The organism is Marinobacter sp. B-21, assembly GCF_056857895.1.
Window position 1 is genome coordinate 114209 of sequence record NZ_JBSXNZ010000089.1, and the last position, 57671, is coordinate 171879.

The window sequence follows — 57671 nt, forward strand, 5'->3', positions numbered from 1 at the left end:
ACCACAATTAACAGGAGGCAGAAAAGGGTAAGGCGAATAGAGCTGTTCATGCTGAATCCAATTCGGTGACCAATCGAGCAGGCGGGAAGGGCTTTCCGAAACCGTGCGGAGCCAGGGATGGCGGAGCCGAGCGTACACGGACGTATTCACAGCGTGTTTCGGAAAGCCCTTCCCGCCTGCGCCCGCACGGTGTCTACTTCAGAAAAACACAAAATGATCCACAAGCAATACCACAAACAGGGCCATCAGGTAAGTGATGGAATACTTGAAGGTATTCAGAGCGACCCGCCGGTCATCGCCCTTCAGGAGCCGGACGGCGTACTGCAGGAAGCGCAGGCCAAGGGCCAGGGCGCCCACCAGGTAGATGCCGCCGGACATGCCTGTGACAAAAGGTAGCAGGCTGACCGCCAGCAGCATCAGGGTATACAACAGGATGTGGAGCTCGGTGAACTTGTTGCCATGGGTTACCGGCAGCATGGGAATACCCGCCTTGGCGTATTCCTCCTTGCGGTGGATCGCCAGGGCCCAGAAATGCGGTGGCGTCCAGGCAAAGATGATCAGCACCAGGAGCAGGGCGTGGCCTTCCACCTGGCCGGTAACTGCGGTCCAGCCCAACAGTGGCGGCATGGCGCCGGCCAGGCCGCCAATGGTGATATTCTGGGGCGTGGCCCGCTTCAGGAACAGGGTATACACGCCCGCATAGCCCACCAGGGAGGCCAGGGTCAGCCAGGCTGTCAGGTGATTCACCTGCCACATCAGTACGGCCATGCCAATACCGGCAAGAATGGTCGCGAACAGGATGGCGTCCAGGGGTGAGATCTTGCCTGTGGCCACCGGACGCTTGCGGGTGCGGGCCATGACCGTGTCAATCTTCTGGTCCACCACATGGTTGACCACCGCCGCGGCACCGGCCAACAACGCAATACCCAGGTTACCCCACACCAGAACGCCCCAGCCAGGCACCCCCGGCGCAGCCAGCAACATGCCGATCACCGATGTGAGGATCATCAGCGCAACCACCCGGGGCTTGGTCAGCTCCAGGTAGTCACGCCACGAAATGGGTGTTCTGGATTCGCTCGCAATTGCCTGGGCCGGCAGCGCTTCCACTTGCTCGCTCATGCCGTAACCTCCTGGTTCATTGTTGTTGTGTGTGTTGCTGCCGCGGTGTGCGCTTTCGGTAACAGCTGATGCCGCCAGATCAGATGAATGACTGACAGGAGCAGTCCGGCGCCCATGGCGTTATGGGCGACGGCAACAGACAAGGGAATATGGAACAGAACGTTGGCCAGCCCCAGCAGGACCTGGACACCCAGCACTACGGCCACCAGTCGAATGGCATTGTCCAGGCCGGTGTTCCCCCGTCGGCGCCACATCAGGGCCAGCAATGTCGCAAGGTAAACCAGCACGACCACAGCTCCCAAGCGATGTGTCACGTGAATCGCTACCCGCCCGTCGGCAGTCAGCTGGCCGCCGAGATAGTTGGGGCCGACATGCTGGCTAACATCAAAGCCGTGGCGAAAATCCATACCCCCGGGCCACCACTGGCCCTGGCAGGTGGGCAGATCGGTACAGGCCACGGCGGCGTAATTGGCGGCTGTCCAGGCACCGAAGGCAATCTGCATCACCACCAGCACAAGCCCGCCATAAAGCCAGGGGCGGAAACCTGCTAACACTCCGGCGTGGCGGGGTTGCTCCCGAGTCTCCTCGCCTTTCGCCCGTTTCCGTAGCCGCAAGGTAAGGAGAGTAAGCAGACTGAGGGTGGTAAATCCTCCCAACAGGTGCAAGGCCACCACCTGGGGCCACAGCTTCAGAGTCACCGTCCACATGCCAAAGGCACCCTGCAGAATAATGAAACCCGCAATGAACAAAGGCAGTTTCACCGGCACGCCGCTACGCCGGTGGCGAACCGCACAGGCGGCCAGACCAAAGACCACCAGTCCGAGGGTACCGGCGGCATAGCGGTGAATCATCTCCGGCCATCCCTTCTCGACATCCACCGGCGTTTCCGGGAAACGCGCGTTGGCGATGGCGATGCTCGAGTCACTCTGGGGAACCGTCAGAAACCCATAACAGCCTGGCCAGTCGGGACAGCCAAGCCCGGCATGCACCAGTCGGGTCCAGGCGCCGAGCATGATCACCACAACGGCCAGCAAAACAGCAAGGGTTGCCCATCTGGCCATAACCCGGGCCGCGGGTGATGGTGATGGTGATGGTGATGGTGAAAGGTACGACTGATTCAAGGCTGACTCTCCGGCTCTGACCATTAACCAATCTGCGACAGTTTGAGCAGATGTTTGAGATCCTCGAGCATGTCCTTACCCGTGTGCTCGGAACCGTAATGCATCAAGATGTTGCCGAAGGGGTCCACCAACAGGATACGGGGCTCCGCTTCCGGATCGATGCCGGCGGGCCAGGCAGGCTGAGTGCCGGCGGCTGGAACCAGCCGCTCCATTGAACTGTATTCCTGTGGCCAGCGGGCCTGCAGATCGGCCGGTACGCTGCCCAGTACCGTTGCCCGCGATACCCGGCTGGCATTCTTGCCAAGGGCAATGTTGACCTGCCTGGCAAGGTAGAGCAGTTCCTCACACTGGCTGCCACACTGCCCGGCCGCCACAATCATCATCCAGTCAGGATCGGCCTTGTCCGGGCCAAAGCGTTCGCTCAGTGGTGTCCCGGATGAAGTTTCAACATTAAGGGTTGAAACCGGCACGACCGGCTGGAGAAGAACCCCGTTGTTGGTGTGGCCGGCCGGGTTCAGCCAGCCGGTGTAGAACATGATGGTGGCAACAATGATCGGGCCAAAACCCAGTACGAACAGAAGGAGTGCGGTCCGACGGCCACGACGGGCCTGTTCCGGGGTGGGGCCTTCATTCTGCTCCTGGTCGGATATCCGGTTAGCCATCGTCATTGTCATTATTGGCTCCTGTCTTTCGGTAACTTGCCACTATAGTCAATATAGTCAGCGCCACAGCCAGCGCAAACCATTGCGTGGCATATCCGTAATGGGTTTGCGGTCCCATCAGATCCGGCTTCCAGTCGGCCCGGTAGGCTCCAGGCTGATGGTCGCCGGAAAGGCGAACGATCCTGCCGGGAAGCTCCGGGATTTCGGCTCGGGCCGCCTCTTTGGAGAGGCTTTGCACGCGCCGGGGCCAGGGGCCGGTTGCCGGGGGTTGATCACCAAGAACCGGCGGCACCGGGTAATCGCTGATCCGCCCCTGTAACGTGAAAACACCATCCGGCGGGTCAACCTCCGGAAGCTGGTCCCGGGTCCGGGGCGCTTGCACCCAGCCGCGATTGACCACCACCGGCGGACCCGAAACCGGGCGAAACACGGTGAGAACCTCATACCCTGGCACACCATCCCGGGTCCGGTTATCCAGCAGCCAGTTCCGGTTTCCGTAAAGACCGGTCAGGGTCACAGGCCGGCCATTGCTCAGATCCAGAGCCACCATGTCTGGCCAGTCCAGGTTTACAGCCTCCTGTTGCCACTGATCCAGCAGTAGCTGTTTCTCCGCTGCCCGGTTGAGCTGCCAGACACCCAAGCTGATCAGAACCGGCAGGAAGACCCCACTGAATACCAGCAACCGCCAATCGAATTGCCAGTGACGGCGTTGGCGCTGCGAATCAGACATGCTCTGCTATAGTGACCTCATCGAGCCCGGAAGACGTTCCGGACTGTATATTCACAACACCAATAAAAACAGGAAGTTCCATGCTCAAGGCCGTTATCGTTGTGTTGATGCTTGCCGTAGTCGTGAGCCTGTTCAGTGGCCTGTTCTTTCTCATCAAGGATGGTGGTAAAACCAATCGGGTGGTGAATTCCCTGGCGGTTCGGGTCACGCTTAGCATACTGCTCCTGGCGGTGATTCTTATTGCGCTCTGGCAAGGGAGCCTGACATTGAATCCGACTCCCTGACCCTGTACATCAAATGATGTAGACAAACACGAACAAACCCAGCCACACCACATCCACAAAATGCCAGTACCAGGCCGCGGCCTCGAAACCGAAGTGACTGTCCGCCGTGAAATGGCCCTTGTTGATACGCATCAGCATGATGAAAAGCATCAGTGTTCCCAGTGTCACATGGGCACCGTGAAAGCCGGTCAATAGGAAGAAGGTGCTGCCGTAGATGCCAGACTCCAGAGTCAGGTTCAGATCCTGGTAGGCGTGCATGTACTCCTCGGCCTGCAGGACCAGGAAGCCGATAGCCAGCAGAATCGTGGCAATCATCCAGATCTTGACCTTGGTGCGGTTGCCTGCTTTCAGCGCATGATGGGCAACGGTGATGGTGAACGAAGAAGTCACCAGCAGAATGGTGTTTACCAGTGGCAGGCCCCAGGGGCCGATGATGGCCTCTGGCGGCGGATAGGCTTCGGGATTAGGAGTCTGAATCAGCGGCCAGGTTGCCTGGAATCCCTCCCAGAGCATATTTGAGCTGCCCCGGTCCCCCTCACCGCCCAGCCACGGCACGGCGAACACCCGCACATAGAACAGAGCGCCAAAAAAGGCCGCGAAAAACATGACCTCGGAAAAGATAAACCAACTCATTCCCCAGCGGAATGACCGATCCATCTGCGGGCTATAGAGCCCCGCCCGGCTCTCCCGGATCACGTTGCCAAACCAGCCGAACAGTATGTAGGCCATAATCATCGCGCCAATCAGGAACATGATCCAGGCGCCGGTGGAGCTCTCACCCTTTTGCGCATTGACCATGATGGACGCGGCGCCATAGAGGGTTACCCCGAGGCCAACCGTGGCAATGATCGGCCATTTGCTCTGTTCCGGAACGTAATAGCTCTGGTTTTCCGCCATGACAGTCTCCGATGGCTTATTCGTTGTTAGTTGTTTTTGTCCTGGAGCGAGTGCGTCTTCACATCCCTATTTCACTTCCGGCGGTGTCGCGAAGGTGTGGTAGGGCGGAGGCGACGGCACCGTCCATTCCAGGCCCTGAGCGCCGTCCCAGGGCTTGGCAGCCGCTCTCTCACCGCCCCGGACACACTTGACCACAATGAACAGGAACAGGATCTGGGTAGCGCCAAACATGAAGGCACCAATGCTGGACACCATGTTGAAATCCGCAAACTGCAACGCGTAATCCGGAATCCGCCGAGGCATGCCCGCCAGCCCAAGGAAGTGCATGGGGAAGAAGGCAAGGTTCATGCCGATGAATGACAGCCAGAAATGGGTTTTGGCGAGGGTTTCGTCGTACATGTGGCCGGTCCACTTGGGCAGCCAGAAATACGCAGAGGCGAAGATTCCGAAGATCGCGCCCGGCACCAGCACATAGTGGAAATGGGCAACCACGAAGTAAGTATCGTGATACTGGAAATCAGCCGGCGCAATCGCCAGCATAAGACCTGAAAAACCGCCGATGGTGAACAGGATCACGAAGGCCACCGCAAACAGCATGGGCGCCTCAAAACTGAGCGAACCCCGGAACATGGTGGCTACCCAGTTGAACACCTTCACCCCGGTGGGGACGGCGATCAGCATGGTGGCGTACATGAAGAACACCTGGCCGGTAATGGGAATGCCCACCGTAAACATGTGGTGCGCCCAGACCACGAACGACAGCAGGGCAATGGCACCGACCGCATACACCATGGAGGCATAGCCGAACAGGGGCTTGCGGGAGAAGGCCGGAATGATGTGGGACACCGCCCCGAACGCCGGCAGGATCATGATATAGACCTCGGGGTGGCCGAAGAACCAGAACACATGCTGGAACAGAACGGGATCACCGCCGCCGGAGGCATCAAAGAAGCTGGTGCCGAAGTTGATGTCCATCAGCATCATGGTCACCACACCGGCCAGCACCGGCATTACTGCGATAAGCAGGAACGCGGTGATCAGCCAGGTCCAGACGAACAGGGGCATTTTCATCAGGGTCATGCCCGGGGCTCGAAGGTTCAGGATGGTGGCAATCACATTGATGGCACCCATGATCGAGGAAATACCCATGATATGGACGGCAAAGATGAAGAAGGTGGTGCTTGGCGGCCCGTAAGTGGTCGACAGGGGCGCGTAGAAAGTCCAGCCAAAGTTGGGCGCGCCACCTTCCATGAACAGGGTGGAGACCAGGATCAGGAAGGCGCAGGGCAGCAGCCAGAAGCTCCAGTTGTTCATCCGTGGCAGCGCCATGTCCGGCGCGCCGATCATCAACGGAAGCATCCAGTTCGCCAGCCCCACAAAGGCCGGCATGACGGCGCCAAAGACCATGATCAGACCGTGCATGGTGGTCATCTGGTTGAAGAATTCCGGCTGCACAATCTGCAGACCGGGCTGGAACAGTTCGGCGCGAATGACCATGGCCATAGTTCCGCCCAGCAGGAACATGGTGAAGCTGAATATCAGGTACATTGTCCCGATATCCTTGTGGTTTGTGGTCAGCAGCCAGCGGCTGATGCCTTTAGCCGGGCCGTGATGATGATCCTGGGCGTGGGTATCTGCAACCGCACTCATGAAAACCCCCGTTACCGCCATTTATTGTGGCTGGTGATATCTGTTATCTGGCGTTGATTACTGCTGGTTCTTGTAATCAAAGATCTCTTTTGGTGTGACCATCTCGCCGGTACTGTTACCCCAGGCATTCCGCTCATAGGTAATGACTGCGGCCAGGTCCACCTCGCTCAATTGATTCCCAAAGGCCTGCATCGCGGTGCCGGATTTACCATTCACAACGATGTCGATGTGCGCTGCCATATCTTCTGTGGCTATTTTGCTGCCTTTCAACGCCGGGAACGCCGGCGGTGCACCACTGCCATCGGCCTGATGACAGGCGGCACAAGCAGTTTGATAAGCCTTTTCGCCCCGCTCCATCAGCTCAGCCATGGTCCAGTCTTTCTGGGTCAGCTCACGCTCTTGCTCGGCTGCCTCCTTCTGCTCGGCCACCCAGGCCGCGTACTCTTCCTGAGGAACAGCCTTGACCACCACGGGCATGAAGCCGTGGTTTTTGCCACAAAGTTCGGTGCACTGGCCACGGTAGATGCCCGGCTCGTCCACCCGGGTCCAGGTTTCGTTGATGAAGCCGGGAATGGCATCTTTCTTCACGCCAAAATCCGGCACCCACCAGGAGTGGATCACATCGTTGGCCGTCAGCAGGAAGCGAACCTTTTTACCTACCGGAATCACCAGGGGGTTATCGACTTCCAGGAGGTAGTTCTCGCCTTTGACCTGCCGGTTTTCAATCTGGTCCATAGGCGTGGACAGGTTCGAGAAGTAACCAAAGTCCTCGTTGATATACTCATACTGCCACTTCCACTGGTACCCGGTGACCTTGATGTCTACCTCGGACTTTGTGGAGTCGTACATGTCCACCAGCGTAGCAGTGGCAGGAATCGCCATAACCACCAGGATCACAAAGGGTATGATGGTCCAGAGAATCTCGACCAGGGTGTTTTCGTGGAAATTGGCAGGTTTTGCGCCCTGGGATTTCCTGTGGGCGAAGATGGACCAGAACATGACACCGAATACCACCACGCCGATGACGACGCAGATCCAGAGTATGGTCATGTGAAGGTCAAAAACCCTGTTACTGGTGCTGGTCACCCCCGGGGTCATGTTCAGTGTCCAGTCCGCCATGGACCAGGCGGGGAACATCAGACCGCCTAAAAGGGCACCTGCCCGCTGAGCGTGCACGCGCATACTGTGTCTCCACAGAGTGTTATTCTTGTCGGATTTTGCGTTACCCCTCTGGCCTGACTGGCGCTCGCATACACCGGAAAAACCAGAGTGGAAGCCTACTTACGGATACATCAGTTCCGAGTATAGACACAGATCAAGAAAAGACTAAAAAATCGGCTAAACCCAAAAAATCTAACTGATAATTTTTAAGAATTAAAACGAATATGTTATTTAACCTTCCGGTAACCAACCGGCGTCTCTGGGTGCTGGCCTGACCATTGATGCTCACCAACCTCACCGTTCCCCTGCTGGGGCTGGTGGACGCCGCCGTGCCAGGGCTCCTCGATAGCCCCGAGTCTCAGTATGGGTAGCTGTGCCGCTCTCATACCCGAAACGGACGATGGTTTGAGAGCCAGTGACCGGAGTTCAATCTGTAACATTACGACTGTGTATTTTCACAATGCCGGAAAAGCAGTTGGCCGAATCTCGGCTACACTTGTCAGAAAAGGCAGGCACGATGGGGTAGCCAGCCCTACTCTTTACCTGCCCGGGAACTCGTTGCTAACTGCTACTAACAACGGGAGGCGCCTTGCGACCTCAATTCGTTCAAACATTGGCATCTCCTGAAATGACACCACAGGTAGTCCTCGAAATTATTGATCAGGCTCGGCGCAAGGAAGCCCGCTCCGGCACCTTCCTCCGGCAGCTGCATGCGAAGGTTGCCGCGTTGCCCTCTGCCGTCACTATCGAGGGCTACCAGCCGGCCACCTGTCTGTTCCAGTTTGTGGTTGAATACGTAGAGTTGGCACCGAGACTGATTGAATGCGTCGAAGCCTGTGCCCGTGAGGCCGGCAAAGCCGATCTGTTTGAACCGTTTGTCAGTGCCGCCATCCGTTACTTCACCCAGCCCTCAGCCCTGTTGGTGCGTTATGACGGCCTCGATGGCCTGCTGATCCGGGCCTATCTGTGCCACCGGCTGATGGAAGAAATGTATGAAAACAACCGGTGCACCCGGACCAGCAAACTGGTGGATATGGAGGCGACTCGTGCTAACCTGCTCGCTCACCAGCTGATTGGCGAGCCTTTTGCCAATGAACTGGACGACTCCATAACCGTGACCGTGTTGCAGATAGCCGGCACGCCGGACTATTACGAGCTCAACCTCGACCCCTTCGTCGAACAGGTCAACAACGCCGCCTGGGACTGGATGCGGCATTACTGGGAAAATCTGCTGGTAAGGAACCACATTCGATTCTCCCTCGGTTCCGGCCTGTCCTGACAGGTTTTGAGTGCTCTGCCGTGGCCTGCCGTGATGCGGCGACCATCAACAGTACACTGGAGACCCACACCTTGCTCGAAAACGCTGATCTGGGAAAACTGATTATCCGCCTGACCCTGGGCGGCCTGATACTGTTCCACGGTATTGCCAAACTGCTCAACGGTGTTGGTTTCATTGAAGGCGCGCTGGCCAGCCACGGGCTGCCCAGCTTCCTGGCTTACGGGGTTTTCGTGGGTGAAATCATTGCCCCGCTAATGGTGATTCTGGGCTACCAGACCCGCATTGGCGCCCTGCTGATCGTGTTCAATATGCTGGTGGCAATTGTGCTTGTGCATACCAACGAATTACTGACCCTGGGCCGCAACGGAGGCTGGGCGCTGGAACTCCAGGGGTTCTTCCTGTTCACAGCGGTGGCAGTGATTTTCCTCGGGCCTGGGCGTTACAAGCTGAAAAACTGACTGCTCTGGTCAGGCGCCGGGGACCGACGCCGCCCCGAATCCACGGGCAACCATTACCCGGTTGCGGCCCGATTCCTTGGCGGCATACAGCGCCTCATCGGCCTGCCGGATCAGCTCGTGGGCTGCCATGCCCGGAGTGGGCACCAGGGAGGCGACACCCACACTGATGGTCAGGCTGACCGGTGCCACCCGCTCCCTGGAATGCACCGGATGGCGGGCCACCGCCTGGCGAACCCGCTCGGCCACCTCAACCGCGCCTTGTTCCGGCGTTGCCGGTAACAGAATACTGAATTCCTCACCGCCATAACGGGCCAGCAGATCTCCGGATCTTTGGATTTCACGGGCACACAGGGCTGCGACTTCCGTCAGGCAATCGTCACCCACCAGGTGCCCAAGCTCGTCATTTACCCGTTTGAAACGATCGATATCCAGCATCAACAGACTCAGCGGATGACCGTGACGCTGGGCCCGACTCCATTCGTCAGCAAGCTTTTCATCGAACCGCCGTCGGTTCGCAACGTGCGTCAGGCCATCCGTCAGGCTGATAGCCTTGAGCTGCTCGTTGGCCCGCTCCAGCTCTTCGGTGCGCTCCTGAACCCGCGACTCCAGGGTCTGGTTGGCCTGCTGCTGAATAACCAGCGCCTGTTCCTGAGCCTGGTGTCTCCGGCGGCGCTCCAGGTTGATGCGATAGGCCATGGCGAATGAAAGCAGGATCACTTCCAGGGCTATTCCCACCTGGGGCACGAACTCGGTCATGAAGCTGCGGGGCATGACACCCAGCTTGCTTAAGGCCAGAATCAGATGGCCGATCAGCAGCGGCGTCCAGGCAAGCACATAGAAGCCACCCAGGATCTGGCCTTTGCGCCAGACCAGCATGCCAATCAGCCAGGCCGCCGGTGTTACCACAGCGGCAAGCACACTGATCAGCACGATTCCCGCCTGGTAGCTGCCGAACAGGCCGAACAGAAACGCAAATCCGGCGCCCGCCAGAGCCAGTTGCAGAAACCGGTAACTGGCATGGCTGTAGAGGCGGACGTTCAGGAACCGAAGGGTAAACATGGCGGCACAAAACAGGGCAAGGCTGATGGCCGGCACCGTGAAGTAGCGGTTGATAACGGGTAAATCCGGCCACAGCCACTGGAACAGCAGGCCATGGAAATTCAGTTGTACCAGCCCGGTGGCAACGACCGTCAGCACGTACCAGAGGTAGGTTGAATGACGGACAATAACGAACAGGAACAGGTTGTACAGCGCCATCGCGATGATGATGCCCAGAAACACCGTTTGCCAGCCATAGGACAACTGCTCATTGGCCAGAAACTCGGCCGAAGGCGTGACCGCCACGGGAATCTGAACCGATCCCAGGGTTTTCACCCGCACGAAGGCGGTCACCGGCTGGGTATTCGAGGGCACCAGGAACACGAAATTGCGATGATAGATGGGGCGACTGCTGAAAGGCAGGGTGTCGCCAGTCTGGTGAGTCTGGATCAGCTCCCCATTGAGCACCCAGTACACAGAAACCTCGTCCAGCAGCGGATAGCCAATCTCAAGCACCCGGTTGGCCGGCTCTGGCGGAACCTCGATCTTAAGCCAGAAACTGCCATTGCTGAAACCGCGATTGAAAACCTCGCTGGCGCCAAAGCGTTGCCAACTGGCCGACGGCGCAGCGCGGACATCAGCCAGCGCCAGCTCATTGGCCGGCGCCTCCAGCCACTCGAAAGCCACCGGGGCTGCCTGAACGGGGGCGCTGGCCAGACCTGTCAGCCACAATAGAATCAGGAATACGCAGGAGGCCTGCCAAGTCATAGCGGTTTCCGGTTTCCGGGGCCGGGTAGTTGTTCTACACTTCAGGCCCTGGCTGAGTCTTTTCGCATCCCTGCCATTCCTGATCAAGTTTATACGGTTACGCCCCCTGCGTCCCCCGTAAAAGCAGGGTTCAACAGGCCTGAATCCGCCGAGGTACAGGATGACAGAACATAAAAACACGATACGGCCCGGCCGCTATCGCCACTACAAGGGCAAGGATTACGAAGTGATCGGCATCGCCCGGGACAGTGAAACCGAAGAGCAGATGGTGGTTTACCGCTGCCTGTACGGCGACTACAGCCTCTGGGTACGCCCTCTGACCATGTTCCGGGAAACCGTGGAAGTGGCCGGCGAGCAGGTTCCCCGTTTTGCCCGCCTCGACGAAGCCTGACGGTAATCACGTACCTTGACTGCCGGCGTCAGTCGTCTGCCCCGGCCTTGAAAAACACCACCTGCCGGACGGTGTGATCGTCCTCGTTCTTGCGCTTGTTCACCCGGGTTTCCAGCTCCGGGCTGGTCGGCTGTTCGACGTCAGACACCGCATCGGTGAAGCCACAGGCCACGCACTCGCGTACCTGGTCATCGTCATCGGTGGTGAACATCATGATCTTGTCCATCTCACCACAGCGAGGGCAGACGGCCCCGGCGATAAAACGTTTTGGACTCGCCATAAGAGTACTCCCGTCAATATGGGTATTGGTTGTCGGGTTACGGCCTTTGGCCTGACCCGACACCGTTTATTCTCAGGCGGCTTCGTCCGTGATGCCGGATTGTCTCAACAGGGCATCCACCTGCGGTTCCCGGCCGCGGAACGCTTTGAACAGCTCCATGGGCTCCTGCGAGCCGCCTTTCTCCAGGATGTTGTTCAGGAAGGCCTTGCCGGTTTCAGGATCGAAGATGCCTTTCTCCTCGAACAGTGAGAAAGCATCGGCCGCCAGTACTTCCGCCCATTTGTAGCTGTAATAACCGGCTGCGTATCCACCCGCGAAAATGTGCGAGAACGAGTTCGGGAAGCGGTTGAATTCCGGGGCTTGCACCACCGCAATTTCGCTGCGCACCTTGCGGTGCATATCCAGCGGGTTGGTGGGCGCCTCTCTGGTGAACTCCGCGTGCAGGCGGAAGTCAAACAGGGAGAATTCCAACTGGCGCACCATGGCCATTCCGGACTGGAAGTTCTTCGCTGCCAGCAACTTCTGCAACAGATCTTCCGGAAGCGGTTCGCCGGTTTCGTGATGCGAAGCGATCAATCCCAGGGATTCCGGGTTCCAGCACCAGTTCTCCAGGAACTGGCTGGGCAGCTCCACCGCATCCCAGGCCACGCCGTTAATGCCGGATACGTCCAGCACGTCGACCTGGGTCAGCATGTGGTGCAGGCCGTGACCGAACTCATGGAACAAGGTGGTGACCTCGTCGTGGGTCAACAATGACGGCTGGCCGTTCACCGGGGGCGTGAAGTTGCAGGTCAGGAAAGCGACCGGTAGCTGCAGGTGGCCACGCTGGTTGCGCCAGCGAACCCGGCAATCCGCCATCCAGGCGCCGCCGCGCTTACCCTGGCGGGCAAACAGGTCCAGGTAAAACCAGGCCAGGGGTTCGCCGTTACGGCTGATGCAGTAGGCGGTGGCGTCTTCGTGCCAGGTCTCCACCTCGGGTCTGGCTTCGATCTGCACATCAAACAACTTCTCCGCCACCCGGAACAGGCCGGGCACTACATTGTTCACCGGGAACCAGGGGCGCAGGGTTTCCGGGGAAATGTCATAACGTTTCTGGCGCAGTTTTTCGCTGTAGTAGCCAATGTCCCAGGCCTGCATGTCCTCCACGCCATACTCGTCTTTGGCAAAAGCCTTCAGTTCGGCAAACTCTTTTTCGGCCTGGGGCCTGGACCTGGCCGCCAACTGGGTCAGGAACTCCAGCACCTCGTCGCTGCTGCGGGCCATCTTGGTGACCAGGGAGCGCTCGGCGAAGTTGTCAAAACCGAGCAGTTGGGCGAGAGCATGGCGGCGCTTCAGAATCTCCGCCATCACCGGCGTGTTGTCCCACTGGCCGGCATCCGGGCCCTGATCCGACGCCCGGGTAACAAACGCCTCGTAGACTTCCCGGCGCAGATCCCGGTTGTCACAGTAGGTCATCACCGGGAAGAAGCTGGGGAAATCCAGGGTAATCACATACCCGTCCAACTCCTTCTGCCGGGCCGCCTGCCTGGCGCCTTCGATGGCGGTTTCCGGAATGCCGGTCAGCTCATCCACATCGGTGATGTGTTTGAACCAGTGCTGGGTCGCATCCAGAACGTTGTCGCTGAAGCGGTTGGACAGCTCTGCCAGCTCCCGGGACAGATCGGCGTACTGCTTTTTCTTGTCCTCGGGCAGGTCGACACCGCCCAGGTGGAAATCCCGCAGGGTATTGTCCACCGACTTGCGCTGGGCTTCGCTCAGATCCCTGAAATCCTCCCGTGCCGCCAGTTTCTTATAGGCGTTGCACAGTGCCTCGTTCTGGCTGACTTCGGTGCTGTACTCGGTCAGCTTCTCCAGGCAGTTCTTGTACACCTTGCGCAGGTCGTCGCTGTTCATCACCCCGTTCAGGTGTGAAATCACCGACCAGGCGTTGCTCAGTTTGTCTTCCATTGCCTGCATCGGCTGCGCCAGGGTATCCCAGGTGGGGTCCTCCTGCCCGGCCAGTTGGCTGATCTTCATCCGGTTTTCACTGAGAATCTGGTCAATTGCCGTTTCCATGTGTTCCGTGCGGACATGGTCAAACTTCGGCAACAGGTCATCGGTCAGTAACGGGTTATTCATAAGTCCCCTTCTCAGCTCTTTGTATCTAAGGTAGTTTCGGTGTATCAACTACCGGGGCGGGCACCTGTGGGAGAGGCCCTTCCAAAACACGCTCCTTGCGGCACGTCCATGTGACGCTTGGGCTCCGCCATCCATGGCTCCGCACAGTTTTGGAAGGGCCTCTCCCACAGGTACCCCGGGCCACCGGGTAAACGCTTAATTAACAGGTACTATGTAATGACAAATGTACGCTCACACAAGGGTATCACGCCACATTTTGGACAGCGCGCCTGGGTTGATCCCAGTGCCGCGGTGATTGGCGATGTCCAGACCGGTGATGACGTCTCCATCTGGCCCATGACGGTCGTGCGTGGGGACATGCACCAAATCCGGATCGGGGATCGCTGCAGCATTCAGGACGGATCGGTGCTGCACATCACGCACGCCAGTGATTATAACCCCGGGGGTTACCCACTAACGCTGGGAGATGATGTAACCGTCGGCCACAAGGCGCTGCTGCATGGTTGCACCATTGGTAGCCGGGTGCTGGTGGGTATGGGCTGTATCATCATGGATGGGGCCGTGGTGGAAGACGAGGTGATTGTCGCTGCCGGGTGTCTGGTGCCGCCGGGGAAGACGCTGGAATCGGGGCATCTGTACGTTGGCTCGCCGTGTAAAAAGGCCCGGGCGCTGACCGACCAGGAGCGGGGGTTCTTTAAATACACGGCCGCCAACTATGTCCGGCTGAAAGATGAATACCTTGAGGCGCCACAGTCCGGTGGGGATTGATTCCGATCAAAATCCGAACACCCAGCCCTTGAAAACCCTTCGTGCGCACCTACATTCGAAATTAGCAGAGGTTCACGGATAACCATCCGGCTGGCGCCACCGGCATGGAGCTGTTCCGTGATCGAAGCTGATGTCTGTTTATTCAGATTCGTTCACGACGAAAAGGAGGAAATCCTTATGAGCAATATTACCCGCTGGAATCCGGTCAATGAGTTTGAAGACCTGATGAACCGCTATAACCGCATGTTTGGCCTGACCCGCTCCGGTGGCGAGCGCGAAGGCAGGGATCTGTTCAGCCGCAGCGACTGGGCCCCGGCGGTCGACATCAAGGAGACGCCGGAAGCCTTTACCATTGAAGCCGAGTTGCCGGGCATGTCCAGGGAAGACGTGAAAGTCACCGTGCACGAGGGCGTTCTGAGCATTCAGGGCGAACGCAAGAGCGAGGAAGAAGCCGAAGACAAGAAGCACCACCGGATTGAGCGCTTCTACGGCAGTTTTCTGCGCCGCTTCACGCTGCCGGACAATGTCGATGAAAACAGCGTGAAGGCCAGCTTCAGGGACGGCATGCTGACCCTGACACTCCAGAAGACTGAACCGAAAGAGCCCAAGGCCATTGAGGTCGACGTGCAGTAACTTCCGCCGGCTTCAGACCGCGAGACGCGGCCGCACCGGGATCAGCTCCCGGCTGCGGTCGTTTTTTTGGCACCGGCGTTTTCCAGCGACCGGGCGTAGTCCACACTCCGACGATGCCGGGAAATCAGATCAAGGATGGTTTCACCCTCGCCGTTGGTGGCGTTCAGATCCCGGCCCTCGGCAACGAAGAACCCGATAAAGCGCTCGAAATCTCCGGCCCGCATGGCCTGGTAGGCCTTCAGCAGGGCGTTGTAATCGGCGTTTTCAGCAGCATCCCAGGGCAGGATGTCCAGGAAACTCCTGACCCGCTCATCACTCCATTCCTCGCCAATGACTTTGGGCTTGTCCGGTCCACTCATGGTTGTTCTCTCATTCCGCTGTGCCAGTGAATTATCGGGGGCATAGTATAAAGCCCTGAAAGCACGTCAGTTATATGGATTGCGCATGAGAGGCTGCGCAGCAGATATAAGGCTCAGGGCAGGATTTCGACCGGAAGATCGCCGGTGGCAACCTCGTCATTGCATTCCGGATTGCGAATGGCGATTTCCACCCGGCGGTTCAGCGCCCGGTTTTCAAGTGAGTCGTTAGGCACCAGCGGGTTGGTCTCGGCGCGACCGGCCGCAACCACCCGCTCCGCCGGAACCTGGCGGTTCATGACCAGCTCATGGACCACGGAAACCGCCCGGGCCGCTGAAAGATCCCAGTTCGAGCGATAACGGTCACTGGAAATGGGCCGGTCATCGGTATATCCGGATACCAGAACGTCACCGGTACAGGCTGACAGCACGTTCACGACACGTTCGATAATCGGCATCATCTCCGGCTTGATAGCGGCTTCCCCGGAGCGGAAGGTGGCTTCCTCGGAGAACCGGATAACCACTTGGTTTTCATCGTAATTGACGCTCAGGGCCTCTGAGGCCACCTCCGGTTCCAGCTCCCGGATCATCCGGCTGGCCAGATCAATCACGCCGCCGGGAATCTTGGTAGGGGCGGCGCCATCTGTGCGCTCGTCAATAAACTCCGGCACCCTCGCCTGGGATTCGGATGGCTGAGGAAGCGAAACGGACTCCGATTCGATCAGGGTCAGGGGCGAGCCGCCGACATCGTCTGCCAGCACATTGCTGGACCCGAAAGCGACCGCCATGGAGTTGGCCATGGCCCGGTATTTCTCGACATCCAATTCTGCAAAGGACAACAGTAAAATAAAAAAGGTGAGCAGCAGGGTGGCCAGGTCGGCAAAGGTGACGATCCAGGCCGGAGTGTCGTTCTTCAGACGCAGCTTGTTTTTCTTCCGGACCAGCTCCAAAGCCTCAGGCCTCCCGCTCCGGCGCCAGACCGGTACGCTGCTCCGGAGTGACGAACGATGACAACAGCTCGGTCATTACCCGCGGATTCTCGCCACGCATGATGTTCTTGATCGAGGTAAGAATCAGTAGCTGGTTGCGCGCCTCGTCCTCCGCCTTGAGCTGGAGTTTGTCCGCCAGGGGCAGGGCGATCAGCTGGGCGATGAAGGCACCATACAGGGTGGTCAACAGGGCAATGGCCATGGCCGGGCCTATGGACGAGGGGTCGTCCAGGGTATTGAGCATCTGCACCAGCCCCACCAGAGTACCCAACATGCCGATAGCCGGCGCGGATTCCCCGATGCCGCGGAACACCCGCTCGGCCACCTCATAGCGTTCGGCGGTCTGCTGGGCCTCCTGGGCCAGAGCTTCTTCGACCAGTTCAGGCGAATGGCCATCAACACAGAGATTGATGGCTTTCTGCAGGAACTCGTTGCCGGTCTGATGATTCTCCAGCCCGAGAATACCCTCCTTGCGCACCACCACGGCCAGCGAGCCTACCTCCCGGATCAACTCCGCGGGCCGGGCCATGCGGTCGGTGAACGCCGCCGACATGGCCAGGCGGAAGGCGCTCATCACAGACGCCATGCGGAACTTGATCAGGGTAACGGCAAAGGTTCCGCCCAGCACAATGGCCAGGCCCGGGAGGTTCAGAAATGTCAGGAATGAGGCATTGGTCAGCATTGCCAGGATGACAATCAGGACACCGGCTACAAGCCCCACAAGGGTAAGAATATCCATTGAAAATCCTTACGGAATGTTGACCCTGAGCATAGCCCAATCCGGGGCCAGGGGCTCAGTCGTCGCGCAATTCATCAATCACCGGCGCGGTTTCCGGGGCCACACCACGCCAGATCCGGAATGATTCCGCCGCCTGCTCCACCAGCATACCAAGACCGTCGTAAACGGTTTGCGCGCCCTGATCGAGGGCCCACTGATTGAAGGTCGTGGTCTGCAAGGAATACATCATGTCGTAGACCACCGTTTTCTCACCAATCACCTCCGGTGAAAGAGGTGGCAGATCGCCCTGCAAGCTGGCGCTGGTGCCGTTGATGATCAGGTCATAGGGTTCCCGGGGCTCGTCAAAAGCGCAGGCAGACAGCTGTGTGGAGCCGGCAACCGGTGCAAACAGCTCAACCAGGGCTTGCGCCCGGGCAAGCGTGCGGTTGGCGATGGTAAGAGAGGCCGGCCGCTCCGCCAGTAGGGGGCCCAGAACGCCGCGGACCGCCCCTCCGGCACCCAGAACCAGAATATCGGCACCCTCAAGGCGCACCCCATGATTCCGGACCAGATCCCGGACAATGCCGCAGCCGTCGGTATTGTCGGCGGTCAGCACGCCGGCGCCATCCTGATAAAGGGTGTTGGCCGCCCCGGCCTTCTCCGCCCGCTCGGTCCGGCGTTCAGCCAGCTTCCAGGCGTCTTCCTTGAACGGCACCGTCACATTCAGGCCCTGGCCACCGCGCTCGAAAAACTGCCTCACGGTGCCCGGGAAACCGTCCAGGGGCGCCTGGATGGCGGTGTATTCCACCGCCTCGCCGGTCTGGCTGGCAAACAGGCTGTGAATCCTTGGCGACTTGCTGTGGCTGACCGGGTTGCCAACAACGGCGTACAGATCGTTAGTCATGGTTGGCCTCCAGCCAGTCCCGGCCGGTCAGGAAAAACTCCGTGAGCCGGGCCTCGTCAGACCCCGGTTCCACGGTCCGGTTGTAATCCCAGCGCACCAGGGGCGGCAGGGACATCAGGATGGACTCCGTCCGGCCGCCGGATTGCAGCCCAAACAGGGTGCCGCGGTCGTACACCAGATTGAACTCCACGTAACGCCCACGCCGGTAGAGCTGGAAATCCCGCTCACGGTCACCGTAAGGGTGATCCATCCGGCGCCGGACAATGGGCTCATAGGCTTCAATATAGCTGTCACCGACGGCTTTCATCAGGCCGAAGTCCTGCTCGAAACCCCCGGTGTTGTGATCATCAAAGAAAAGACCACCCACACCCCGGGGCTCGTCCCGGTGCTTGAGATAGAAATAATTGTCGCACCAGTGCTTGAAGCGATGGTAGGTACCCTCACCAAAGGCTTCGCACGCGGCCCGGGCGGTCTTGTGCCAATGCACACAGTCCTCCTCGAAACCGTAATAGGGGGTGAGATCGTAACCGCCGCCAAACCAGTAAACCGGCTCACTGTTCCGGGGCCTGGCAATGAAAAAGCGGACATTGGCGTGCGAGGTGGGCACATAGGGGTTGTTCGGATGAATCACCAGGGAAACGCCCATAGCCTCCCAGGGCGCGCCGGCAAGATGGGGTCGGTGGGCCGTGGCTGAAGCCGGCATGGTCTCTCCCATCACATGGGAGAAGTTGACTCCGCCTTTTTCAAACACTTTCCCTTCGGTAATTACCCGGCTGACACCGCCGCCACCTTCCGGGCGGTCCCAGGCATCCCGGATAAAGGCAGCGCCGCCATCCACGACTTCCAGGCGGCTGCAAATATTTTCCTGCAGACTCAGCAGGTACTCTTTTACCGCATGGCTATCGGGCTGCTGTGACATGAATTCTCCTAACGAAGCTGCTTACCGTTGACAATATCAATAATCCGGCTGGGTTTGCGATTGCCGCCAAGCGAGCCGGGCACAATCCAGTCGAGCTGGTTACCGAAATACCGCCGGACCTGCCAGATATTCCGCGCCGGCTGGCGCCCGGCCGGGTTGCAGGAAGTGGATACCAGCGGCATGCCAACCGTGTCGCACAGGGCACGCACCACTGGATGCTCACTTACCCGAACCGCAATGGAATGATGCTGGCCACGCACCCATTCCGGCACCTGCTGCTCTACATCCGGCAACAGGCAGGTCACCGGCCCGGGCCAGTGACGTTCTGCTTCGGCCTGAAGCGACCGGGGCAGGGGATCCAGCAGGAAACGAATCTGGTCCACAGAGGAGGCTACCAGAATCACCCCTTTTCCGACGGGACGACGCTTCAGTTCCAGAATCCGTTCCACCGCCTGTTGGTCCCAGGGGTCACAGCCCAGGCCCCAGACCGCTTCGGTCGGATAAGCGATCACACCCCCGTGCATCACAGTGCGGCGAACACAATGCAATTGCCAGTCAGAAAGCGGGTGGGAAACAGCCATACTGCTCTTGTCAGAATCAATCAGGGTGGATGATCACACGGGGCTCAGGCGATTTTCTGGAAGCCTCCCGGTGCCGAGCTCACCAACCCTTGCAACTCCAGTAGCAACAGGGATTGCATGAGCTGGTCAGCGGGGAGACCGGTGGCTGAACTCAGTGCGTCGGTTGATTGTGGATCATACCCTAAAGCCTCAAATACCGCGATTTCCCGGCTGTCCAGACCGGCCAGCAACTGGCTGGACCGGTTCTGCCGCTTCGGCTCCGGCGTGGTGGCGACATCTTCCGTCAATGACCCGGACCACCAGGACCCCAGTTCCTCAAGAATGTCGTCCACTGTTTCTACGAGGCGCGCGCCCTGCCTGATCAGATGGTGACAGCCCCTGGCGACCGGACTGTGGATCGACCCCGGGATGGCAAACACCTCGCGTCCCTGCTCCAGGGCCATCCTCGCGGTGATCAGGGAACCACTGCGGAGACCCGCTTCCACCACCAGGACGCCGCGGCTCAGGCCACTGATAATCCGGTTACGCTGGGGAAAGTGGGCCGCTTTGGCCGGGGTACCAGGCGGGTATTCGGAAATCATCAGCCCCTCGGCAATCACCCGCTCGCCAAGGCGGCGGTGCTGGTTTGGATAAAGACGATCCAGCCCACACCCGATCACCGCCGTGGTCGGGAAGCCCGCATCCAGGGCGCCGGCATGAGCGGCGCCGTCCACACCCAGCGCCAGACCACTGGTGACCAGCAACTCCCGGGCGCTGAGTTCAGCCGCGAACCGGCGTGCATGGTCCAGACCGGCCCGTGTGGCCTTGCGGCTCCCGATAATGCCAATCTGCTCCCGACCCAGAAGCCCCGTGTTGCCAAGGGTATAGAGTACCAGTGGGGCGTCGTGAATGTGCCTTAGCTGCTCCGGATAGTCGACATCCTGCCAGGTGAGAATGCCAATGTTATGGCGCCGGCAGTTTTCCAGAATGGTCCGGACCTCACGCACCACCGGATGCGATTCGTCCTGCTGCTGCCACGCCTGGATGGCCGCACGGCTTTCTGCGGCCAGGCCAAGTGCCCGCAGGGTGGCCGGGTTCATGGTGAGCAGGTTCTTCAGTTCAGGGATTTCCGCCAGCAATTCGCGGCGTCGGGCATGGCCGAATTTTGGTAAACAGGTAAGCAGCAGCCAGGGGGCCAAAGGGGAGGAAAACACAGCATCATCCTTGCAGTAAGCGTCGGCCGGCCTTCCTGGTCCGGCCACTCAATATCAGTCGATCAGGGGTTGGTGACCTTGTCACCAACTGCCAGGGCACGACTGGCCTGAAGCACCAGGCCATAACTCATTTTTTCATAGGCCTGGAAAACCATCAGCAGCCCGGCGCGCTCTGAGGGCAGCTCAATGGTTTCACCCGTCACGGGATCGCGAACCAGGTTGCCACTCTTCAGCACCGCCATCACATTACCCGCTTCCAGGCCTTCGCGGGTACCGCGGTTGATGGCAACCACGTCAAACTGGCCGATCTGGCTGACACCACCATCGACGGAGATCATCTGACCCTCTACGTTTTCGCTGGGTACGCTGGGCACAAAGCTGGTGGTCAGGCGGCGGTCTTCGCTTACCAGCAGCCGGTCGCCAATACGAACTTCTTCATTGGAGCTGGTCAGGTTCACAGTCAGTACGTCACCATTTTCACGGGCCACGTCACCGCGGGCGATGCTGCGGGCCTCAAGACCAAGGAATTCGCCCGTCCCCGGATCCCTGAATTCCTTGCTGCGACGGAAGACTCCAACCTTGTTGGCCGGCTTTTCTCCGCGGGCGTAGATCCGGTCGCCAGCGCCGGTAATAATCCGGCCATCCTCACCTTCCAGCACGTAAGGAGCACCATTGAGTTCTTCCGGGCTTACGATGCGGGTGTCGGTCAGGAAGCTGCCGATGGCATCCAGCGGAATTGCGGGGATCGGCGTATCGATGGGCTCGGAACGGACCTGTGGCGACAGCCTGACCACGTCGCTGGTTGCTACCTTGGTAATACGGGGCTTGCCATCAATGTAAACCAGGGCAAGGCGATCGCCGGGGTAAATCAGGTGAGGGTTGGCGACCTGCGGGTTCACATGCCATATCTCCGGCCAATACCACGGGTTATTCAGAAAACGGGCCGAAATGTCCCAGAGGGTATCACCTTTCACAACGGTGTAACGCTCGGGATGATCGGACCGCAACTCCGGTGCCGCATGGGCCCAGGAGGTTAACAGCAGCGTAGTTGCTGCCAGAGCGTACAGCAGTTTCCTCATTGTGTAAGTCCTTGATCGCGTGCCTTGATTCTTTTGCATTCTGTTGGGATGCAGTCAGTTACCTGCAGCTTATTACGTTGGTATTCCAGTTACTATAGAAGAAGTCTCGAAAATTGTGATGTTATCTTTTGTTCTTCCAGTAAATTCTATCCCACCGGTGAAAGATTTTAACTATTAACTGATCAGTTTGTACTCAATCGCCGAATTGTTAGATAATAGTGGGCCTAACGTTGGATACTCCGTCAGCCGTTGAAAGCTGAGGCCCCGCCCCGATAATGGTAAAGTCAGGGCGAAAATTTGCGCAGTACGCTGTCGCATTTCGGAGATCACTTTCACAATGCTACAAAAGTTACAAAAGTTAAAAGGTTACAAAGTTAAAAGAGACGTCGGCCGGATCGACTGGCGTCCTGTCATTCAGACTAAAAGTATGAATATATGATATTAGAGATTCTCGAATACCCGGATCCCCGTCTGCGCACCGTCGCCAAACCGGTTGAAGAGGTGACAGACGCCGACCGCAAGCTGATCGACGACATGTTGGAGACCATGTACGATGCGGCTGGCATTGGCCTTGCGGCCACCCAGGTGAACGTTCACAAACAGATCATCGTTATGGATCTGTCGGAAGACAAGAGCGAGCCCCGGGTGTTTATCAACCCGCAGGTGGAAGTACTGGATGGCGAAAAAGAAGCCATGCAGGAAGGCTGCCTGTCAGTACCCGGCTTCTATGAAGAGGTTGAGCGGATCGAACACTGCAAGATCCGGGCGCTGGGTCGTGACGGCAAACCATTCGAGCTGGAAGCCCGGGGCCTGCTGGCGGTTTGTATCCAGCACGAGATGGATCACCTGAACGGCAAGCTGTTCGTGGACTACCTCAGCTCCCTGAAGCGTACCCGCATTCGCAAGAAGCTTGAGAAACTCCACAAGAAGAGCGCCTGATCCGCCTGCGGGCGGGTAACAAAAACCAGGCACTATTCCGGACCGGGTCACGACCCGGTCTTTTCGTATTCAACGGAACAGAGACCAAAACACCGTGCGACTTGTTTTTGCCGGCACTCCGGATTTCGCTGCCACCGCTCTCCAGACCCTGATCGGCACCCACCACAGCATCGTGGGCGTCTACTCCCAGCCGGACCGGCCCGCCGGCCGTGGCCGGAAGCTGCAACCCAGCCCGGTCAAGCAGGTCGCCCTGGATAACGGCATTCCAGTGCTCCAGCCCGAGAGCCTGAAAACACCGGAAGCCAGGCAAGAGCTGGCAGACCTGCGGCCGGACGTCATGATCGTCGCCGCCTATGGTCTGATCCTGCCGAAAGATGTACTGGAGATCCCGACCCACGGCTGCCTGAACATCCACGCCTCCCTGCTGCCCCGCTGGCGCGGCGCCGCGCCTGTCCAGCGGGCCATTGCCGCCGGCGACCAGGAAACCGGAATCACCATCATGCAGATGGACGAGGGCCTGGATACTGGCGCCATGCTCCTCAAATCCCTGACCATCATCGGAAAAAACGATACCGGCGGCAGCCTCCACGACCGGCTGGCAGAGATGGGCGGCAAGGCCATTGTCAAAGCCCTCGAGTTGCTGGAGAAAGGTGAACTCCGTGGCGAACCCCAGAACGACGATCTCGCCTGCTATGCCCGTAAGTTAAGCAAGGACGAGGGACACATCGACTGGCACACAGATGCCATCTCCATTGAACGGCTGATTCGTGCCTTCCACCCCTGGCCCGGGACCTACACCGATCTGGGCGATCAGCGCATCCGGATTCACCAAGCCAAAGCCCTCAATGACACTGGCGACAAACCGGCAGGCACGGTACTCCGGCGGGAGCGGGACGGCATCGACATCGCCTGCGGAACCGGAACCCTGCGCATCAGCCGGCTGCAACTGCCCGGTTCCCGGGCCCAGAGCGTGAACGACCTGATTAACGGCGGCAAGGAGCTGCTCATGCCCGGCCAGGAGTTGCACTGACATGGGCGACCAACAACAGCCCATGCGTGCCATCGCCGCCGGCGTGATGCTGGCGGTGGAGCATGGCCAGTCCCTGTCCCAGTGCCTGCCGCCGGCCCTGAACCGCCTGCCACCGAATGAGCGCCCGGAACTCCAGGCCCTGTGTTACGGCACCTGCCGCTGGTTCCACCGGCTTGATAGTGAGCTCAATGGCCGACTGAAGAAACCTCTGCGCAAACCGGACCGGATTGTCCATCACCTGATGCTGGTTGCGCTCTTTCAGTTGCGCTTCAGCCAGCAGGCTACCTACGCCGTGCTGAACGAAACCGTGGAAGCCTGCCGGGCATTGGACAAGCCGCACCTCACCGGTCTGGTCAATGGCGTATTGCGAGCGGCCGAGCGAGAAGGCTCGCCCGAACCTGCCAATGACTCTGCCCGTTTCAGCCACCCGGTGTGGATGGTGGAAAAGCTGCGCCACAACTGGCCGGAAGACTGGCAACGGATTCTGGGAGCCAACAACGCTCAGGCGCCCATGACCCTGCGGGTTAACGCCCTGCGTTTTCACCGGGACCAGTATCTGGCGCTGCTGAAAGAAGCCGGCATTGAGGCCAGCCCGACCCGTTTCGCGCCCCATGGCATTCAACTGGCCAGCCCGGTTCCCGTGGAGCGCCTGCCCTGGTTCGCCGACGGCGCTGCCAGTGTCCAGGACGAGGCTGCACAGCTTTGCACCACGTTACTGGATTTGGCTCCGGGTCAGCGGGTTCTGGATGCCTGTGCCGCTCCCGGAGGTAAAACCTGTGCAATCCTGGAAAGTTGTGCGGAACTGTCAGAAGTTGTGGCCATTGATGAGTCCGCCGATCGACTACCCCGGGTACAGGAAAACCTCGATCGCCTGGATCTGGACGCAACCCTGAAACAGTCGGATGCTGCCGCTACCGGTCAATGGTGGGATGGCCAGGCTTTCGACCGGATTCTTCTGGATGTGCCCTGCAGCGCCAGCGGCGTCATCCGCCGCCACCCGGACATCAAGTTACTGCGCCGGGAATCGGATATTGTCCCACTGGCCGCTATCCAGCTTGGTCTGCTGGACGCCATGTGGGCTATCCTGAAACCCGGTGGCCGGCTGGTGTATGCCACCTGCTCGGTGTTCCCCCAGGAAAACCACCGTATAATTCAGCGGTTCTGCAAACAGCAAACCGATGCCATCCTTGTTGGGCCCAACGCTCAATGGGGGCGTGACATGGGTGCCGGGCGGCAATTGCTCCCGGATCCGTTCAGCCATGACGGCTTCTTCTACGCCGTGCTGGAGAAACCCGAACCATGAAAATCCTGATTCTCGGTGCTGGCCAGGTGGGCGGCACACTCGCGGAAAACCTCGCCAACGAAGCCAACGACATCACTATTATCGACAGCGATAGTGCCCGGTTGCGTGAACTTCAGGACCGGCTCGACATCCGCACCGTTCAGGGCGAGGCATCTTATCCGACGACACTGCGACAAGCCGGCGCCGAAGACGCCGACATGCTGATCGCCGTCACCAACAGCGACGAAACCAACATGGTGGCCTGCCAGGTCAGCAAGCTCCTGTACAAGACGCCAACCACCATCTGCCGGGTGCGGGCCAGTGCCTACCTGGCGAAATCCGAGCTGTTTTACCAGCGGGATCAGACAAAAGATCTGGACAGCCTGCGTGGCTTTCCCATCGACGTACTGATCAGCCCGGAACATCTGGTAACCAAACACATCACCCGGCTGATCGAAAACCCGGGGGCATTGCAGGTTCTGGAATTCTCCAAAGGCCTGACCCGGCTGGTTGCCCTCCGCGCCACCCGGGGCGGGCCACTGGTCGGCCATGAGCTGTCTTACCTTCGCACCCACATGCCCAAAATCGATACCCGGGTGGCCGCCATTTTCCGGAAAGACCGGGCCATCATGCCCGAGGGCAACACCGTCATTGAGGATGGCGACGAGGTCTTCTTTATTGCCGCAGGCGATCATATAAAATCGGTTATGAGCGAGCTTCAGCCACTTGTGAAGCCCTACAAACGCATTTTTATCTGCGGTGGCGGCAACATCGGCCAACGGCTGGCCCATACCCTGGAAAACCGTTTCCAGGTCAAGCTGCTGGAACGGAGCCATGAACGCTGCGTGATGCTGTCGGAAAACCTCCGCAAGACCGTGGTCCTCGAAGGCAATGCCGCCAACAAGGATATTCTGCTGGAAGAGAACATCGAGAATACCGATGTGTTCTGCGCGGTCACCAACGACGACGAGGCCAACATCATGGCCTCGCTGCTGGCCAAGCGCCTGGGCGCCCGGAAAGTACTCACCCTGATCAACAACCCGGATTATGTCGATCTGATCCAGGGCGGCGACATCGATGTCGCCATTTCTCCCCAGCAAACCACCATCGGCAGTCTGCTTACCCACGTTCGCAGAGGCGACGTTGTGAATGTTCACTCACTGCGCAGAGGGGCCGCCGAGGCCATCGAAGCCATCGCCCATGGTGACCACCGGTCATCGAAGGTGGTCGGCAAACGGCTGGACGAGATCAATCTTCCGGAAGGCACCACCATCGGTGCCATCGTGCGGCGCAGCGAAGTACTGATTGCCCACGACCACCTCCGGATCCAGCCAGATGACCACGTTATCCTGTTCCTGGTGGACAAAACCCGGATACGGGAAGTGGAAAAACTGTTCCAGGTGGGTCTCACCTTCTTCTGATTTAGAAATACGCATCCAGCACGCGTATAATGCGCCTTTTTTCGGAGTGCCCCGAAGGATAACCGGGGTGCCACACACAGACTGATCAGCAGGCAACCGTCGTGACAGACAAGGCAACGAAACAGACAAATCCGGACATCGGGACCTTCCAGGGCCTGATCCTGGCTCTGCAGAATTTCTGGGCGCAACATGGCTGCGTGGTTCTCCAGCCACTGGATATGGAAGTGGGCGCCGGCACCTTCCACCCGGCCACCTTCCTGCGGGCCATCGGGCCGGAAACCTGGAATGCCGCCTACGTTCAGCCCAGCCGCCGACCGACTGATGGCCGCTACGGCGAGAACCCCAACCGTCTGCAGCATTACTACCAGTTCCAGGTGGTCCTCAAGCCGTCGCCGGACAACATTCAGGAGCTGTACCTGGATTCCCTGAAGGCTCTGGGCCTGGACCCGCTGGTGCACGACATCCGGTTTGTGGAAGACAACTGGGAATCACCCACCCTCGGCGCCTGGGGTCTGGGCTGGGAAATCTGGCTTAACGGCATGGAAGTCACCCAGTTTACCTACTTCCAGCAAGTGGGGGGCCTGGAATGCTTCCCGGTGACCGGCGAGCTCACCTACGGGCTAGAGCGGATCGCCATGTACCTGCAGGGTGTCGACAGTGTCTACGATCTGGTCTGGACCGAAGGCCCTGATGGTGTGGTCACCTATGGTGATGTGTTCCACCAGCAGGAAGTGGAGATGTCCACCTACAACTTTGAACACGCCGATACCGAGTTCCTGTTCCACAGCTTCGATGTCCACGAGCGGGAGAGTGCCCGCCTGATCGAAGCCGGCCTGGCGCTGCCAGCCTATGAGCAGGTTCTGAAAGCCTCCCACACCTTCAACCTGCTGGACGCCCGCCACGCCATCTCGGTGACCGAGCGCCAGCGCTTTATCCTGCGGGTACGTACCCTGGCGCGTTCAGTCGCCCAGGCGTACTTCGACAGCCGCCGGGCACTGAGCTTCCCGCTGGCGCCCGAGGCTCTGCGCAAGGAAGTGCTGGCCGCCGCCGAGGCCGCCGATGACAAGGCGAAGAGCCAAAACGGCAAAAAAGCGAAGAAGGCACAGCAGGAACAGGGGAACGCATAATCATGGCAACACAGGATTTTCTGGTCGAACTGGGCACCGAAGAGCTGCCCCCCAAGGCCCTCAAGCCACTGTCTGACGCCTTCACCCAGGGCATTGCCCGGGGTCTGGATGAGGCCGGCATCGAATTCGGCAAGATTGAGGCCTTCGCGGCACCGCGCCGTCTGGCGGTCCGTATCCGGAAGCTGGCCGATGCCCAGCCGGACAAGTCTGTTGAGAAACGCGGCCCGGCGGTCAAGGCCGCCTTCGACGACGCCGGCAACCCGACCCGGGCGCTGACCGGCTTCGCAACCTCTCTGGGCGTAACCCCGGACCAGCTCGACACCCTGGAGACCGACAAGGGTGCCTGGGTGGTTTACCGAACCGTGGAACAGGGCAAGCCCACCGTGGAACTGATGCCGGAACTGGTGGAGCAGTCCCTGGCGGGCCTGCCCATTCCCAAGCGCATGCGCTGGGGTGCCCACCGGACCGAGTTTGTGCGCCCGGTACATTGGGTCATCATGCTGTTCGGCAACAAGGTGATTGATACGCCCATCATGGGCCTGACTCCGGGCAACAAGACCCGTGGCCACCGCTTCCATTGCCCGAAATCCCTGATTGTACCCACACCCGGCGATTACGAAGTGGTGCTCAGACAGGAAGGCTATGTGATTGCCGATTTCGCCGGGCGCCGGGAACAGATCCGCGCCGGCGTGACCGAACTGGCCGAGAAGGAAGCCGGCGGCAAGGCGGTAATTGATGAAGACCTGCTGGACGAAGTAACCGCCCTGAACGAGTGGCCGGTGCCCCTGATGGGCCGCTTCGAGGAGCGGTTCCTGGAGGTTCCCGCGGAAGCCCTGATTTCCTCCATGAAGGAGCACCAGAAGTACTTCCACGTGGTGGCTGCCGATGGCGAAATGCTGCCCCTGTTCATCACCGTCGCCAACATTCAGAGCAAGGATCCGGCGCAGGTGATTTCCGGTAACGAGAAGGTGATCCGGCCCCGCCTGTCCGACGCCGCCTTCTTTTACGAAACCGACCGGAAAACCAGGCTCGAGGACCGCGTTGACGCCCTCAAGCCTATCGTGTTCCAGGAAAAGCTCGGCAGCATCTACGACAAGTCCGTCCGCGTCGCGGCCCTGGCCCGGAAAATTGCCGGTGCCATCGGCAGTGACCCGGCCCTGGCCGAGCGTGCCGCCATGCTGGCGAAGACCGATCTGGTCACCGAGATGGTGCTGGAGTTCACCGACCTTCAGGGCATCATGGGCCAGTACTACGCCGCCAACGATGGTGAGCCGGAAGACGTGGCCAAGGCGCTGAACGAGCAGTACATGCCCCGTTTCGCCGGTGACAGTCTGCCCACCACCCTGACCGGCTGCGCCATTGCCATCGCCGACCGCCTGGATTCCCTGGTCGGCCTGTTCGGCATCCACCAGCCGCCATCCGGTACCCGGGACCCGTTCGCCCTGCGCCGTGCTTCCCTCGGGGTACTGCGTATCATCATCGAACGTGAGCTACCGCTGGATCTGCAGACCTGCTGCGAGTGGGCGCAAGAGAACTTCACGGTGCTGACCGAGCAAAATACCGCCAGCACCGTGGTGGACTACATGCTGGAGCGCTTCCGGGCCCATTACGACGAGCAGGGCATCGGCGCCGAGGTTTACCTGGCCGTTCACGCCCGGCGCCCGACCCGCCCGCTGGACTTCGACCGCCGGGTGAAGGCCGTCGAAGCCTTCCGCCAGCTGCCGGAAGCCCAGGCCCTGGCGGGCGCCAACAAGCGGGTGTCCAACATCCTGACCAAGCAGGGCGGTGACAGCATCGGTGAAACCGTCGACGCCAGCCTGTTGCAGGACAGTGCCGAGAAAGCCCTGGCCGAACAGGTCGACCAACAGGCCGCGAAGGTCCTGCCTCTGTTCGAGAACGGCGACTACGCCAGCGCCCTGAGCTCCCTGGCCAGCCTGCGGGAGCCGGTGGACAACTTCTTCGATGAAGTGATGGTGATGGCCGACGACGAAGCCATCCGGAACAATCGCCTGGCACTGCTGAACCGGCTGCGCAACCTGTTCCTGCGCGTTGCGGATATTTCGTTGTTGCCCGCCGCCGGCTAATTCGCTGACCTACTGCGTGGCGCTGATGCTGATTATCCTGGACCGGGACGGGGTCATCAACGAGTACGATGGCAACTACATCTGCTCAGCGGATGAATGGCACCCGATTCCCGGCAGCGTAGAAGCGATGGCCCGGCTCTGTAATGCCGGCCACCGCATCGCCATCGCCACCAACCAGTCCGGTATCGCCCGCGGTTACTACGGCATCGACGAACTGGATGCCATGCATGAAAAGCTGGAGCACCTGGTGGAAGCCCAGGGCGGCTGCATCGATTTCATCGCCTACTGCCCCCATCACCCCAACGACCGGTGTCACTGCCGAAAACCGCGAACCGGCTTACTCGAACAGATCCGCCAGCATTTTCACCTGACGAGCCTCGAGGGCGCCATCATGGTCGGCGACAGCCGCAAGGATCTGGAGGCAGGCTACGCCGCAGGTTGCCAACCGGTGCTGGTGAGAACCGGCAATGGACTGGACACTGAACGCCACCTGGACGCCAGGCCGATACCCGGCGCCCATGTCAGCATCTACGACAATCTCAGCAAATTCACGGATGCGCTTTTATCCGCCGAGGGCTGGTAAAACCAAAGCGAATCCGTATAATACCGGCCGTTGATCGGCGTGTGGCGCAGCTTGGTAGCGCACTTCGTTCGGGACGAAGGGGTCGCAGGTTCGAATCCTGCCACGCCGACCACTTTCCCGCTCTCCACTGACATCTTTCCCCAGACTTGCCTATCCATTCGCAGCCAGTCGTGGTTATTCTGCTGCAGGCTTGCTCCGCAAGGATCAAATCAGGCGGTCTGCACTCTGCGAGAATCGGCCAGCAATGTGCGAATGGTGCCTGGCGATCATTGACCGTGATGAGAATTCAACATTGCCTCGCGGTATAGCCCGCAGGATTTCACGCTGATCTATGGGAATGCGACGAGGCTCACATCAAACTGGGCTACCCAGCAGCAAATGATTCTGATCGAATACTCATGTGCCCGTGGCGGGGCTTTAAATTCCAGATTATTGAGCGCAAACACGTAGGATCTAGCCCAATGGCGGTCTATGCCATTCGGGTTAACTGACGGAGAAACGCTACCCTCCACTTGCCTCAGTTCAGTGACCGATATGGCACAAATCGCCAGCAAAACCAGCCTGCCCAGACCACTCACCCCAAGCGCTTTACTTTGCTTCTTTTGTAAAGGGATGTTATTCTTTACGTATAGTCAATAGTAAAGAGGCCCGTATGCCAGTTGTCAGCCAAAAAAGACAAGTTACTCTTCCCGTCGAACAATGCTCAATTGCAGGAATTCAGCCCGGCGATGAGTACGAGAGCTTTGTCAGTCGAAAGGGTGTAATTTCCATAGTTATTAAGCACAAAGGGGCCGCCAAGGGCCTGCTTAAAGGGATTCCGGTCAATGACCAGGTGAACGAGGAAGAATCCCTTGCGAGTGCCATGCGCTGATGATTGCCGTTGATACAAATGTGGTACTCCGCTACCTGCTGCAAGATGATGTGAAGCAGTCGTCAAAAGCAAGTAAGCAGTTCATGGGGCATGAGAAAATCCTGATCACCGATGTGGTCTTGGTTGAAACTATCTGGACGCTTCGGGGTAAGCGTTATGCGCTCTCCAAAGAGGCGCTGATAGAGGTAATACACAGCCTAATCGAAGAACCGAATGTCGTGTGGGAAGATGGCCATGCAGTCTGGTGCGCCCTAGATGATTTTGTTAACGCCAAGCCGATAAAGGTCAGTGGAAAGACCAAGCAAGCCGACTTTGCCGATGCATTGATTGTGAACAAATCCCAGCGATACGGGATCAATAAAACTTTGTCGGTTTTTCCTTTGTATACCTTTGACAAAGCGGCTCTGGAAATTAATGGGACTAAAGAGCCCAAGTAAGCATGAAACCGAATAAGGAATCAAATATATGGCTGCGAAAGCGATGTGGAAAGGTCACGATGGCTTCAAGGCATTTGTCTGGGCTTCGGCTCTGAGTTACAACTGGTTCGGCTGGCACGACTCGGGCCGGATTAGCCTCCAGGCCTGGTTCGGAAAGCTGACAAAAGCATGCATGGACAAGCCATGCAAGGAACGCCCATGGCGGCATCGAGTTCGACGAACAGACCTGCTGGAGCACCTGGACGCAAAGGTACTGCTGGATCTGGACCGCATTGCCTTTATCGGCAAGAACATGAGTTCGCCCATGCTGGCGGTGTGCAAACCGTTCAACGGTGAGCCGAACCATCCGGGCAACGGCAATATGCTGGCCCTTCAGCCGGGCTCAAAACAGGCAGTGGATGCCCATTACCACAAGGCCATCGAGCTGGGTGCTACCTGCGACGGCGAACCCGGCCAGAGAATTCCCAACCAGTTTTACGGCGCCTACGTGAAAGACCCGGACGGCAACAAGCTGGCGTTTTTCCACTTCGGTTAATGATGAATGGCCTTACCTAAAGGGAGGGCCACTTTTATTGTCTTTCATTCTGCATTCAGGTTAACGCGGCCGGTCTGGAATTTTCCTGCCCCGATATTTATATTGTTATTGCTGCAGCCAGAGTGCCTGATGTGTGTTAGCTTCGTGTCGTGATTAAAGGGATCGCTCATTCCCCGCCAATGGTCACCCGCATAAGGGGAATGTGCCCATCAACGATAGGTCCACCAGGGAGGTGACTATGTCTGACGCACCAATCTTCCCCGGGCAAAATCATTTACTGGCCGCCTTGCCGAAAAGTGCCAGAGAGCGGATATTTCCAAAGCTCAAACTGGTTGAGCTGAATCTGGGCGACGTGATTTACGAATCCGGCCAGCCCATCGAATTCGTCTATTTCCCGACCAATTGCATCATTTCGCTGCTTTACGTCATGATCAACGGCTCATCCGCTGAGATCTCGGTGGTTGGCAATGAGGGTATGGCCGGTATCGCCGTATTCATGGGCGGCGACAGCACCCCCAGCCGAACGGTTGTGCAAAGCCGGGGGTTCGCTTACCGGCTGCCCGCCCCGGAACTCAAGGCTGAGTTCAATAATAGCCCCGAGGTAAGGGTGCTGGCCCTGAGGTACACCCAGGCGCTGATCACCCAGATGTCCCAGACTGCCGTGTGTAATCGCCATCACTCGATCGATCAGCAACTGTGCGCTGGCTGCTGTTGTCCCTTGATCGCCTCCCGGACAACCGGCTGGCCATGACCCAGGAACTCATTGCCAACATGCTGGGGGTTCGCCGCGAGGGTGTCACGGAGGCTGCGGGCAAGCTGCAGAAACTGGGAGTTATCGAGTACCACCGCGGGCACATTACCGTGATTGACCGGCCAGGACTCGAAGCGCTCTGCTGTGAATGCTACGTTGTGGTCAAGCGGGAAACCGACCGCCTGACCTACGCCAACACCCTATCTTAGAGCAGCCGCTGCAGACTCGTCGGAACGGGTATCAGGCTCCCGGCGACGGGGCGCCGATTCAATGTCTTTAGCCGATACATGGCTCTATCCGCGAGTTTCAGGAGTTCGTCGGCAGTCTCTCCGTTGTCCGGGTATACACTGACCCCGATACTGAGCTGAAGCGACACCTCATGGCCACCAATAACCATAGGCTCGGCGGCGGCTTCGCGTATTTTATCGGCAACGGCGTAGGCGTGATCCGGCTGGGCGATTTCGGCCAGCAACACCACAAACTCATCCCCTCCATACCGGCAAACCGTATCCGCCGCTCTGACGCAGCTCTTCAGTTTGCCAGCCAGTACCTCCAGAATCATGTCACCACTGTTGTGGCCAAGAACGTCGTTGACGCTCTTGAAGTTATCAAGGTCAATGAACAGGAGGCCCATCTGGACGCCATGCCGCCGTGCCAGTGCCCGAGATTGGTCGAAGCGCTCGTAAAAGGCGTTGCGGTTGTGCAACCCCGTCAGCTCATCATGTTGGGCAAGGTATGCCATACGGGCGGTGGTTTCCCGGGAAAAGCGGGCGTCGTGGAATACGATGACCGCGCCAACAACCACCCCATGGCGGTTGTGGATGGGCGCTGCAGAGTCTTCAATGGCCAACTCCACGCCGTTTCTGGCCACCAGCAGGGCATTCGCCTCCAGGGCAACAATACTGTCCGACAGTATCGCCCGCCGTGCCGGATCGGAAGTAGGCTTGTGCGTGTTTGCATCCACCACATGAAAAATCTCACTCAGGGGTCGTCCAATAGCCTCATGGCGACCGAAGCCGGTGAGCGTTTCCGCTACGACGTTCATATAGGACACACGGCCGTCGATATCGGTGCTCAAAACCGCATCCCCAATCGAGTCGAGCGTCACCTGTGCCCGTTCCTTTTCATCAAACAGCTGCTCCTCGGCCTGTCTCCGGGCTCTCTCATGGGCTTTGTAGGTGCTGATGTCCTCGACCGTGTGTACGTAACCATGCCCGGGCATGCCATCCGTCAGCAAGGCCGCGTTACGACGGGTCCAGATGACCTGGCCGTTAGCACACTTCAATCGGGCTTCGCACAGGAAGGCCTCATGCCCCAGCACTGCTTTATCCCAGTGCCGGAGCGTCTTGTCGAGATCCTGTGGGTGGATAACCGAACTCCAGTGCGATCCGATCAGCTCGTCGCCGGTCCAGCCACAGAGTTTCTGGTAGGCGGTATTGCTGTAGAGGCATTTGCCATCCCTATCCGTCACCAGTATGCCCAGGGGCAAAGCATCGCTCAGCGGAATACCCCTGCCCAGGCCCGCGCTGGCTTGGGTATCCGCCGCCAGCGGGAAGAAGTCGCGATAGCGCAACATGCCCTTACTCCCTGTTCTCAATGATGACCTCAACACGGCGATTCTGCTGACGACCTGTTGCAGTGTCGTTGCTGGCGACGGGGCGTTCGAAGCCGAACCCGGACACCGTGAGTCTTCGGCTGTTAATGCCACGATTTACCAGAAACCGTTGGACCGACTCAGCCCGTTGACGTGACAGTGTCTGGTTGAAAGCGGCGCTGCCCACGTTATCGGTATGGCCTTCAATCAACACCTGGCGATCGGGGTACTGATTGAGGAAATTCACCAGTTTCTCCAGGTTCCGGTTCGTACCGCCCTGGATGGCAGCGCTGCCAGTGGCAAACAGAACATCGCCCAGAGTCAGGACCAGCCCCCGTTCGGTCGCTTCGGCCTCAAGAGTGTCGATCTGCCGTTGCAACTCCTCGGCTTCGCGGGCTGACATGGCGGCCGCCTGTGCTTGCGAGCTGCGCGCACTCTCCGCCTCGGCGTGCGCCCGGTCTGCCTCCCGGGTGCGGGCCGAAAGCCTGGCCGCGTCGCGTTGCTCGCCTAACCGTACCCGCTCCGCTTCCATCAGCCGGGTCTCGCCTTTGGCACGGGCAATTTCGACCATCCGGTCTGCCATGTAAATCCTGTGAGCTGCCAGCGCGGCTTCGTCGTTACCCAGTGGCTGCTCGGCCAGTTGGACCGCGGCTTCCGCGTCACGCAATTCCACACGGGCATAGTTCATCATGTCCGGGTTCTGTTGCAGCATCGTCAGCTTCGCGCGCACATCCTCTGAGCCATCGGGGCTCGTCGGCGACATGGCGCAGGCCGTCAGGAGCAACGAGGAAAGCAATACCACGGTAATGGTCTTCACGCCCGGAACCGGTCTCAAAAACGATGGAATATTCATTGCCTGTCTCCCCGACGCTGCATCTCTTCATCCAGAGCCTCGGCACTGCGCCCCATTTCACGATTAATGGCAGCCGCCTTTGCGGCTTGTGTCCGGGCTATGGCCAATTCAGCAGCGATATGGGCCTGTTTGGCCAGACGATCCGCCTCCGCCATGCGTTCTGCCTCAACCGCTTTAACGGCCGCCGCCAGGTGCCGGTTCGCCTCTTCCAGTTCGGCCCCGGCGTACTGCCGGGCTTCGGCCTGCTCAGCACTGGCAATGGCATCCCGGGCCGCGTTCAGAGACTCCGTTGGTGGCAGTAGCGCAGACGCGCAGGCAGCCAGAGTCAATGCGGCGAACATCAGGGCGGTGAAAAGACCGATGCGTCTCAAAGCGCACCGGATTATGTCGGTATTCATAACATGGCTCCTTATGCCACGGAGTCGCCCGAACCTCAGCAGTCCTAACACACTCCTGACAACCACATTAGGCCCTCAGCCGGCAGACCTTCCGTTCGCTAACGCACAAAGAAGGTCCCCCCTGTTAAAAAACACCTGACGCGCGCTATTAGCCTGTCTCGGGGTGGCGTAGTATTGAATGGCACAGCTCAGACGCCGATTTTGCGAGGCGCATTTTGGAGGGACTCTTTGGAGGGACTATGGCCGACAAGCACGGATACCCGAATGCCGAAAGTCATGAGCGGCTGCGCCGCAGCGCCAGGGAGCTGATTGATCACGGGGTGCCACCACCTCACCGTGGCGGCACTCTCAGCGTGGATGCACTGCAATTGCTTTACCAGCGAGCGAGCACACCCGAATCCGCTGCCGAAGCCCAAAAACTGCTTCATGAGCTTCAGACTTATCAGGTGGAGCTTGATCTGCTGTATGAGCAACTACAGGCCAACGAATATGAAATCACTGAAGAGTTGACACACTACCGATCACTCTTCGAACTGGCTCCCGCGGCCTACCTGGTTGTCGCCACTGACGGTGAAATTATTGAAGGTAATCAGGCGGCAGGTGTGCTTTTCGGGGAATCGGCCATGACATTGACCGGCAAAGCCCTTGCCTCGCTTCTGGCGCCTGGCCAGAAAAACGCCGTAGCGGCACTCCTCGGGAATTCAGGAGAACAGGAGACGAGCATTCGGCCCGCCCGACACGGTTCGGTTGAACTTCCGGATCACCGGAAGCTGGCGATCAACGCCCGGTCTGCCGCCGCCGGGGACAGCATTCTGATGATACTGACCGAAGCCACGACAACCTCCGCCAGTTCCTGATGCGTATCGTTGGTATCGGCGCCTCCGCTGGCGGCCTGGCCTCCCTGGAGGACTTCTTCCGCAATACGCCTTGCGATGCCGACATGGCGTTTCTGGTGGTGCAGCATCTGGATCCGACCCAGAAGGCTCTGTTACCGGAACTCCTGCAACGCTACACTGAAATGCCGGTGTATGAAGCCGAACAGAACATGGCCATTCATGCGGATTCCATTTACGTCATCCCGCCGAACCGGGAACTGCGTGTGCTCAACAACACCGTGAAGCTGGATCGGCCAGCGGAACCCCGCGGATTGCGCCTCCCCATCAACGTACTGTTCTCGTCCCTGGCCAGCGCACAGAACGAGCAGGCCATAGCCGTTGTGCTCTCGGGCATGGGTTCTGATGGCACCCTGGGCCTGCAGGCCATCAAGGCCACAGGGGGGCTGACCGTGGTGCAGGCCCCCGAATCGGCCCAGTTCGATGCCATGCCCAAAAGCGCGATTGCCGCCGGCTGTGGCGATATCGTGGCGCCTGCTGCTGAATTGCCAGCTCGCATACTCGACTACGTCCGGCGCGTTCCCGAAACGGATCATCGCCCTGAGCCTGACCACCAGGCTAAAACCTCACTGCCGCAGCTCGACCGGATTCTCCACTTGTTGCAGGAACAGACCCGGCATGACTTTTCCCTGTATAAGCCGACGACCCTGAATCGCCGTATTGAGCGCCGCATGGCCATCCATGGCATTTCGGATCTGGCTGACTACTCGCGCTTCCTGGCCGACAACACTCAGGAAGTACAGCTGTTGTTCCGGGAATTATTGATCGGTGTTACCCATTTCTTCCGGGATCCAGACACCTGGACCTACCTGATTGAGGCCGGTCTGCCGGAGTTGCTCGCCGGACTCCCGCCGGAATACACGCTACGAGCCTGGGTGGTGGGTTGCTCAACCGGTGAAGAGGCCTATTCCCTGGCCATGGCATTCACGGAAGCGCTGGAACACACCCAGCCGGGGCGGGAGCCCAGTGTGCAGATTTTCGCTTCCGACATCAGCCCCGAAGCCATTACCGTGGCAAGGCGGGGGCAGTACCCGCTCACTATTGAAAACTCTGTCTCTGAGGACCGGTTGGCGCGCTTTTTCACCAAACACGACAGCTATTACCAGATAAAGCCATCCATACGGGACAAGATCCTGTTTGCCCAGCACGACGTCATCCTGGATCCACCGTTCACCAAGCTGGATCTGATTGCCTGCCGCAACCTGTTGATTTATTTTGATCTGAAACTGCAACGCCGGATACTGCCCCTGTTCCACTACAGCCTGCGTCCGAACGCGCTGTTACTGCTGGGCAGTTCAGAAACCGTTGGCCGGCTGAACCATCTGTTCGCGCCGTTGAAGCCAAAACTGCGCCTTTACCGGAGCAAGCCCTACAAATCCGTCCGCCACTCTGAGTTCCTGCTAGAATCCTTTCCTCCCATGTCCACCCTGCCCAAGGAGCAACCCGTGCCGACCAAGCCGGTTCCGCCACAGGACGCCTTCAACAGCCTGCAATCCGCCGCGGATCATGTGTTGCTGCAGGTCTATGCACCAGCCGCCGTCGTGCTGAATTCCGGGGCTGATATCGTGTACATCAGCGGGCGTACCGGCAAGTATCTGGAACCTGCTGCCGGAAAGGCCAACTGGAACATCCACGCCATGGCCCGTGAAGGTTTGCGGGAGCCACTGTATGCCGCGGTGAAACAGGCGGTTTCCCAATCCGAGCCAGTGGAGCTTACCGGGCTGCTGATCCAGACCGGCTCCGGTATCCAGTTGGTTGATGTGACCGTCCAGGCCCTCCGTGAGCCCGATGCCCTGAAAGGCATGACCATGGTGGTGTTCCGCGATGCGCCTGCCAGGGTTGGCGCCCGGCGGCGCAAATCCGCGCAACCCGGCGATGCGGACAACGGCGCGCAGATCCAGCAATATCGGCAGGAAATCGAACACCTGAAAGAGCAGGCACGACTGTCACGGGAGGAATTGCAGGCCTCCAATGAGGAACTGCAGTCCACCAACGAAGAGTTGCAGTCCGCCAATGAGGAACTGACAACCTCCAAGGAAGAAATGCAGTCGATGAACGAAGAGTTGCAGACCATCAACACCGAGCTGCAAACCAAACTGGATGATCTCGCCCTCGCCCAGAGCGATATGCAGAATGTGCTCAACAGCATCGAAATTGCGGTTCTGTTTCTCGATCAGGATCTGAATGTGCGGCGCTATACCGAGCGGGCCTCAACCATCATCAGCCTGCGGGAAAGCGACATCGGTCGCCCACTCAGCGACCTGGCCACCAGCCTCCGTTACCCCGGACTGCAGGAAGATACCCGGAAGACCCTGGACAGCCTGGTAGCCACCGAAAAACAGATAACCACCAGCGATGACCGCTGGTTTTCGGTCAGGATCATACCTTACCGGAGGCTGGATAATATGATTGATGGAGTGGTCATCACCCTGGTGGATATTACCGAGACCAAGAACCTGGAATCGTCATTACGGCAGAAGCCGAAGCTCTGACGCGGGACCAAACGGAGGCTTTCCACAGCATCCTTGATTAACCCGCGAGAGGCTATTTCAGTTCCATACCGTTCGTGACCGATTTCACACCCTTGACACCACGGGCCACTCTGACAGCGGTATCAATGTCCTCCCGCGAGCTAACAAAACCTGACAGCTGAACGACACCTTTGTATGTCTCAACATTGATTTCGGCGCTCTTCAGTGTTGATTCGTTAAAAATCGCCGCCTTGACCTTAGTAGTGATCACCGTATCGTCGATGTACTCACCAGTACCCGAACTGGATTCCGTAGAGGCGCATCCGACAAACAGGGCCAAAAGCATCGCCATCGCCAGCATCGGGACCGATCGCATTATCCGTTCCATATCGTGTTCTCCTCTGACCACCAACACCAGACACCGTAGGTCCACTGGGAACCAAGCCCCGGCGGTTGGCTAACCGGGCAACTTCAAGATTAACGCTGCTCCCGCAACCGGTCTGTTCGATTGCCAACAGAGGTCACTTTTCAGCATGATTTTTCGGGAACCACCAAGGTGGCAAAAGCCGATTGATCGACGGCTGTAGGAACCGGTCATCAATCAGCCAGATCACGCCCCGGTCCTCCGGCGTGCGAATCACCCGACCGGCGGCCTGGGCCACTTTCTGAAGGCCCGGAATCAGATAGGTGTAGTCGTAACCGGTGCCAAAGCGCTGCTCAAGGCGGACCTTCAGGGTTTCATGCCAGACATCGAAGGGCGGCAGACCGAGGGTGGCCACGAAGGCACCGATCAGCTGATCCCCGGGCAGATCAATCCCTTCACTGAACACCCCACCCAGGACGGCAAACGCCACACTGCCTTCCGGCTCTTTAAAACCCGCCAGGAACGCGGCTCGCTGCTGAGGCGACATGCCCGGCTGCTGGCTCCGCTGGGGAACATCCGGCGCTTGTTCAGCCAGGGCTTCGCAGACCTGCTTCGCGTATTTGAAGCTGCTGAAAAACGCCAGATAGTGCCCCGGTCTCTCCCGGAACTGGCGGGCGATCAGTTCGGCAACCGGCTTCAACGACGTGTCCCGGTGAACCTGGCGAGTGCTGATGCCCGGCGTGAAATGCACCTGCAACTGATCGGCGCTGAACGGGCTGGGCAGGGAGGTAAACCGCGAGTCCTCGGGAAGTCCCAGCAGATCCCGGTAGTAGACACCGGGGCTCAGGGTGGCGGAAAACAGCAGCACCGAGTGCGCCGCCTCAAACCGGTCCCGCAAAAAGTCCGCCGGTATCAGATTCTGGATGGTCAGGCTGGCCCGGCCCCGGCCGGCGCGCTGAAATTCACACAGGGAGTGGTCGCCGAAGCGGTCCGCCAGTTTCATAAAGGCCACGCTTTCGAACAGCAGTTCCTGCAAGGCCAGGTCCGGGGGGTTATCGGCCAGGTAATCAGTCAGGCTGGAGACCAGGCCCTGCAGGGCACCAAGTAACTGGGCCGGCAGTGTTTCCAGGAACTGCGGGCTTTCAGGGGCAGCCTGATGATCCCGGATCAGGCTCTGCCAGGCCCGGGCCGTGCGGTCAATCGCCGACTTCAACGGCTTCGGTGCCACCTTTTTTAGTGTCAGCAATCGTTGCTGCTCCAGCCGCACGGAATACATGCCCCGGCCCCGGTCCACCAGGTTATGGGCTTCATCCACCAGCACACTGGCCTTCCAGTTGTTCTGCCTGATCAGGCCATGGAGCAGGGCGGACTGATCGAACAGCCGGTTCACGTCGCCGATGACCACATCACTCCAGCGGGCCATTTCCTGGGCCAGAAAATAGGGGCAGATGTCGTGACCGGCCGCGATCTTCGCCAGGGTGTTCTGATCCAGCGTACCTTCGATCTGAGCCGCTTCGGCCCGGGCATCGGGCAGCCGGTCGAAAAAGCCTTTCGCCAGGGGGCAGGAGTCGCCATGGCAGGCCTTGTCCGGGTGCTCGCAGGCGTCGTCTTTCGACACCAGTTCCAGGGTTCTCAGGGGCCATTCCGGAGCGGCCTGAGCCGAACGCAGGCGCGCCACCGCATCCATGGCCAACTGGCGGGCGGTGTTGCGGCAGGTGAGGTAGAGCAGCCGGTCCTGCTGCGCCGGCGGCATGGCCATTAACGCCGGGAACAGGGTGCCCAAGGTTTTGCCGAGGCCGGTCGGGGCCTCAAGCAGCAGGGTGCCGGACTTCACCGCGTTCTTGTACACGGTCTCCGCCAACTGGCGCTGTCTGGGGCGGAACGCCGGGAAGGGAAACGTCAGATTGGACAGCAGGGCATCCCGCTGCACCCGGTGGTGTTCTTCCTGCCCGGCCCAGGCCTTGTATTGGCGGCACAGGGTTTCCAGTTCCTGCCAGAGCGCCTCTGCACTGGCGGTTTCCACCACCGGCGTTTCCTTGTCCTTGCCGGTGTCATAGTAGATCAGGGCAAGCTCCAGGTTTTTCCAGCTCTCCTGCCGGCACAGCAGGGCACCGTAGGCCCTCAATTGGGCCCGGTGGAGCGCCCGCTGATGATCACGAATGCGGGACAGGTCGCCCCGGTGGGTCTTGATCTCTTCCAGCCGCCCACGGTGCGGGTTATAAACATCCGCACGCCCGGAAAGCTCTAGTCCCAGGCACTCTCCAGTCAGTAAATACTCACTTTTATAACCATAGCCACGCCGGGACTGGATCGCCTGGTGACCGGCAATACCCTCCTCGGCACTGGGTGCCGGCGTATAGCGGAAATCCAGATCACCCCGGCGGGCAGCAAACTCGCAGAGGGTGCGGATGGCAACCTTCACGGTCATTCCATCACCCTGTTATCCTGCCAGCGCACATAGCACACGCTCGCGGAAATTCCCTCACCCGCGAAAAATTCGAGCCACCGAATCTGGTGATCCTGAAGCCGATCGCCCGGGCCTTTCACTTCGATCATCTCATAGCGCCGACCAGACGCGGTATTGCCGGGGTGAAACCGGATCAGGTCCGGAAAGCCGCTGCGATGCTCCCGGATATTCAGCAACAGGCGCCGGAACAGGCGTTCGAGATCCGCCGGGGGAATGCAACCCAGCGCCAGATTCAGCACTTCGTCGGTAATCACCGGCCAGATCACGAAAGGGTTGGTGGTGCCTTGCCTGGCCCGGTAATTTGCCAGGATACGGTCCCGGTAACTGCCATCTTGCAGGCAGGCGAAACACCGGTCGAACGACGCCTGGCGACGGGCCACGAAATCCTCCCGGGTCAGATCCGCCGGCCCCACGTGAAACGGATGGAAGAAGGCCCCGGGCACGGGCTCAAAGATGGTCTGCCAGCACAACAGCCCGAACAAACCGTTGACCAGGGTGTTCTCCACATAGAACACCGGGGTATCGTCCCGCCACAGGTGTTGTTGCACGGCGACTTCGACCGAACCCAGCGCCGGTTTTGGCAGAGTCAGGGTGAATTCCCGGATTGGCGGCTGCATGGAAGCAGGTGGGGGCGTCTCGTCGAGCCTGCTTGCCAGGCGTTTCAGAATACGGGCCAGGCCCTGGGCCTCGGCATCGCTCAGTTGCTGTGCCTGCCACCTGGAGGCGATGCCCCAGGCTTCCCGATGGCGTTTCATCCGCTCCAGTAGCCGGAGCTGTTTCAGTCGCGCTTCCCGGTGGCCACCGGCACCAAACGCCTGCAAGGCCAGTTCCCGGTCGCCCTGCCGTTCAGCCTGGCGGCCCAGCTCCAGCAACAACCGGTCCCGACGACTGCTCAGCCAGGCGTTGTCCGACGGCGCCGGCACCTCTGGCCAGACCTCACGAGCGGGCACGCCCTCATCCAGCCATTCCCGGCACTGGTGCATGGCCAGATACAGGTCCACCTCCGAACGAAGCTGAAAAGCCCGGGAATCCGGGGTGAAGGTCACCGGTTCATAGCGCTGATGGCCCAGCTCCACCAGAACGAAATCGGACCAGCTTTGGCGGAGATTGCCGAAGAACATCAATCGGACCCGGTCAAACAGCGCCATGTGGTTAATGCAGACAACAGGATTTACCGCTGTCCCCAGCCAGTCCGCCAGCGGGCGTGCATCGGGAAAGGATTGCCGCAAAGCCTCCAGCATGTGCCCCTTCGGCAGTATTTTCGGCCATCCCGCTTCCTGCAGCACCGCTGCAAACACCGGGCGTAACTCACCCAGCGTGTAGAGGCGAAACAGTTGATCGATGGTGAGCACGGGGCCGGTATCCACCCAGTTGCCAGTAACCAGTTCTTCCAGGGCCACGGATTCCGGTACGCCGAGCTCCGGGTAACGCAGTTTATCGGCACGAAACAGCTCGCCCGTACGCATGACCATCCGGGTCAGCAGTGCCCGGGCAGGCACTGAAAGCTCCCGGAATGCGCTCAGTCGATCCCGCTCCTCCCTGATCAGCAAATCAGCATGATGGCTCAGCACCCAGCCGATCACGGTTTCCATGTTTTCAAGGTAATACAGCGGATTGTCGAGATCCGCCGTGCCCGGTCTGTTATCCATCGGTCTCCGTGCTGCCATAGCCTGTCTTGAAGAGGGCCAGCCCGTCATCGTCACCTGTCGCACCTACCGGCCGGCGGTCGACGCCCTGCACAAAGCCGGTGCCGGTTACACCCATGCGGATTTTGCCACGAATGTAAGGTATCGATGCCTTTGTTGAAACCCTCAAGACGAAAACCGGCCGCCTCAGGGCCATCATTCACAATGCCCCGGGCTGGCTGCCCCGGGAGTGCTCCCTTTATGATATCGATGCGGTTGTGGATCATGACTGCAGCGATCAGGCGTTTCAGACTGTCTGAATCTGTGGTCACATACGGTAACCTGTGGCATCAGGATTGAACTGCTCACCAGACAAGGAAACCCATGGCTGCTCCGTCCACCGATAAACCCACCACCATCGAACCCGGCTTTCACGCCATCCACGCCAACCATCTGGAAGACCTGCGCCGGGCGGTGGTGTACATCTGCCGGCAGAGCCCCATGCCGCCGCTGCAGAGCGAAACCTTCCTGGTGCAGAGTAACGGCATTGCCCAGTGGCTGAAGCTGGCGCTGGCGGAGAAGCGGACGGACGATGGTGCAGAGGGTGGTCTGGGCATTGCCGCCGGCATGGACTTCCTGTTCCCGGCCCGTTTTATCTGGCAGGCCTACCGGGCCGTTCTGCCGGACGGGGAAGTACCGGAGCAGTCCCCCTTCGACAAGCGCCGGCTGGTTTGGCGGCTGTACCGGTTGCTGCCGGAACTGGTGGGGCAGGACGACGCCTTCACCCCGTTGGCACGGTTTCTGGAAGGCACGGATCCGGATCTGCGTAATTTTCAGTTGGCCGAGAAAGTGGCCGACCTGTTCGACCAGTACCAGGTCTTTCGCGCTGACTGGCTGGCGGCCTGGGAGCAGGGCAAGGATGCGATCATCACCGCCCGGGGCCAGGAAAAAGCCCTGGACACGGAGACCCGCTGGCAACCGTTGCTTTGGCGCAAACTGGTGGAAGACGTTGGCGAAGCCGCCGACACCAGCCGCTCCCAAATCCACACCCGCTTTATGGAACAGGGCCAACAGGTCAACAGCCCGGCCAATCCGGCCCGGTTGCCCAGGCGCATTGTGGTATTCGGGGTGTCGTCACTGCCCCGGCAGGCCCTGGAAGCCTTATACGTACTCAGCCGCTTCAGCCAGGTGGTGCTTTGCGTCCACAACCCCTGCCAGTTCTACTGGGCCGATATCATCAGCGATCGGGAACTGTTGAAAGCCGAACGCAAACGGGGTGTGGCCCACCCGGTGCTGTCACAGATTGCCGATCCGGACCAGCTGCACCAGCACGCCAACCCGTTGCTGGCCGCCTGGGGCAAGCAGGGCCGGGACTACATCCGGCTGCTGGACGAGTTCGACAACCCGGACGACTACCGCAGCAGCTTCCAGACCCCGGACCAGAAGATCGACATCTTCTCGGAACATGGCGCCGGCGAAGCCTCCTGCCTGCTGTACCAATTGCAGAACGATATCCACAACCTCACCCCGCTGCAGGAAATCCGGGAACAGCAGCGCCAGCTGGATCTGGTCCACGACCATTCCCTGGCATTCCACGCGGCCCACGGCCCCCAGCGGGAAGTGGAGATCCTGCACGACCAGCTGCTGGCCGCCTTCAATGCCGACCCGAACCTTCGGCCCCGGGATATCATCGTGATGGTGCCGGATATCAACGTCTACGCGCCCCACATTCAGGCGGTCTTCGGCCGCTACCAGCCCGGCCGCAAACGCCACATTCCCTTTACCATTTCCGACCAGGGCCAGCGCCACCACGAACCGGTGCTGATCGCCCTGGAAACCCTGATGTCGTTGCCCCGAAGCCGTTTCGGCGTGAGTGAAATCATCAGCCTGCTGGAGGTGCCCGGCATCCGCGACCGCTTTGGCATCCGCGAAGACGAGATTCCCGTGGCCCGGCGCTGGGTGGAAGGCGCCAACATCCGCTGGGGCCTGCACGGCCGCCACCGGGAAAGCCTGGACCTGCCGGCAGAGCTGGAACGCAACACCTGGCAGTCCGGCCTGCGGGCCATGCTGCTGGGCTATGGCATGGGCGAGGACGAACCCTGGGCCGGCGTGGAGCCCTATGGCGAAATCGGCGGCCTGCAGGCCAGCCTGGCCGGGCGTCTGAGCGAATTCGTGCACCAGTTGGAAACCCTGTGGCAGGCACTGCAAACCAGCCGAAGCCCGGGCGACTGGGAAACCCTGTTTTCGGACATGCTCGGGCAGTTTTTCCACAAGGTCGAAGGCAGCGATCTGTTACTGCTCAACCGTTTCCGCCGGCAGCTGGAACAATGGCTGGAGGATTCCCTGGCCGCGGGACTTGAGGAGCGGAAACTCCCCCTGAACATCGTCAAGGATGTGCTGCTCGAAGGCCTGGACGAGGGCGGCCTGAACCAGCGCTTCCTGGCCGGCAAGGTCAATTTCGCCACCCTGATGCCCATGCGGGCCATCCCCTTCCGCAAGGTCTGCCTGCTGGGCATGAACGATGGCGACTACCCCCGCTCCCGGCCACCGGTGGATTTCGACCTGATGGCCCAGGATTACCGCCCGGGGGACCGCTCCCGACGGGAGGACGACCGCTACCTGTTCCTGGAAGCCGTGCTGTCAGCACGGGAACAGCTTTATATCAGTTGGGTAGGGCGCAGCATCAGGGACGATTCCGAACGGCCGCCGTCGGTATTGGTCGGACAGCTTCAGGATCATCTCGACAGTCTGTGGACAGTGGCCGGCGACCCCGATGCGAAAGTCACCAGAGCCCTGACGATCCAGCATCCACTGCAACCCTTCAGCCGGGCCTATTTCCCGAAAGCCAATGGCATGGGCGAAAGCGGGGCTGATAGTGAACACAGCCCGCCGAAACCCCTGGCCGAGGTGCTTCAGGCCCGCAACCTGTTCACCTACGAACGGGAATGGCGCGGCGCCCATGGCGTTGAAGCGTCCGAACAGACTGGCACTGCCCTGCCGTACCAGACACCGGAAGAACCCATCAGCCTGAACGATCTGGCCGGCTTCCTGAAAAAGCCCATCGACACCTTCTACCAGCGTCGCCTGCAGGTGCGGTTTGAGGATGTCGAAGACGACGATACCGACAACGAAAACTTTGATCTGAATGGCCTGGACCGCTGGCGTCTGGACAACGAACTGATTCAGGACAGCCTACTGAAAGCCGGCTCCGAAGAGGAGCTGCACGAGCGGCTGGAAAACACTCTGGATCGCATGGCCCGCCGGGGGGATCTGGGCATGGGGGTGACCGAACACCGGCTGCGCTCGGAGCTGTCCGGGCGTTTGCCGGATCTGTTCGAACGTTACCAGAGCGCTCTCGCAGAATGGCCGGAGGCCGTGGCTGAACCCTTGCCCTTCGACTACCGGTTCGAAAACTCGATGGGTGCCGTGGACGTGGCGGATCTGATTGACAGCCTGCGCTGCAACCCTGCGGGCCAGCTGTGCCGCCTGGTGGTGGCCAGTTCCGGCCTGCTGACCGGCTCCGGAGGCAGCAGGAAAGTGCGCTACGCCAACCTGATGCGGGACTGGGTGATTCACCTGGCCGGCCAGCTCGGTGGCCAGCCGTTTGAAACCCTGATTCTGGGCAAGGAAGAGGGTCGGAAATTCCGTTTCGCGCCGCTGGCGCCGGAGATTGCCAAGCGCCATTTTGATGCCATCCTCAGCCGCTGGATGGATGCCACCACCCGGGCACTGCCCATTCACTGCGATGCCGGCTTTGCCTGGATTTACAGCTTCTACCAGAGTAAGAAATTCCTGGGTGACCACGAACGGGCCATCAGCGATGCGGAACAGGCCTACAGCACTGCCCTGGAGCGGGATACCGGCTACCTGCGCGGGGCCTTTGAAAGCCCGGAGTTATTGCTGGCCAGTGGCGAGTTCGAAGCTTTGTTGCATGAACTCTATGTGCCCCTGTGGGAAGCGGAGCAGGGCAAGTCGGCCGCGGACCAGATTGGGAGTTTGGAATGAGCGACCTTTTTTGGAAACGATGCAACTTCCTCGGGTTTTGTCGTGGCATAGTGAGTCTGGCCACCTGATTTCGAGCGTGCCAGGGTTGCACAGTGGTAGCTGCCTGGGATGCAATGGGCCTGGGAAGCCACGCCTACTGCGAAATGATGGCTCCTGTCATACCAGTGTGACCGCGTCTTACCACATCTGCGATAAAGTCGAGCAAACCTGGCTAGATTTTTAAGGGAAAAACCATGTTGATAGAAAGCCTTCGCATCAAAAACTTCAAAAGCTTTCGCCAAGCCCAGATGAAAAACCTCCCCCGGTTTTGCGTTGTGGTTGGTGCCAACGGAAGCGGGAAGTCCAACTTGTTCGATGTCTTTGGCTTTCTGAAAGACTGCCTGACATTCAACGTAAAACAGGCTCTCCAGGTCAGGGGAGGATTTCGTGAGGTGCTCAGCCGAGGCGTAGACGATACCAAATCCATTGAGCTGGAAATCAAATTTCGGATGAATATTGCGGGAGTCGAGCGACTGGTAACCTACCTTATCGAAGTTGGTATGGATAACCGCCAGGTAGTGGTACTTCGTGAAGTGCTGCGTTACAAACGCGGGCGTTATGGCTCCCCTTACCACTTCCTCGATTTTACCAAAGGAACCGGCTATGCCATTACCAACGAGGAGGACTTTGACAAGCAGGATGAGGAGCTCGAGAGGGAACAACAGAATGTCGGCAAAGATGCGCTTGCCATCAAAGGCTTAGGGCAGTTCGAGCGCTTTAAAGCCGCCAATGCTTTTCGGCAGCTTATTGAGAACTGGCATGTGTCGGATTTTCACATCAACCTCGCCAGAGGTAGCAAAGAGGCCATTGGTGAGTACGAACATCTGTCGGTTTCCGGTGATAACCTACAACTGGTGGCTCGCAACATCTATGAAAGTCACCCGGAAATTTTTCAGAACATCGTCACCGCAATGAAACACCGGGTTCCCGGTGTAAGTCAGGTCGAACCCTTATTAACCCAGGACGGACGGCTGATCCTGAACTTCCAGGACGACACGTTCAAAGACCCCTTTATTGATAAGTACGTCTCTGACGGCACCATCAAAATGTTTGCCTACCTGGTGCTGTTGTACGACCCGGAGCCGCATCCGCTGCTGTGTATCGAAGAGCCGGAAAATCAGCTTTACCCCACCTTACTCTGGGAGCTGGCTGAAGAATTCCGTGCCTATGCTGAGCGGGGTGGCCAGGTATTTGTGTCCAGCCACTCGCCCGATTTCCTGAACGCGGTAAAGCTTGAGGAAGTGTACTGGCTGGTGAAAGAGCAGGGCTATACCCACATTCGTCGGGCGGAAGATGACCCACAGTTGAAGGCCTTTATAAACGAAGGGGACCAGATGGGCTACCTGTGGAAAGAAGGCTTTTTCCCGGGGGCTGATCCACGATGACCGAACTGGTATTTTTTCTTGAGGAGCCATCCGCCAAAGCCATGCTGGAAGGTGTGGTCCCCAGGCTTCTGGATGACAGCATTAACGTACGTTATGTGGTATTTGAAGGCAAGCAGGACTTGGAAAAACGCCTTCCACGTCGATTACGTGGCTGGCAGAACCCCCATGCTCGCTTTTTGGTGATGCGAGACCAGGATTCTGGTGATTGCTACGAGATTAAAGGCAAGCTGGCAGGCATTTGTGATAGAGCAGGCCGACCGGATGCACTGATTCGCATTGCCTGTCATGAGCTGGAAAGCTTTTATCTGGGCGACTTGAATGCCGTAGCCGCTACGATTGGGCCACAAAAACTGGCCAAACAACAAAACAACGCGAAATACCGTGATCCGGATCGCCTCAACAACGCCGCCCAGGAACTGAAACGTATCGCCAAAACCTATCAGAAGCTCTCTGGCTCACGTGCCATTGGCCCAGTGTTGTCACTGGATGAGAACCAGTCCCAAAGTTTTAATCAGTTGATTGGTGGCATCAAACGGTTGGCAGGAGTACAACCATGAATTTAAAACCTGGCGGTAAAACCCACACCATGCGAACTATCTACAAACTACCTCTGAGCGTCTACGTCTTCCTCGCTGCAGAACTTTGGTATGGCGTATCTTTCCCAAAATGAACAACCACACCCTTGGCCGCAGTCTGAACCCCCTCGCCCTGCCCCTGAAAGGCAGCGCCCTGATCGAAGCCAGTGCCGGCACCGGCAAAACCTTCACTATCGCCATCCTCTACGTACGCCTGGTGCTGGGCCATGGCCAGACCGAAGACAGCCCGCTGCAGAATCTGCTTCCGCCTAACCTGCTGGTGGTTACCTTCACCGAGGCTGCCACCAAAGAGCTGCGAGACCGTATCCGCACCCGGCTGACCCAGGCCGCCGAGGTGTTTTCCGATGCCCCCGACGAGTCCGATCCGCCGGCCGAAACGGCACTGATTTACCAGCTTCGGAATGAAGGTTACCCGGACCCGGCCACATGGCCAGACTGCCGCAAGAAGCTGCTGCTGGCCGCCGAATGGATGGACGAAGCCGCAGTGTCCACCATCCACAGCTTCTGCAACCGCATGCTCAGCGAGCACGCCTTCGACAGCGGCAGCCTGTTCAAGCTCACCCTGGAAACCGACCAGAGCGAACTGCTGGAGGATGTCACCCGGGATTACTGGCGCACCTTTGTGTACCCGCTGCCGCCGGCGCTGATGGACGAGGCCCTGAGCCACTGGAAAACCCCGGCCGACCTGCGTAGGGCCGTGCGCAACCTGATCGATGATCCGGACAGCCTGGGCACCCCGCCGGAAAACGTGCAACAGGCCATCAATCAGGTGGTCAGCCTGCGTCAACAGCAATCACAAACGCTGAAGGCCCATCCCTGGGACCGGTGGCAGGCAGAGGTGATCGACCTCCTGAACGACCTGAACAAGAGCAAACGGCTCCATGGCGCCAGCAAGAACGCCATGGTCAAGGTCTGGGACACTCTGATCACGTGGGCGGAATCCGACGACCTGTTACCGGACAAGATAGACAATGCCGCCGGGTTCAAAAACCAGACGCCTGAGGGCCTCGCCAATATTCTCAAAGGCGAGGAGCCCGCTCCCCATCACCCGGCATTCGAAGCCATAGAAGCATTGATGGACTTTAGCCAGAACCAGCCCAGCGCCAAATCCGACATTTTGCGCCACGCCAGCCACTGGATTGCCGAACGGCTGGAATCGGAAAAGCAGAAACGCTCGGAGATGGGCTTTGATGATCTGCTCACCCGCCTGGACGGAGCCTTGCACGGGCCCCGGGGTGATCAGTTGGCCGCCACCATCCGCCGCCAGTTCCCGGTGGCGCTGATCGACGAATTCCAGGACACTGACCCGGTGCAGTACCGTATCTTCAACCGGGTCTACAATGTGGAAGGCAGCGATCCGGACACCTGCCTGCTGATGATCGGGGATCCTAAGCAGGCCATTTATGGTTTCCGGGGCGCCGATATCCACACCTACCTTCTGGCCCGCCAGGGCGTAAAAGAGCGCACCTACACGCTGGGCAAGAACTTCCGCTCCGCCAAACCCATGGTGGCTGCGGTGAACCGGGTGTTTGAACACAGCGACCAGCACAGCCGCGATGGCGCTTTCCTGTTCGGCAAGGGCGACAACTCACCCTTGCCATTCCAGGGTGTGGCCGCCAACGGCACCAAACGCCTGTGGTCGGTAAACGGCGAGGTTCAATCCAGCCTGATGTTCTGGACGCACGAATCCGGGGAAGAGGGCAAAGACGGCAACCCGAAGGGCCTGGCCAAAGGCACCGCCACCGCCGATGTCGCCGAAACCTGCGCCAGCGAGATCGCCCGTCTGCTCACGCTGGGCCAGGCCGGGCAGGCCGGCTTTGCCCTGCCGGAGAACCCGGCAGATCTGGAACCGGTAACCCCCAAAGACATCGCCATTCTGGTCAACAACCGCAACGAAGCCAGCGCGGTGCGGGATGCCCTCGGCCGCCGGCGCATCAAGAGCGTGTACCTGTCGGACCGGGATTCGGTGCTGACCTCACAGGAAGCCAAGGAAATGCTGTGCTGGCTGCGGGCCTTCGCCGAGCCCCGGCAACTGGCCTGCATTCGCGCGGCGCTGGCCACCCCCACCCTGAGCCAGTCCTGGCAGGCCCTGGACCGGTTGCTCACCGATGAGATTGCCCTGGAGCGGGAAATCGAACGGTTTATGGGCTACCAGCAGCAATGGCAGAAACAGGGTGTACTGCCCATGCTGCGCAGTTTCCTGATGGATTTCGGGGTGCCCGGCCGGTTGCTGCAACGGGCCGATGGCGAGCGGCGGCTGACCGACATCCTGCATATCGCCGAACTGCTGCAGCAGGACAGCCTGCAACTGGACGGCGAGCATGCCCTGGTGCATCACTACACCCGGATTCTGCGGGCGGCGGACGAGGAAGACGAACACCGCACCTTACGCCTGGAAAGCGACGCCGGACTGGTAAAGGTGATTACCGTGCACAAGTCCAAGGGGCTGGAATACCCGCTGGTGTTCCTGCCCTTTGGCACCGCTTACCGGGCCCAGAGCGAAAAGCAGGCCTTTGTGCGCTACCACGATGACCAGGGCAAACTGGTCACTGTCTTCGACCCCAACGCCGAAGACGTTGCCAAGGCCGACCGGGAGCGTCTGGGCGAGGATATCCGCAAGCTCTACGTGGCCCTGACCCGGGCCCGGTTTGCGACCTGGGTAGGCGCTGCTGCCCTCGATAACTGGCCGCAAAGTGGCCTGGGTTATCTGATCGCCGGTGAAGCGGGGAGTCGGATCACCGACTGCCTGACCCGGCTGGGCGAAGGCCAACCGGAAATTACCATAACCCCGCTGCCGGAAGCGGAACAGACTCAATACAGCGAACCGGCGCCGGAGGCCCTGGGCCCGGCGTTGGAATCCACCCGTGAGGCGAAAGAGGACTGGTGGATTGCCAGTTACTCCGCCATCGAATACACCGGCATGGCCGGCACCGGAGTTGCGTTCACCGGTGAGGTGGAGGACGCCCAGACCCAGAACCTGCTGGAGGAAAGCACCCAGGAAGACGGCGAGCAGACAGCACCGATGACGGCTCACCGAAACCAGCACAATTTCCCCAAAGGCGCCGGCCCCGGCACCTTCCTGCACGAACTGCTGGAATGGTGCAGCCAGCATGGCTTCCAGCGGGTTGTGGATAATCCGTCCACGCTCCGGGAACAACTTACACGCCGGTGCGGCACCCGGGGCTGGAATGACTGGGTGGACCCGCTGGAACACTGGCTGCAGGCGCTGATCACCCGGCCACTACAACTGCAACGCTCTGGCACTGAAAGCGTCAGCCTGGCAGACCTGGCCACCCTGCGCCCGGAACTGGAATTCTGGTTTGAGAGCCGCAACGTCAGCATCGGCAAGCTCGACCAGCTGGTGACCCATTACACCCTGAACGGCGCCGACCGGCCCCGAGTGGAGGAGAACCGCTTTAACGGTATGCTCAAGGGCTTTATCGATCTGGTGTTTGAACACAACGGGCAGTATTACGTGCTGGACTACAAATCCAATACCCTGGGCGAGGAAGACAGCGCCTACACTGATCAGGCCATGGGTAACGCCATTCTGGATAAACGCTACGACCTGCAATATGTGCTGTACCTGCTGGCACTGCACCGGTTGCTGAAAGCCCGGCTGCCCGGTTACGACTACGACCAGCACATCGGCGGCGCCGTCTACCTGTTCCTGCGGGGGGTCAATTCCACCACCGGTGGCGCCTTTACCGACAAACCACCGAGAGCGTTGATTGAACAGCTGGATGCCCTGTTTGATGGTGAATCCGTGCCAGGGAGGGTGGCCGCATGAGCCGTACCCGCACTCACACCCACAATACCGAAAACCAGATCGCGCTGGATTTTGGGGATTCCACCCCGCACGTCGCCCCCATGCCCGGGCCGGAAAACAGGGCCGTTGACACCTCTGGTTTGCTCACCAGCCTGGATAAAACCGAGGCTCTGCTCCAGCAATGGCAACAGGCAGAATGGCTACGCCCCCTGGATGTGGGTTTTGCCCGGCTGATCTGTGAACTGTCGGAAGAGCAGGGCGAACGCCCCAATCCACTGGTTCTGCTGCTGGCGGCATTGACCTCCCATCAAGTGGGCCGGGGCCATGTCTGTATTGATCTGGCCAACCTGCTGGCGGATACAGGCAACACCCTGTCGCTGCCGCCGGAGGAGCCAGTTCGCGACACCCTCACCGAATCCGAAGCGGCCGGGCTGAGCCAGCTGAAACCCGGCGATCTGCTTACGCGGATTACCCTGGCCGATTGCCAAGCCGCCCTGAACGGTTCTCTAGCGGTTAGTGATGGCTCACTGACTACTCCCCTGGTAGTGAACGAGACCCGGCTCTACCTGCGCCGTTTCTGGCGCTATGAACAGCGCATTGCCGAAGGGATTCAGCAGCGTCTGGCCCTGCCATCACCCCTGGCGGAGCCGGATTCCGCCCCGGCCCAAACCCTGTCCAAAACTCTTGACCAACTGTTCCAGTCACCGGAACCGGTGGATTACCAGAAACTCGCCTGCGCCCTGGCCGCCCGTAACCGCTTTTCGGTGATCACCGGCGGCCCCGGCACTGGCAAGACTACCACCGTGGTCAACCTGTTGGCGGCGCTGCAGGCAGTAGCAGGTGAGTCCCCGGAACGGGCCGGCCGGAAATACCGCATTCGTCTGGCCGCCCCCACCGGCAAGGCTGCCGCCCGCCTGAACGAATCCATTGGCGGTGCGGTCAGTCGTCTGCCACTGGACCAACTGCCGGGCAACATACAGCTGGAGGATATTCCCACCAGGGTCACCACCCTGCACCGCCTGCTTGGTAGCCGGCCGGATACCCGCAGGTTCCGCCACAACCGCGACAACCCGTTGCTGGTGGACATTCTGGTGATCGACGAAGCCTCCATGGTGGATGTGGACCTGATGGCCTCGGTGTTCGACGCCCTGCCCGCCAATGCCCAACTGATCCTGCTGGGGGACAAGGACCAGTTGGCCTCGGTGGATGCCGGTGCGGTATTGGGTGAGCTGTGCCAGCGTGCTCTGAAAGCGCATTACACCCCGGAAACCGCCCGGTGGCTTACCGCCATCACCGGCAATCAGGTTCCGGAGACCCTGATTGATCCTGGCGGCCAACCCCTGGACCAGGCCGTGGCCATGCTGCGCAAGAGCTACCGGTTCCAGCAAGACAGCGGTATCCGGGCGCTCTCGGACGCTGTGAACACCAACGCTCTTGATAGCGCTGTGCTGCACCAGATCCGGGAAGCAGAGTTCGAGGATGTGGTCTGGCTGAATGGCGACAAAGCAAGGCCAGATCCGGAGCAAACACAGGCGCTGATTTGCCGCCATGCCATTACCGGCACGCCGGAGGCTTTCCGCAACGCCGGGCAGGGTCGGGTATTGAATAACAAGGAGTTACCGCCGCCAGTCGGTTATTGCCATTACCTGAAACGGATGCAGGATCACGGCCTGACAGAAACCAGTCCTCGCGAAGACTGGGATGCCCTGGCGGTTCGGGTTCTGGACGCCTTCAACGACTTTCAGATCCTCTGTGCCCTGCGCAAGGGTCCCTGGGGGGTGGAAGGTCTGAACGACCGGGTTGCCCGGCATCTGTTGGCGGAAAAGCTGATCCCCAGGGCGGAAGGCTGGTACGCTGGCCGGCCGGTGTTGGTCACCGGCAACGACTACAACCTGGGCCTGATGAACGGGGATATCGGCATTACCTTCAACGTGCCCTGGGACAGGACCGAATCCGGTGAACCCAAAGACACGCTGCGGGTCGCCTTCCCGAGCGGCGACAGCACCGGAGCCATCCGCTGGATTTCCCCCAGCCGGCTACAGCAACAGGAAACCGTGTACGCCATGACCGTGCACAAATCCCAGGGCTCCGAGTTCAACCATACCTGCCTGGTACTGCCGGACCGCCTCAGCCCGGTGCTGACCAGGGAGCTGATCTACACCGGCATCACCCGGGCGAAAAACTGGTTCAGCCTGATTACCGGCGACTCCCAGGTTCTGAAAGACAGCGTTGGGCAGCAGGTAATCCGCGCCTCCGGGCTGGCCAGGAGACTCAGCGAGGGCTAGTGTCTGTGTCGTCGCTACTCCGGTGCTGCTGCGCCCACAGATGGGCGTAGTGGCCACCGGCGGCCAGCAGCGCGTTGTGGCTGCCACTCTCGACGATCCGGCCGCCGTCCATCACCAGGATGGTGTTGGCATCACGGATAGTGGAAAGGCGGTGGGCAATCACCAGCGTCGTCCGCTGCTGGCTGACTTCCTTCAGTGCGCCCAGGATCGCCTGTTCCGACAACGAATCCAGGGAAGAGGTAGCCTCATCCAGAATCAGCAACGGCGGGTTCTTGAGAATCACCCGGGCAATGGCCACCCGTTGTTTCTCGCCACCCGATAGTTTCAAACCGCGCTCACCCACTTTGGTTTCATAGCCATCCGGCAGGCTGTGGATAAAATCTTCCAGATGCGCCAGGCGCGCTGCCCGGTACACCTCTTCTTCCGTGGCCTCTGGCCGCCCATAAGCCAGGTTCCGGTAAAGGGTATCGTTGAACAGCACCGTATCCTGGGGCACCACACCGATGGCCGATCTCAGACTGTCCTGGGTGACCTGGCGGATATCCTGACCATCAATGCGGATGGCCCCTTTATCGACATCGTAGAAACGGAACAGCAGGCGGGCGAGGGTAGACTTGCCGGCACCACTGGCGCCGACCACGGCCACCGTATGGCCGGCCGGAATGGAAAAATTCACATCCTGCAGAATCGGGCGATCCGGGCGATAGGCAAAGTGAATGTGGTCGAAGCGCACCTCAGCGTTATCCACAGCCAGTTCCCTGGCCTCCGGTGCATCCTGAATGGCCGGCTCGTCCCCGAGCAGTTTGAACAGCCGCTCGATATTGACCAGCGCCTGACGGATTTCCCGATATACAAAACCCAATGCATTCAGGGGAATAAACAGCTGCAACAGGTAGGCGTTGATCATGGTGAAGTCACCAAGGGTAATCGCGCCGCTCGCCACTTCCCGCACTGCCATGGCCATAATCACGATCATCGCCAGGCCGATGATCAGCGCCTGGCCCGAGTTCAGGGCCGCCAGTGACAGGCGGTTCTTCAGCCGTGCCTGTTCCCAGTCCTCAAGATCCACGTCGTACAACTGCGATTCATAGCGCTCATTGTTGAAGTACTTGACGGTTTCATAGTTAAGCAGACTGTCTATCGCCCGGGAGTTGGACTGGTTATCCCGGGCATTGGCCTCCCGCACAAACCGGGTACGCCACTCGGTAATTTTGATGGAAAAGACCACATAAACGGCCACAGCCACCAGAATGGCCAGGACATATCCCACATTGAACGCCACGAACAGGATGCCGGCGACCATCAGGATTTCCAGAAGGGTGGGGGCAATATTGAACAGGGTGAAACGCAGCAGGAAACTGATGCCGTTGGTGCCCCGTTCGATATCCCTGGCCAGGCCTCCGGTTTTTCGGTCCAGATGGAAGGCCAGTTCCCGGTGATGCAGGTGCTCGAAGACCCGCAACGACACCCGACGCATGGCACGCTCTGCTACACGGGCGAACACCGCATCCCGCAATTCGCTGAACAGGGTGGCCCCAAAACGCAGCGAACCATAAGCCACCACCAGTACCACCGGAATCCACAGCAGCATGTCCGCGCCACGGGTCTGGTCCAGATAGTCGACGATGTACTTCAGCGCCACCGGAGTGGCCACCGTTGCCAGTTTAGCCAGGACCAGCAATGCCAGAGCCAGGGCCACCCGGCCCCGAAACTCGGCCAGATAAGGCCAGAGACCGGCAATCACTTTCCAGTCGGGTTTGTGGTCAGCGGG

50 protein-coding genes, 1 tRNA gene and 1 pseudogene (2 of these 52 running past the window's edge) are annotated in these 57671 nt (G+C 59.5%); 25 read left to right on the top strand and 27 right to left on the bottom strand.

Annotation, left to right across the window (positions count from 1 at the left end):
• From AC13C0_RS20495 to AC13C0_RS20515, 5 genes are all read right to left on the bottom strand, one after another.
• Window positions 1-50, bottom strand: partial view of an SCO family protein gene (locus AC13C0_RS20495; RefSeq protein WP_482954925.1) — the beginning only. It extends 616 nt beyond the left edge of the window; 50 of the gene's 666 nt are visible here — the first part of the coding sequence; its start codon is at window positions 48-50; its stop codon lies off the left edge, out of view.
• Between the two features lie 148 nt (window positions 51-198).
• Window positions 199-1119, bottom strand: coding sequence for a heme o synthase (gene cyoE / locus AC13C0_RS20500; RefSeq protein ID WP_341580923.1), 921 nt, complete (start codon window positions 1117-1119; stop codon window positions 199-201).
• The gene (locus AC13C0_RS20505; protein ID WP_482954926.1) at window positions 1116-2180 is read right to left on the bottom strand and encodes a COX15/CtaA family protein; all 1065 of its coding nucleotides are present in this window, start codon (window positions 2178-2180) and stop codon (window positions 1116-1118) included. The genes cyoE and AC13C0_RS20505 overlap by 4 nt, the downstream gene beginning before the upstream one ends.
• An 83-nt stretch (window positions 2181-2263) precedes the next feature.
• Window positions 2264-2902: a hypothetical protein gene (locus AC13C0_RS20510; protein ID WP_117618895.1), complete on the bottom strand. Its 639-nt coding sequence runs from the start codon at window positions 2900-2902 to the stop codon at window positions 2264-2266.
• Window positions 2895-3632 carry an SURF1 family protein gene (locus AC13C0_RS20515; protein WP_117618896.1) on the bottom strand — a complete coding sequence of 246 codons (738 nt, stop codon included), beginning with the start codon at window positions 3630-3632 and terminating at the stop codon, window positions 2895-2897. Before AC13C0_RS20515 ends, AC13C0_RS20510 begins: the two co-directional genes overlap by 8 nt.
• A gap of 80 nt (window positions 3633-3712) precedes the next feature.
• On the opposite strand from AC13C0_RS20515, the gene AC13C0_RS20520 reads away from it, so the two are divergent.
• The gene (locus AC13C0_RS20520) at window positions 3713-3916 is read left to right on the top strand and encodes a twin transmembrane helix small protein (protein ID WP_099618222.1); all 204 of its coding nucleotides are present in this window, start codon (window positions 3713-3715) and stop codon (window positions 3914-3916) included.
• A 9-nt stretch (window positions 3917-3925) separates the two neighbouring features.
• Here the strand turns inward: AC13C0_RS20520 and AC13C0_RS20525 are convergent, their stop codons facing one another.
• The 3 genes from AC13C0_RS20525 to coxB form a co-directional block, all read right to left on the bottom strand.
• Window positions 3926-4813 (bottom strand): cytochrome c oxidase subunit 3, encoded by an 888-nt coding sequence (locus AC13C0_RS20525; RefSeq protein WP_117618897.1) that lies wholly within the window; start codon window positions 4811-4813, stop codon window positions 3926-3928.
• Between the two features lie 66 nt (window positions 4814-4879).
• Window positions 4880-6463, bottom strand: a complete 1584-nt coding sequence (gene ctaD / locus AC13C0_RS20530) for a cytochrome c oxidase subunit I (RefSeq protein WP_117618898.1) — start codon at window positions 6461-6463, stop codon at window positions 4880-4882.
• Window positions 6464-6520: 57 nt separating this feature from the next.
• On the bottom strand, window positions 6521-7645 hold the full coding sequence (coxB, locus tag AC13C0_RS20535; RefSeq protein WP_482954927.1) for a cytochrome c oxidase subunit II: 1125 nt from the start codon (window positions 7643-7645) through the stop codon (window positions 6521-6523).
• Between the two features lie 607 nt (window positions 7646-8252).
• Between coxB and AC13C0_RS20540 the strand changes: the two genes are divergently transcribed.
• Complete coding sequence (locus AC13C0_RS20540) at window positions 8253-8903, top strand: hypothetical protein (RefSeq protein ID WP_117618900.1); 651 nt, start codon at window positions 8253-8255, stop codon at window positions 8901-8903.
• A gap of 71 nt (window positions 8904-8974) precedes the next feature.
• The gene (locus AC13C0_RS20545) at window positions 8975-9361 is read left to right on the top strand and encodes a DoxX family protein (RefSeq protein WP_117620387.1); all 387 of its coding nucleotides are present in this window, start codon (window positions 8975-8977) and stop codon (window positions 9359-9361) included.
• A 9-nt stretch (window positions 9362-9370) separates the two neighbouring features.
• Here AC13C0_RS20545 and AC13C0_RS20550 read toward each other — a convergent pair whose 3' ends face one another.
• On the bottom strand, window positions 9371-11167 hold the full coding sequence (locus tag AC13C0_RS20550; protein WP_341580926.1) for a sensor domain-containing diguanylate cyclase: 1797 nt from the start codon (window positions 11165-11167) through the stop codon (window positions 9371-9373).
• A gap of 160 nt (window positions 11168-11327) precedes the next feature.
• On the opposite strand from AC13C0_RS20550, the gene AC13C0_RS20555 reads away from it, so the two are divergent.
• Window positions 11328-11558, top strand: coding sequence for a DUF1653 domain-containing protein (locus AC13C0_RS20555; RefSeq protein ID WP_117618901.1), 231 nt, complete (start codon window positions 11328-11330; stop codon window positions 11556-11558).
• A gap of 28 nt (window positions 11559-11586) precedes the next feature.
• On the opposite strand, the gene AC13C0_RS20560 is transcribed toward AC13C0_RS20555, so the two are convergent.
• Both AC13C0_RS20560 and prlC read right to left on the bottom strand, forming a co-directional pair.
• Window positions 11587-11838, bottom strand: coding sequence for a YheV family putative zinc ribbon protein (locus tag AC13C0_RS20560; protein ID WP_117618902.1), 252 nt, complete (start codon window positions 11836-11838; stop codon window positions 11587-11589).
• A 72-nt stretch (window positions 11839-11910) separates the two neighbouring features.
• Complete coding sequence (gene prlC / locus AC13C0_RS20565) at window positions 11911-13956, bottom strand: oligopeptidase A (protein WP_341580927.1); 2046 nt, start codon at window positions 13954-13956, stop codon at window positions 11911-11913.
• Between the two features lie 216 nt (window positions 13957-14172).
• Between prlC and AC13C0_RS20570 the strand changes: the two genes are divergently transcribed.
• On the top strand, window positions 14173-14724 hold the full coding sequence (locus tag AC13C0_RS20570) for a gamma carbonic anhydrase family protein (protein WP_341580928.1): 552 nt from the start codon (window positions 14173-14175) through the stop codon (window positions 14722-14724).
• Between the two features lie 177 nt (window positions 14725-14901).
• Window positions 14902-15357 carry an Hsp20/alpha crystallin family protein gene (locus AC13C0_RS20575; RefSeq protein ID WP_117620389.1) on the top strand — a complete coding sequence of 152 codons (456 nt, stop codon included), beginning with the start codon at window positions 14902-14904 and terminating at the stop codon, window positions 15355-15357.
• Window positions 15358-15398: 41 nt separating this feature from the next.
• Here the strand turns inward: AC13C0_RS20575 and AC13C0_RS20580 are convergent, their stop codons facing one another.
• The 8 genes from AC13C0_RS20580 to AC13C0_RS20615 form a co-directional block, all read right to left on the bottom strand.
• Window positions 15399-15716 (bottom strand): PA4642 family protein, encoded by a 318-nt coding sequence (locus AC13C0_RS20580; RefSeq protein ID WP_117618905.1) that lies wholly within the window; start codon window positions 15714-15716, stop codon window positions 15399-15401.
• A gap of 113 nt (window positions 15717-15829) precedes the next feature.
• Window positions 15830-16663 carry a flagellar motor protein MotB gene (locus AC13C0_RS20585; RefSeq protein WP_117618906.1) on the bottom strand — a complete coding sequence of 278 codons (834 nt, stop codon included), beginning with the start codon at window positions 16661-16663 and terminating at the stop codon, window positions 15830-15832.
• Between the two features lie 4 nt (window positions 16664-16667).
• Complete coding sequence (locus tag AC13C0_RS20590; protein WP_117618907.1) at window positions 16668-17441, bottom strand: MotA/TolQ/ExbB proton channel family protein; 774 nt, start codon at window positions 17439-17441, stop codon at window positions 16668-16670.
• Window positions 17442-17496: 55 nt separating this feature from the next.
• The gene (gene aroE / locus AC13C0_RS20595; protein ID WP_117618908.1) at window positions 17497-18324 is read right to left on the bottom strand and encodes a shikimate dehydrogenase; all 828 of its coding nucleotides are present in this window, start codon (window positions 18322-18324) and stop codon (window positions 17497-17499) included.
• A complete protein-coding gene (hemF, locus tag AC13C0_RS20600) occupies window positions 18317-19243 on the bottom strand; it encodes an oxygen-dependent coproporphyrinogen oxidase (RefSeq protein ID WP_341580929.1) in 927 nt (308 codons plus the stop codon). Before hemF ends, aroE begins: the two co-directional genes overlap by 8 nt.
• A gap of 8 nt (window positions 19244-19251) precedes the next feature.
• Entirely contained in the window at window positions 19252-19824 is a 573-nt protein-coding gene (gene tsaC, locus AC13C0_RS20605) for an L-threonylcarbamoyladenylate synthase type 1 TsaC (RefSeq protein WP_117618910.1), read from the bottom strand.
• Window positions 19825-19868: 44 nt separating this feature from the next.
• Window positions 19869-21017 carry a DNA-processing protein DprA gene (dprA, locus tag AC13C0_RS20610; RefSeq protein ID WP_117618911.1) on the bottom strand — a complete coding sequence of 383 codons (1149 nt, stop codon included), beginning with the start codon at window positions 21015-21017 and terminating at the stop codon, window positions 19869-19871.
• A 62-nt stretch (window positions 21018-21079) separates the two neighbouring features.
• Window positions 21080-22096 carry a LysM peptidoglycan-binding domain-containing protein gene (locus AC13C0_RS20615; protein WP_341580930.1) on the bottom strand — a complete coding sequence of 339 codons (1017 nt, stop codon included), beginning with the start codon at window positions 22094-22096 and terminating at the stop codon, window positions 21080-21082.
• 435 nt (window positions 22097-22531) lie between these two features.
• Here AC13C0_RS20615 and def point away from each other — a divergent pair, with 435 nt between their 5' ends.
• The 12 genes and pseudogenes from def to AC13C0_RS20675 all read left to right on the top strand — a co-directional run bounded on the left by def (window position 22532) and on the right by AC13C0_RS20675 (window position 33365).
• Window positions 22532-23035, top strand: coding sequence for a peptide deformylase (def, locus tag AC13C0_RS20620; protein WP_117618913.1), 504 nt, complete (start codon window positions 22532-22534; stop codon window positions 23033-23035).
• A 94-nt stretch (window positions 23036-23129) separates the two neighbouring features.
• Window positions 23130-24065 (top strand): methionyl-tRNA formyltransferase, encoded by a 936-nt coding sequence (fmt, locus tag AC13C0_RS20625; protein WP_117618914.1) that lies wholly within the window; start codon window positions 23130-23132, stop codon window positions 24063-24065.
• Window position 24066: 1 nt separating this feature from the next.
• Window positions 24067-25368 (top strand): 16S rRNA (cytosine(967)-C(5))-methyltransferase RsmB, encoded by a 1302-nt coding sequence (gene rsmB / locus AC13C0_RS20630; protein ID WP_117618915.1) that lies wholly within the window; start codon window positions 24067-24069, stop codon window positions 25366-25368.
• Complete coding sequence (gene trkA, locus AC13C0_RS20635) at window positions 25365-26768, top strand: Trk system potassium transporter TrkA (RefSeq protein WP_117618916.1); 1404 nt, start codon at window positions 25365-25367, stop codon at window positions 26766-26768. The genes rsmB and trkA overlap by 4 nt, the downstream gene beginning before the upstream one ends.
• 101 nt (window positions 26769-26869) lie before the next feature.
• The gene (gene glyQ, locus AC13C0_RS20640) at window positions 26870-27895 is read left to right on the top strand and encodes a glycine--tRNA ligase subunit alpha (RefSeq protein WP_117618917.1); all 1026 of its coding nucleotides are present in this window, start codon (window positions 26870-26872) and stop codon (window positions 27893-27895) included.
• Window positions 27896-27897: 2 nt separating this feature from the next.
• Entirely contained in the window at window positions 27898-29979 is a 2082-nt protein-coding gene (gene glyS, locus AC13C0_RS20645; protein WP_341580931.1) for a glycine--tRNA ligase subunit beta, read from the top strand.
• 25 nt (window positions 29980-30004) lie between these two features.
• Entirely contained in the window at window positions 30005-30562 is a 558-nt protein-coding gene (gene gmhB / locus AC13C0_RS20650) for a D-glycero-beta-D-manno-heptose 1,7-bisphosphate 7-phosphatase (RefSeq protein ID WP_117618919.1), read from the top strand.
• Window positions 30563-30597: 35 nt separating this feature from the next.
• Window positions 30598-30674 (top strand) — tRNA-Pro (locus AC13C0_RS20655).
• Window positions 30675-31214: 540 nt separating this feature from the next.
• Window positions 31215-31433, top strand: a complete 219-nt coding sequence (locus AC13C0_RS20660; protein ID WP_117618920.1) for an AbrB family transcriptional regulator — start codon at window positions 31215-31217, stop codon at window positions 31431-31433.
• Window positions 31433-31870 carry a PIN domain-containing protein gene (locus AC13C0_RS20665; protein WP_117618921.1) on the top strand — a complete coding sequence of 146 codons (438 nt, stop codon included), beginning with the start codon at window positions 31433-31435 and terminating at the stop codon, window positions 31868-31870. The genes AC13C0_RS20660 and AC13C0_RS20665 overlap by 1 nt, the downstream gene beginning before the upstream one ends.
• Before the next feature lie 172 nt (window positions 31871-32042).
• Window positions 32043-32405, top strand: coding sequence for a VOC family protein (locus AC13C0_RS20670; RefSeq protein WP_117618922.1), 363 nt, complete (start codon window positions 32043-32045; stop codon window positions 32403-32405).
• 238 nt (window positions 32406-32643) lie between these two features.
• Window positions 32644-33365 (top strand): annotated as a pseudogene (locus AC13C0_RS20675) (Crp/Fnr family transcriptional regulator).
• Here the strand turns inward: AC13C0_RS20675 and AC13C0_RS20680 are convergent.
• From AC13C0_RS20680 to AC13C0_RS20690, 3 genes are read right to left on the bottom strand one after another with little or no spacing between them, the layout of a single operon-like run.
• Window positions 33362-34732: a diguanylate cyclase domain-containing protein gene (locus tag AC13C0_RS20680; protein WP_341580932.1), complete on the bottom strand. Its 1371-nt coding sequence runs from the start codon at window positions 34730-34732 to the stop codon at window positions 33362-33364. The pseudogene AC13C0_RS20675 and the gene AC13C0_RS20680 overlap by 4 nt on opposite strands.
• 4 nt (window positions 34733-34736) lie before the next feature.
• Window positions 34737-35603: an OmpA family protein gene (locus tag AC13C0_RS20685; RefSeq protein ID WP_117618925.1), complete on the bottom strand. Its 867-nt coding sequence runs from the start codon at window positions 35601-35603 to the stop codon at window positions 34737-34739.
• Window positions 35600-36001, bottom strand: coding sequence for a DUF4398 domain-containing protein (locus AC13C0_RS20690; RefSeq protein WP_205422196.1), 402 nt, complete (start codon window positions 35999-36001; stop codon window positions 35600-35602). Before AC13C0_RS20690 ends, AC13C0_RS20685 begins: the two co-directional genes overlap by 4 nt.
• A 239-nt stretch (window positions 36002-36240) precedes the next feature.
• Here AC13C0_RS20690 and AC13C0_RS20695 point away from each other — a divergent pair, with 239 nt between their 5' ends.
• Together AC13C0_RS20695 and AC13C0_RS20700 are read left to right on the top strand one after the other, a co-directional pair.
• Window positions 36241-36858: a PAS domain S-box protein gene (locus AC13C0_RS20695; protein ID WP_341580933.1), complete on the top strand. Its 618-nt coding sequence runs from the start codon at window positions 36241-36243 to the stop codon at window positions 36856-36858.
• Window positions 36858-39386, top strand: coding sequence for a chemotaxis protein CheB (locus AC13C0_RS20700; protein ID WP_341580934.1), 2529 nt, complete (start codon window positions 36858-36860; stop codon window positions 39384-39386). Before AC13C0_RS20695 ends, AC13C0_RS20700 begins: the two co-directional genes overlap by 1 nt.
• A gap of 52 nt (window positions 39387-39438) precedes the next feature.
• On the opposite strand, the gene AC13C0_RS20705 is transcribed toward AC13C0_RS20700, so the two are convergent.
• The 4 genes from AC13C0_RS20705 to AC13C0_RS20720 form a co-directional block, all read right to left on the bottom strand.
• A complete protein-coding gene (locus AC13C0_RS20705; protein WP_117618928.1) occupies window positions 39439-39753 on the bottom strand; it encodes a BON domain-containing protein in 315 nt (104 codons plus the stop codon).
• 133 nt (window positions 39754-39886) lie between these two features.
• Window positions 39887-42157, bottom strand: coding sequence for a helicase C-terminal domain-containing protein (locus AC13C0_RS20710; protein ID WP_341580935.1), 2271 nt, complete (start codon window positions 42155-42157; stop codon window positions 39887-39889).
• A complete protein-coding gene (locus tag AC13C0_RS20715; protein ID WP_341580936.1) occupies window positions 42154-43845 on the bottom strand; it encodes a VRR-NUC domain-containing protein in 1692 nt (563 codons plus the stop codon). Before AC13C0_RS20715 ends, AC13C0_RS20710 begins: the two co-directional genes overlap by 4 nt.
• Window positions 43838-44041, bottom strand: coding sequence for a hypothetical protein (locus tag AC13C0_RS20720; RefSeq protein WP_117618930.1), 204 nt, complete (start codon window positions 44039-44041; stop codon window positions 43838-43840). The genes AC13C0_RS20715 and AC13C0_RS20720 overlap by 8 nt, the downstream gene beginning before the upstream one ends.
• Window positions 44042-44205: 164 nt before the next feature.
• Between AC13C0_RS20720 and recC the strand changes: the two genes are divergently transcribed.
• The 5 genes from recC (at window position 44206) to recD (ending at window position 55900) form a co-directional block, all read left to right on the top strand.
• Complete coding sequence (recC, locus tag AC13C0_RS20725; RefSeq protein ID WP_341580937.1) at window positions 44206-47826, top strand: exodeoxyribonuclease V subunit gamma; 3621 nt, start codon at window positions 44206-44208, stop codon at window positions 47824-47826.
• 233 nt (window positions 47827-48059) lie between these two features.
• Window positions 48060-49250, top strand: coding sequence for an AAA family ATPase (locus AC13C0_RS20730; RefSeq protein WP_117618932.1), 1191 nt, complete (start codon window positions 48060-48062; stop codon window positions 49248-49250).
• The gene (locus tag AC13C0_RS20735) at window positions 49247-49807 is read left to right on the top strand and encodes a DUF4276 family protein (RefSeq protein ID WP_117618933.1); all 561 of its coding nucleotides are present in this window, start codon (window positions 49247-49249) and stop codon (window positions 49805-49807) included. The genes AC13C0_RS20730 and AC13C0_RS20735 overlap by 4 nt, the downstream gene beginning before the upstream one ends.
• A gap of 109 nt (window positions 49808-49916) precedes the next feature.
• The gene (recB, locus tag AC13C0_RS20740) at window positions 49917-53636 is read left to right on the top strand and encodes an exodeoxyribonuclease V subunit beta (protein ID WP_482954928.1); all 3720 of its coding nucleotides are present in this window, start codon (window positions 49917-49919) and stop codon (window positions 53634-53636) included.
• Complete coding sequence (recD, locus tag AC13C0_RS20745; RefSeq protein ID WP_341580939.1) at window positions 53633-55900, top strand: exodeoxyribonuclease V subunit alpha; 2268 nt, start codon at window positions 53633-53635, stop codon at window positions 55898-55900. The genes recB and recD overlap by 4 nt, the downstream gene beginning before the upstream one ends.
• Here recD and AC13C0_RS20750 read toward each other — a convergent pair.
• On the bottom strand, window positions 55887-57671 hold the 3' portion of the coding sequence (locus AC13C0_RS20750; RefSeq protein WP_117620392.1) for an ABCB family ABC transporter ATP-binding protein/permease. The gene runs 27 nt beyond the window's last position; only the last 1785 of its 1812 coding nucleotides appear in the window; its start codon lies off the right edge, out of view; its stop codon occupies window positions 55887-55889. The two genes, recD and AC13C0_RS20750, sit on opposite strands and share 14 nt — an antisense overlap.

Coding starts and splice junctions, on each gene's coding strand:
- cyoE (WP_341580923.1), bottom strand. CDS start 1,119: ATGAGCGAGCAAGTGGAAGCGCTGCCGGCCCAGGCAATTGCGAGCGAA.
- AC13C0_RS20505 (WP_482954926.1), bottom strand. CDS start 2,180: ATGGCCAGATGGGCAACCCTTGCTGTTTTGCTGGCCGTTGTGGTGATC.
- AC13C0_RS20510 (WP_117618895.1), bottom strand. CDS start 2,902: ATGGCTAACCGGATATCCGACCAGGAGCAGAATGAAGGCCCCACCCCG.
- AC13C0_RS20515 (WP_117618896.1), bottom strand. CDS start 3,632: ATGTCTGATTCGCAGCGCCAACGCCGTCACTGGCAATTCGATTGGCGG.
- AC13C0_RS20520 (WP_099618222.1), top strand. CDS start 3,713: ATGCTCAAGGCCGTTATCGTTGTGTTGATGCTTGCCGTAGTCGTGAGC.
- AC13C0_RS20525 (WP_117618897.1), bottom strand. CDS start 4,813: ATGGCGGAAAACCAGAGCTATTACGTTCCGGAACAGAGCAAATGGCCG.
- ctaD (WP_117618898.1), bottom strand. CDS start 6,463: ATGAGTGCGGTTGCAGATACCCACGCCCAGGATCATCATCACGGCCCG.
- coxB (WP_482954927.1), bottom strand. CDS start 7,645: ATGCGCGTGCACGCTCAGCGGGCAGGTGCCCTTTTAGGCGGTCTGATG.
- AC13C0_RS20540 (WP_117618900.1), top strand. CDS start 8,253: ATGACACCACAGGTAGTCCTCGAAATTATTGATCAGGCTCGGCGCAAG.
- AC13C0_RS20550 (WP_341580926.1), bottom strand. CDS start 11,167: ATGACTTGGCAGGCCTCCTGCGTATTCCTGATTCTATTGTGGCTGACA.
- AC13C0_RS20555 (WP_117618901.1), top strand. CDS start 11,328: ATGACAGAACATAAAAACACGATACGGCCCGGCCGCTATCGCCACTAC.
- AC13C0_RS20560 (WP_117618902.1), bottom strand. CDS start 11,838: ATGGCGAGTCCAAAACGTTTTATCGCCGGGGCCGTCTGCCCTCGCTGT.
- prlC (WP_341580927.1), bottom strand. CDS start 13,956: ATGAATAACCCGTTACTGACCGATGACCTGTTGCCGAAGTTTGACCAT.
- AC13C0_RS20570 (WP_341580928.1), top strand. CDS start 14,173: ATGACAAATGTACGCTCACACAAGGGTATCACGCCACATTTTGGACAG.
- AC13C0_RS20575 (WP_117620389.1), top strand. CDS start 14,902: ATGAGCAATATTACCCGCTGGAATCCGGTCAATGAGTTTGAAGACCTG.
- AC13C0_RS20580 (WP_117618905.1), bottom strand. CDS start 15,716: ATGAGTGGACCGGACAAGCCCAAAGTCATTGGCGAGGAATGGAGTGAT.
- AC13C0_RS20590 (WP_117618907.1), bottom strand. CDS start 17,441: ATGGATATTCTTACCCTTGTGGGGCTTGTAGCCGGTGTCCTGATTGTC.
- aroE (WP_117618908.1), bottom strand. CDS start 18,324: ATGACTAACGATCTGTACGCCGTTGTTGGCAACCCGGTCAGCCACAGC.
- hemF (WP_341580929.1), bottom strand. CDS start 19,243: ATGTCACAGCAGCCCGATAGCCATGCGGTAAAAGAGTACCTGCTGAGT.
- tsaC (WP_117618910.1), bottom strand. CDS start 19,824: ATGGCTGTTTCCCACCCGCTTTCTGACTGGCAATTGCATTGTGTTCGC.
- AC13C0_RS20615 (WP_341580930.1), bottom strand. CDS start 22,096: ATGAGGAAACTGCTGTACGCTCTGGCAGCAACTACGCTGCTGTTAACC.
- def (WP_117618913.1), top strand. CDS start 22,532: ATGATATTAGAGATTCTCGAATACCCGGATCCCCGTCTGCGCACCGTC.
- rsmB (WP_117618915.1), top strand. CDS start 24,067: ATGGGCGACCAACAACAGCCCATGCGTGCCATCGCCGCCGGCGTGATG.
- trkA (WP_117618916.1), top strand. CDS start 25,365: ATGAAAATCCTGATTCTCGGTGCTGGCCAGGTGGGCGGCACACTCGCG.
- glyS (WP_341580931.1), top strand. CDS start 27,898: ATGGCAACACAGGATTTTCTGGTCGAACTGGGCACCGAAGAGCTGCCC.
- gmhB (WP_117618919.1), top strand. CDS start 30,005: ATGCTGATTATCCTGGACCGGGACGGGGTCATCAACGAGTACGATGGC.
- AC13C0_RS20660 (WP_117618920.1), top strand. CDS start 31,215: ATGCCAGTTGTCAGCCAAAAAAGACAAGTTACTCTTCCCGTCGAACAA.
- AC13C0_RS20665 (WP_117618921.1), top strand. CDS start 31,433: ATGATTGCCGTTGATACAAATGTGGTACTCCGCTACCTGCTGCAAGAT.
- AC13C0_RS20670 (WP_117618922.1), top strand. CDS start 32,043: ATGGACAAGCCATGCAAGGAACGCCCATGGCGGCATCGAGTTCGACGA.
- AC13C0_RS20680 (WP_341580932.1), bottom strand. CDS start 34,732: ATGTTGCGCTATCGCGACTTCTTCCCGCTGGCGGCGGATACCCAAGCC.
- AC13C0_RS20685 (WP_117618925.1), bottom strand. CDS start 35,603: ATGAATATTCCATCGTTTTTGAGACCGGTTCCGGGCGTGAAGACCATT.
- AC13C0_RS20690 (WP_205422196.1), bottom strand. CDS start 36,001: ATGAATACCGACATAATCCGGTGCGCTTTGAGACGCATCGGTCTTTTC.
- AC13C0_RS20695 (WP_341580933.1), top strand. CDS start 36,241: ATGGCCGACAAGCACGGATACCCGAATGCCGAAAGTCATGAGCGGCTG.
- AC13C0_RS20700 (WP_341580934.1), top strand. CDS start 36,858: ATGCGTATCGTTGGTATCGGCGCCTCCGCTGGCGGCCTGGCCTCCCTG.
- AC13C0_RS20705 (WP_117618928.1), bottom strand. CDS start 39,753: ATGGAACGGATAATGCGATCGGTCCCGATGCTGGCGATGGCGATGCTT.
- AC13C0_RS20710 (WP_341580935.1), bottom strand. CDS start 42,157: ATGACCGTGAAGGTTGCCATCCGCACCCTCTGCGAGTTTGCTGCCCGC.
- AC13C0_RS20715 (WP_341580936.1), bottom strand. CDS start 43,845: ATGGATAACAGACCGGGCACGGCGGATCTCGACAATCCGCTGTATTAC.
- AC13C0_RS20720 (WP_117618930.1), bottom strand. CDS start 44,041: ATGATGGCCCTGAGGCGGCCGGTTTTCGTCTTGAGGGTTTCAACAAAG.
- recC (WP_341580937.1), top strand. CDS start 44,206: ATGGCTGCTCCGTCCACCGATAAACCCACCACCATCGAACCCGGCTTT.
- AC13C0_RS20730 (WP_117618932.1), top strand. CDS start 48,060: ATGTTGATAGAAAGCCTTCGCATCAAAAACTTCAAAAGCTTTCGCCAA.
- AC13C0_RS20735 (WP_117618933.1), top strand. CDS start 49,247: ATGACCGAACTGGTATTTTTTCTTGAGGAGCCATCCGCCAAAGCCATG.
- recB (WP_482954928.1), top strand. CDS start 49,917: ATGAACAACCACACCCTTGGCCGCAGTCTGAACCCCCTCGCCCTGCCC.
- recD (WP_341580939.1), top strand. CDS start 53,633: ATGAGCCGTACCCGCACTCACACCCACAATACCGAAAACCAGATCGCG.